This is a genomic window from uncultured Tateyamaria sp., from assembly GCF_947487805.1.
In the GTDB taxonomy this organism is placed as follows: Bacteria; Pseudomonadota; Alphaproteobacteria; order Rhodobacterales; family Rhodobacteraceae; genus Tateyamaria.
The window spans coordinates 1-57671 of sequence record NZ_CANKXW010000005.1 but is presented as its reverse complement, the minus strand read 5'-3'; the positions used below and the strand labels follow the sequence as shown (position 1 = coordinate 57671).

Annotated in this window: 55 protein-coding genes and 3 pseudogenes (1 of these 58 running past the window's edge); 26 read left to right on the top strand and 32 right to left on the bottom strand. The window is 61.3% G+C overall.

Annotated features, from left to right (window positions below):
• Positions 1–74, top strand: the end of a protein-coding gene (gene hemN, locus Q0949_RS13175) for an oxygen-independent coproporphyrinogen III oxidase (protein WP_299372939.1). It extends 1279 nt beyond the left edge of the window; only the last 74 of its 1353 coding nucleotides appear in the window; its start codon lies beyond the left edge, outside the window; it ends in the stop codon at positions 72–74.
• 3 nt (positions 75–77) lie between these two features.
• On the opposite strand, the gene iolG is transcribed toward hemN, so the two are convergent.
• From iolG to iolD, 6 genes are all read right to left on the bottom strand, one after another.
• Positions 78–1073, bottom strand: coding sequence for an inositol 2-dehydrogenase (iolG, locus tag Q0949_RS13170; RefSeq protein WP_299372937.1), 996 nt, complete (start codon positions 1071–1073; stop codon positions 78–80).
• A 35-nt stretch (positions 1074–1108) separates the two neighbouring features.
• The gene (locus tag Q0949_RS13165; RefSeq protein WP_299372934.1) at positions 1109–1933 is read right to left on the bottom strand and encodes a class II fructose-bisphosphate aldolase; all 825 of its coding nucleotides are present in this window, start codon (positions 1931–1933) and stop codon (positions 1109–1111) included.
• Between the two features lie 136 nt (positions 1934–2069).
• A complete protein-coding gene (locus tag Q0949_RS13160; protein ID WP_299372931.1) occupies positions 2070–2924 on the bottom strand; it encodes a 5-deoxy-glucuronate isomerase in 855 nt (284 codons plus the stop codon).
• Positions 2925–2942: 18 nt separating this feature from the next.
• Entirely contained in the window at positions 2943–3920 is a 978-nt protein-coding gene (iolC, locus tag Q0949_RS13155) for a 5-dehydro-2-deoxygluconokinase (protein ID WP_299372928.1), read from the bottom strand.
• Positions 3917–4780 (bottom strand): phytanoyl-CoA dioxygenase family protein, encoded by an 864-nt coding sequence (locus Q0949_RS13150; RefSeq protein ID WP_299372925.1) that lies wholly within the window; start codon positions 4778–4780, stop codon positions 3917–3919. Before Q0949_RS13150 ends, iolC begins: the two co-directional genes overlap by 4 nt.
• 3 nt (positions 4781–4783) lie before the next feature.
• Entirely contained in the window at positions 4784–6652 is a 1869-nt protein-coding gene (iolD, locus tag Q0949_RS13145; RefSeq protein WP_299372922.1) for a 3D-(3,5/4)-trihydroxycyclohexane-1,2-dione acylhydrolase (decyclizing), read from the bottom strand.
• A gap of 119 nt (positions 6653–6771) precedes the next feature.
• Here iolD and Q0949_RS13140 point away from each other — a divergent pair, with 119 nt between their 5' ends.
• From Q0949_RS13140 to Q0949_RS13130, 3 genes are read left to right on the top strand one after another with little or no spacing between them, the layout of a single operon-like run.
• Positions 6772–7875, top strand: coding sequence for a Gfo/Idh/MocA family oxidoreductase (locus Q0949_RS13140; RefSeq protein WP_299372919.1), 1104 nt, complete (start codon positions 6772–6774; stop codon positions 7873–7875).
• A 16-nt stretch (positions 7876–7891) separates the two neighbouring features.
• On the top strand, positions 7892–8779 hold the full coding sequence (locus tag Q0949_RS13135) for a TIM barrel protein (RefSeq protein ID WP_299372916.1): 888 nt from the start codon (positions 7892–7894) through the stop codon (positions 8777–8779).
• Positions 8780–8793: 14 nt separating this feature from the next.
• A complete protein-coding gene (locus Q0949_RS13130; protein ID WP_299372914.1) occupies positions 8794–9948 on the top strand; it encodes a Gfo/Idh/MocA family oxidoreductase in 1155 nt (384 codons plus the stop codon).
• Positions 9949–9957: 9 nt separating this feature from the next.
• On the opposite strand, the gene Q0949_RS13125 is transcribed toward Q0949_RS13130, so the two are convergent.
• Genes Q0949_RS13125 through Q0949_RS13115 form a run of 3 tightly spaced genes read right to left on the bottom strand, consistent with a single transcriptional unit; the run spans position 9958 to position 12238 of the window.
• Entirely contained in the window at positions 9958–10956 is a 999-nt protein-coding gene (locus Q0949_RS13125) for a LacI family DNA-binding transcriptional regulator (protein ID WP_299372911.1), read from the bottom strand.
• Positions 10957–11154, bottom strand: a complete 198-nt coding sequence (locus tag Q0949_RS13120) for a hypothetical protein (RefSeq protein WP_299372908.1) — start codon at positions 11152–11154, stop codon at positions 10957–10959.
• A gap of 37 nt (positions 11155–11191) precedes the next feature.
• On the bottom strand, positions 11192–12238 hold the full coding sequence (locus Q0949_RS13115) for a LacI family DNA-binding transcriptional regulator (protein WP_299372905.1): 1047 nt from the start codon (positions 12236–12238) through the stop codon (positions 11192–11194).
• 187 nt (positions 12239–12425) lie between these two features.
• Between Q0949_RS13115 and Q0949_RS13110 the strand changes: the two genes are divergently transcribed.
• From Q0949_RS13110 to Q0949_RS13025, 18 genes are all read left to right on the top strand, one after another.
• Positions 12426–13652, top strand: coding sequence for an ABC transporter substrate-binding protein (locus Q0949_RS13110; protein ID WP_299372902.1), 1227 nt, complete (start codon positions 12426–12428; stop codon positions 13650–13652).
• 79 nt (positions 13653–13731) lie between these two features.
• Positions 13732–14634, top strand: a complete 903-nt coding sequence (locus Q0949_RS13105) for a sugar ABC transporter permease (protein WP_299144307.1) — start codon at positions 13732–13734, stop codon at positions 14632–14634.
• Entirely contained in the window at positions 14627–15517 is an 891-nt protein-coding gene (locus tag Q0949_RS13100; protein WP_299372899.1) for a carbohydrate ABC transporter permease, read from the top strand. The genes Q0949_RS13105 and Q0949_RS13100 overlap by 8 nt, the downstream gene beginning before the upstream one ends.
• Before the next feature lie 3 nt (positions 15518–15520).
• A complete protein-coding gene (locus Q0949_RS13095; RefSeq protein WP_299372896.1) occupies positions 15521–16597 on the top strand; it encodes an ABC transporter ATP-binding protein in 1077 nt (358 codons plus the stop codon).
• 2 nt (positions 16598–16599) lie between these two features.
• Complete coding sequence (locus tag Q0949_RS13090; RefSeq protein WP_299372893.1) at positions 16600–18984, top strand: glycoside hydrolase family 2 protein; 2385 nt, start codon at positions 16600–16602, stop codon at positions 18982–18984.
• A gap of 12 nt (positions 18985–18996) precedes the next feature.
• Positions 18997–19752: a sugar phosphate isomerase/epimerase gene (locus Q0949_RS13085; RefSeq protein WP_299372890.1), complete on the top strand. Its 756-nt coding sequence runs from the start codon at positions 18997–18999 to the stop codon at positions 19750–19752.
• Positions 19753–19763: 11 nt separating this feature from the next.
• Complete coding sequence (locus Q0949_RS13080) at positions 19764–20888, top strand: Gfo/Idh/MocA family oxidoreductase (protein WP_299372887.1); 1125 nt, start codon at positions 19764–19766, stop codon at positions 20886–20888.
• Positions 20889–20894: 6 nt separating this feature from the next.
• A complete protein-coding gene (locus Q0949_RS13075) occupies positions 20895–22478 on the top strand; it encodes a glycoside hydrolase family 43 protein (RefSeq protein ID WP_299372884.1) in 1584 nt (527 codons plus the stop codon).
• Between the two features lie 185 nt (positions 22479–22663).
• Positions 22664–23983, top strand: a complete 1320-nt coding sequence (locus Q0949_RS13070; RefSeq protein ID WP_299372881.1) for an extracellular solute-binding protein — start codon at positions 22664–22666, stop codon at positions 23981–23983.
• Positions 23984–24088: 105 nt separating this feature from the next.
• Entirely contained in the window at positions 24089–25033 is a 945-nt protein-coding gene (locus tag Q0949_RS13065; protein WP_299372878.1) for a sugar ABC transporter permease, read from the top strand.
• 106 nt (positions 25034–25139) lie between these two features.
• Positions 25140–26078 carry a carbohydrate ABC transporter permease gene (locus tag Q0949_RS13060; protein ID WP_299372875.1) on the top strand — a complete coding sequence of 313 codons (939 nt, stop codon included), beginning with the start codon at positions 25140–25142 and terminating at the stop codon, positions 26076–26078.
• A gap of 52 nt (positions 26079–26130) precedes the next feature.
• Positions 26131–26319, top strand: coding sequence for a hypothetical protein (locus Q0949_RS13055; RefSeq protein ID WP_299144277.1), 189 nt, complete (start codon positions 26131–26133; stop codon positions 26317–26319).
• Between the two features lie 4 nt (positions 26320–26323).
• Positions 26324–27421 carry an ABC transporter ATP-binding protein gene (locus Q0949_RS13050; RefSeq protein ID WP_299372872.1) on the top strand — a complete coding sequence of 366 codons (1098 nt, stop codon included), beginning with the start codon at positions 26324–26326 and terminating at the stop codon, positions 27419–27421.
• Complete coding sequence (locus tag Q0949_RS13045; RefSeq protein WP_299372870.1) at positions 27414–28409, top strand: ABC transporter ATP-binding protein; 996 nt, start codon at positions 27414–27416, stop codon at positions 28407–28409. The genes Q0949_RS13050 and Q0949_RS13045 overlap by 8 nt, the downstream gene beginning before the upstream one ends.
• A 12-nt stretch (positions 28410–28421) precedes the next feature.
• Positions 28422–30047 (top strand): dihydroxyacetone kinase subunit DhaK, encoded by a 1626-nt coding sequence (locus Q0949_RS13040; protein ID WP_299372868.1) that lies wholly within the window; start codon positions 28422–28424, stop codon positions 30045–30047.
• 17 nt (positions 30048–30064) lie between these two features.
• Positions 30065–31117 (top strand): LacI family DNA-binding transcriptional regulator, encoded by a 1053-nt coding sequence (locus tag Q0949_RS13035; protein ID WP_299372866.1) that lies wholly within the window; start codon positions 30065–30067, stop codon positions 31115–31117.
• Between the two features lie 28 nt (positions 31118–31145).
• A complete protein-coding gene (locus tag Q0949_RS13030) occupies positions 31146–32201 on the top strand; it encodes a sugar phosphate isomerase/epimerase family protein (protein WP_299372863.1) in 1056 nt (351 codons plus the stop codon).
• A 71-nt stretch (positions 32202–32272) separates the two neighbouring features.
• Complete coding sequence (locus tag Q0949_RS13025; protein WP_299372860.1) at positions 32273–33391, top strand: Gfo/Idh/MocA family oxidoreductase; 1119 nt, start codon at positions 32273–32275, stop codon at positions 33389–33391.
• A gap of 6 nt (positions 33392–33397) precedes the next feature.
• Here Q0949_RS13025 and Q0949_RS13020 read toward each other — a convergent pair whose 3' ends face one another.
• Positions 33398–33997, bottom strand: coding sequence for an HD domain-containing protein (locus tag Q0949_RS13020; RefSeq protein ID WP_299372858.1), 600 nt, complete (start codon positions 33995–33997; stop codon positions 33398–33400).
• Positions 33998–34134: 137 nt separating this feature from the next.
• On the opposite strand from Q0949_RS13020, the gene Q0949_RS13015 reads away from it, so the two are divergent.
• Complete coding sequence (locus Q0949_RS13015; RefSeq protein ID WP_299372855.1) at positions 34135–35217, top strand: NAD(P)-dependent oxidoreductase; 1083 nt, start codon at positions 34135–34137, stop codon at positions 35215–35217.
• Positions 35214–35687 (top strand): ribonuclease E activity regulator RraA, encoded by a 474-nt coding sequence (gene rraA / locus Q0949_RS13010; RefSeq protein WP_299372852.1) that lies wholly within the window; start codon positions 35214–35216, stop codon positions 35685–35687. The genes Q0949_RS13015 and rraA overlap by 4 nt, the downstream gene beginning before the upstream one ends.
• Here rraA and iolB read toward each other — a convergent pair whose 3' ends face one another.
• From iolB to Q0949_RS12950, 14 genes and pseudogenes are all read right to left on the bottom strand, one after another.
• The gene (gene iolB / locus Q0949_RS13005) at positions 35688–36494 is read right to left on the bottom strand and encodes a 5-deoxy-glucuronate isomerase (protein ID WP_299372850.1); all 807 of its coding nucleotides are present in this window, start codon (positions 36492–36494) and stop codon (positions 35688–35690) included.
• Between the two features lie 26 nt (positions 36495–36520).
• Complete coding sequence (locus Q0949_RS13000) at positions 36521–37483, bottom strand: aldo/keto reductase (RefSeq protein ID WP_299372848.1); 963 nt, start codon at positions 37481–37483, stop codon at positions 36521–36523.
• A gap of 62 nt (positions 37484–37545) precedes the next feature.
• Entirely contained in the window at positions 37546–37794 is a 249-nt protein-coding gene (locus tag Q0949_RS20640) for a hypothetical protein (RefSeq protein WP_366524039.1), read from the bottom strand.
• 361 nt (positions 37795–38155) lie between these two features.
• A pseudogene (locus Q0949_RS20635) lies at positions 38156–38302 on the bottom strand (FAD-dependent monooxygenase); the annotation flags it as partial.
• Positions 38303–38411: 109 nt separating this feature from the next.
• A pseudogene (locus Q0949_RS12990) lies at positions 38412–39206 on the bottom strand (FAD-dependent monooxygenase); the annotation flags it as partial.
• 148 nt (positions 39207–39354) lie between these two features.
• Positions 39355–40098, bottom strand: coding sequence for an urea ABC transporter ATP-binding subunit UrtE (gene urtE / locus Q0949_RS12985; protein ID WP_299372844.1), 744 nt, complete (start codon positions 40096–40098; stop codon positions 39355–39357).
• Complete coding sequence (gene urtD, locus Q0949_RS12980) at positions 40052–40792, bottom strand: urea ABC transporter ATP-binding protein UrtD (RefSeq protein WP_299372841.1); 741 nt, start codon at positions 40790–40792, stop codon at positions 40052–40054. Before urtD ends, urtE begins: the two co-directional genes overlap by 47 nt.
• Entirely contained in the window at positions 40789–42057 is a 1269-nt protein-coding gene (gene urtC, locus Q0949_RS12975; protein WP_299372838.1) for an urea ABC transporter permease subunit UrtC, read from the bottom strand. Before urtC ends, urtD begins: the two co-directional genes overlap by 4 nt.
• Before the next feature lie 3 nt (positions 42058–42060).
• Complete coding sequence (gene urtB / locus Q0949_RS12970) at positions 42061–44034, bottom strand: urea ABC transporter permease subunit UrtB (protein WP_299372835.1); 1974 nt, start codon at positions 44032–44034, stop codon at positions 42061–42063.
• A gap of 90 nt (positions 44035–44124) precedes the next feature.
• Positions 44125–45402 (bottom strand): urea ABC transporter substrate-binding protein, encoded by a 1278-nt coding sequence (gene urtA / locus Q0949_RS12965; RefSeq protein ID WP_299372833.1) that lies wholly within the window; start codon positions 45400–45402, stop codon positions 44125–44127.
• A 391-nt stretch (positions 45403–45793) separates the two neighbouring features.
• Positions 45794–45979, bottom strand: a pseudogene (locus tag Q0949_RS12960) (IS3 family transposase); the annotation flags it as partial.
• 91 nt (positions 45980–46070) lie between these two features.
• Positions 46071–46202 (bottom strand): hypothetical protein, encoded by a 132-nt coding sequence (locus Q0949_RS20630; RefSeq protein WP_366524034.1) that lies wholly within the window; start codon positions 46200–46202, stop codon positions 46071–46073.
• The gene (locus Q0949_RS12955; RefSeq protein ID WP_299372830.1) at positions 46199–46819 is read right to left on the bottom strand and encodes a hypothetical protein; all 621 of its coding nucleotides are present in this window, start codon (positions 46817–46819) and stop codon (positions 46199–46201) included. The genes Q0949_RS20630 and Q0949_RS12955 overlap by 4 nt, the downstream gene beginning before the upstream one ends.
• A gap of 262 nt (positions 46820–47081) precedes the next feature.
• Positions 47082–47537: a hypothetical protein gene (locus Q0949_RS12950; RefSeq protein WP_299372827.1), complete on the bottom strand. Its 456-nt coding sequence runs from the start codon at positions 47535–47537 to the stop codon at positions 47082–47084.
• A 20-nt stretch (positions 47538–47557) separates the two neighbouring features.
• On the opposite strand from Q0949_RS12950, the gene Q0949_RS12945 reads away from it, so the two are divergent.
• Positions 47558–48040 (top strand): hypothetical protein, encoded by a 483-nt coding sequence (locus Q0949_RS12945; RefSeq protein WP_299372824.1) that lies wholly within the window; start codon positions 47558–47560, stop codon positions 48038–48040.
• Between the two features lie 221 nt (positions 48041–48261).
• Here the strand turns inward: Q0949_RS12945 and Q0949_RS12940 are convergent, their stop codons facing one another.
• Together Q0949_RS12940 and Q0949_RS12935 are read right to left on the bottom strand one after the other, a co-directional pair.
• A complete protein-coding gene (locus Q0949_RS12940) occupies positions 48262–49161 on the bottom strand; it encodes a hypothetical protein (RefSeq protein WP_299372821.1) in 900 nt (299 codons plus the stop codon).
• 3 nt (positions 49162–49164) lie between these two features.
• A complete protein-coding gene (locus tag Q0949_RS12935) occupies positions 49165–50193 on the bottom strand; it encodes a hypothetical protein (protein WP_299372818.1) in 1029 nt (342 codons plus the stop codon).
• Positions 50194–50439: 246 nt separating this feature from the next.
• On the opposite strand from Q0949_RS12935, the gene Q0949_RS12930 reads away from it, so the two are divergent.
• Positions 50440–51567, top strand: a complete 1128-nt coding sequence (locus Q0949_RS12930) for a DUF3883 domain-containing protein (protein ID WP_299372815.1) — start codon at positions 50440–50442, stop codon at positions 51565–51567.
• On the opposite strand, the gene Q0949_RS12925 is transcribed toward Q0949_RS12930, so the two are convergent.
• The 6 genes from Q0949_RS12925 to Q0949_RS12905 form a co-directional block, all read right to left on the bottom strand.
• The gene (locus Q0949_RS12925) at positions 51568–53025 is read right to left on the bottom strand and encodes a DNA cytosine methyltransferase (protein ID WP_299372812.1); all 1458 of its coding nucleotides are present in this window, start codon (positions 53023–53025) and stop codon (positions 51568–51570) included. It abuts the gene before it with no gap.
• An 844-nt stretch (positions 53026–53869) separates the two neighbouring features.
• On the bottom strand, positions 53870–55198 hold the full coding sequence (locus Q0949_RS12920) for a hypothetical protein (RefSeq protein ID WP_299372809.1): 1329 nt from the start codon (positions 55196–55198) through the stop codon (positions 53870–53872).
• A gap of 148 nt (positions 55199–55346) precedes the next feature.
• A complete protein-coding gene (locus Q0949_RS20625) occupies positions 55347–55514 on the bottom strand; it encodes an AlpA family phage regulatory protein (RefSeq protein WP_366524033.1) in 168 nt (55 codons plus the stop codon).
• Between the two features lie 66 nt (positions 55515–55580).
• A complete protein-coding gene (locus Q0949_RS12915) occupies positions 55581–56084 on the bottom strand; it encodes a hypothetical protein (RefSeq protein WP_299372806.1) in 504 nt (167 codons plus the stop codon).
• A gap of 165 nt (positions 56085–56249) precedes the next feature.
• On the bottom strand, positions 56250–57008 hold the full coding sequence (locus Q0949_RS12910; RefSeq protein WP_299372803.1) for a hypothetical protein: 759 nt from the start codon (positions 57006–57008) through the stop codon (positions 56250–56252).
• Positions 57009–57234: 226 nt separating this feature from the next.
• Complete coding sequence (locus Q0949_RS12905) at positions 57235–57558, bottom strand: hypothetical protein (protein WP_299372800.1); 324 nt, start codon at positions 57556–57558, stop codon at positions 57235–57237.
• Positions 57559–57671 lie beyond the last annotated feature (113 nt).

Genomic DNA, 57671 nt, shown 5'->3' with positions numbered 1-57671 from the left:
GGCTGATCACCGTGCAACTGGTCACGCCTGCGCAGGACACTCGGGCCGAGCGGACCTATTCCGCCGCGATCTGAGCGTCAGTCGAAGACCAGCGCCTGTGGCTTGCCCGTCTCATGGGACGCCTGTGCGGCGTCGGCCATCTCCTGCGCCTTGAACCCGTCGATGCCGCTGGGGTTGGGCTGGGTGCCTGCCTTGAGCACGTCGATGAAATGCAGCATCTCGGCCGTGTAGGCGGCGGCGTAGCGTTCGAGAAAGAACGGCTCGGTCGGGGCGCGGCGGAAGCCGTCGGCGTTCGAGACCTCGACCGTGGTGGTCAGCACGTTGTCGGCGCGCAGCATGCCGCCTGAGCCGTGCACCTCGACCCGCTGGTCATAGCCATAGGTGGCGCGGCGCGAGTTGGAGATCTGGCACAGCTTGCCGCTGGCGGTGCGCAAGCTGACCATCGCCGTGTCGACGTCGCCCGCCTTGCCGATCTCTGGGTCCACAAGGCAGGAGGCGTGGGCGAAGACCTCGACCGGGTCCTCGCCCAGCATGAAGCGCGCCATGTCAAAGTCGTGGATCATCATGTCGCGGAAAAGGCCGCCGGAGGTCTTGATGTAGCCGATGGGCGGCGGGGACGGATCGCGCGACAGGATCGTAACCATTTCCACATCACCGATGGCCCCGGCGGTGATCTGTGCCTGAAGGGCGGCAAAGTTCGGGTCAAAGCGGCGGTTGAACGCGATGAAGAATGGCACACCCGTTTCGTTGACCACCTTGAGGCAGTCGCGGATGCGGGCCGATGACAGGTCGATGGGCTTTTCGCAAAAGATTGCCTTGCCCGCGCGGGCGGCGGCGTGGATCAGGTCGTAATGGGTGGTCGTGGGAGTGCCGATGACCACGGCGTCGATGCCGGGATCGGCGAGAATGGCGTCGGTGTCCATGGCCTGCGCGCCGGTGCGTTTGGCAAGCGCCTCTGCGGCGTCGGGCATGGCGTCGGAGACGGCCGCGACGCGTGCGCCGTCGATGCCGATCAGGCTGCGGGCGTGGACCTGTCCGATGCGGCCACAGCCCAGAAGTGCGATGTTAATCAATGTCTTAAGCCTTTCATCGCGCGTATCCGCGCGTCTTATCTCATCGTTTGGAGGACGGTGCCGGTGGCGGCGACCAGCGGGTCATGGGTGTCCTTGAGGATCTGCACCCGGTCAAAGCGGTCGGGATCGCTGTTTACGGCGGTGCGGAGCGCATGGCCAAAGGCCTGCCGCAATTCGGTGCCGATGTTGAACTTGCAGATGTTGGTGCCGGTGGCCAGCGCGCGGCGCTGTGCGGCGGGCACGCCTGATCCACCGTGGATCACGAGGGGGACGGCGGTAAGGGCTTGGATGGCGGCGATACGCGCCTCGTCCAGCCCGCCGGACTGGTCGGTTTGCAGGTGCACGTTGCCCACGGAGATCGCCATGGCGTCGACGCCCGTTTCTGCCGCGAACTGCGCGGCCTCAGCGGGGTCGGTGCCTGCCGACGCCTCGCCGTTGTCGTAGCCGACAAACCCGATCTCGCCCTCGCAGGAGATACCGGCGGCGTGGGCCATGTCGGCGATGGCGCGGGTCTCCGCGATGTTCTCGGCCAGCGGTTTGCGCGAGCCGTCGAACATGAGCGAGGTAAAGCCGCTGTCGAGCGCTTCGCGGCATTCATCAAAGGTGTAGCCGTGGTCGAGATGGGCGACAACGGGAACGGAGGCCTGTTCGGCCAGGTGGCGGAACATCTTGCCCAGCACGGGCAGCGGGGTGTGCGCGCGGCAGGACGGTCCGGCCTGAAGGATGACCGCGCAGTTTTCAGCCTCGGCGGCGGCGACATAGGCGCGCATGTCCTCCCACCCGAGGGTGACGAGGCCCGCGACAGCGTGGCCGTTGGCGAGGGCGGGTTTGAGGACGTCAGAGAGTGTTGCGAGTGGCATTTTCAGGACCCCGAGTTGAACACATGTCTTGCACGGCGGGCACCGCCGGACAGCGCCCGTCCGCCCCCCCGGGCGGGCGCTTTGCGCGACGCCCGCGGACGGACGCTGCCCTCATCTCTGCAAACAGGGCGGAGCGTCATTTGAACTTGGCGATCATGTCTTTGATGCCGGGGATCGTTTCGATCTGATAGGCGTGGCTGGGCTGGAAATACTGCACCAGGCTGCGCTGGCTGAGGCCGCCGAGGATGGTGAAATAGTACATCTCGTAACCCGGCAGCGCCGCACAGGGGTGGTAGCCATTGTCGAGACAGATCGTGGAGCCGTCGACGATGTGATAGGCGTCGCCCGCCGACCCATCCGCGCGTTGCAGCATCTGTACGCCCGAGCCGTGATTGGGCCGGAAGCGGAAATTGTAGGTCTCGTCATGGCGGGTTTCGATGATCTCGCCGCCCTCGGACCGGTCGGTGTCGTGCTTGTGACTGGGAAAACCGGACCAGCCGCCAGCACCCACGGTGAAAAGCTCGGAGACCAGCAGGCGACCGACCTTGTCGTGGTACTTGGTGCCGAGGATGTGCTTGATCTTGCGGTGGGTCTTGGTGTCGTCGGAGCCGTATTGCACGAGGTCCAGTTCATCCGAGCGCACGGCGAAGGCGTCGAGTACCTTGTCGTATTTGGCACCGGCCACGAAGACTTCGGCTTCGTCCGAGGTGCAGACCATTTCCGCCTTTGCCGCCGTGGGGACATAGACGCCCTCGGGTTCACCATCCCAGACGTCGACGCCGCGCCCGCCGATGCCTGCGGCCTTGAACCCCTCGACATTGATGTCGACGGTGCCGGTGGCGGGCACGATGCAGGTTTCAAACCCCGGCACGGCATATTCGAACGCCTGGCCCTTCTTGAGTTTGACGATGTTGAAATAGTTGAGCGGCACGGTGGCATCGCCCACATCCACGATCGGTTTGTTCTGGTTGTCGTAAGGCGCGATATGCATCGAAAGCCTCCCCCTTGATTATGATGTTGGACCGGGATGATTGGTCAGGAAATCATCCAGCAGGTCAGGTGTGGGCATGGCAGGCGCGCAGCCCGGTTGCGACACGGTGATCGAGGCGCAGGCCGAGCCGCGCAGGATGGCGGTGCGCAGGTCGCGCCCTTCGGCGATCGAGGTCATCAGACCGGCCATGAACGCGTCCCCTGCCCCGTTGGGTTTGACGGCGGTGACGGGGTAGATGCCTGTGGTGATCTCGTCCCCGCCCGCGTAGGTGACAGCGCCGTGTTCGCCCATCTTGTATACGACGATCTCGGCCGTGGTTTCCGACAACGCGCGCGCCTTGGCCTGCCCCTTGTCCATGCCACCGGCCATGAACCCGAATTCTTCATCATTGCCGACGATCATGTCGGAGGCCTCTGCCGCGCGGCTGAGCACGTCGGCGGCGACCTGGGGCGAAGGCCAGGAATAGGGACGGTAATCCACGTCAAAGATGATGGGCAGACCGGCCTGTTTTGCGAGCTCGAACGCGCGGAAGGTGGCCGCGCGGGAGGGTTCGGCGGCAAACACGGTGCCTGCCGTGATCAGCGCGCCGTATTTGGTGTAATCCACGGCCTCGACATCCTGAACCGTCATCTGGAAATCCGCCGCCCCGTTGCGGTAGATCACGTTGCGGTGCCCTTCGAGGACGCTTTCGTAGAAGGCGAGCGAGTTGCGGTATTCGCCGCCCACGCGCTGCACATGGTCGGTGTTCACGCCGTAGTGCTGCAAGCGGTTCACGCAGTAGCTGCCGACGGAGTCGTCGCTGACGGAGGTGACCAGCGCCGCCTTGCCGCCCAGTTTGCAGATCCCTGCGCCGATATTCGCCGCAGAGCCGCCAAGGTCGACGGTCAGCCGTTCGGCGTCTTCGGCGCGCACGCCCACATCGGTGAAAAAGTCGATCCCCGCGCGGCCCACGATGACAAAGTCATTGGCCTTGATCCCGTCCAGCAGCGCGCTCACGCCTTGGCCCCCGTGTTGACCATGCCCTCGGCGTTTTCGGCGTCGGCCTGATCGAGGATTTCGGGGTATTTGTAGTTGAAGCCCAGCAGCTGGCGCATGTCCGGGCTGGCCGCGTCGAGGAAGGATTGCGGCAGCGCGCCGGGCATATCCTCGAGCGGTTTGACGAATTTGGGGATGTAGTTGATCAGCACGGCGTTGCGGTCGTGATCGGCGTTGTTGGGCATCGCACAGTGCCATGCCGCCCCGTAGAAGATCACCACATCGCCCGGTTCGCCCGTCATGCGGGCGCAGTTGGCATAAAAGCCTTCGTGGTCGTCAGGCGTGGGATAGCGCATGTTTTTCTGGCTGCCGGGCAGATAGGCGGTGGCCCCGCTTTGGTCGGTAAAATGGTCCAGCGCCACGGTCACCTGTGCGTTCATCGGAAAGCTGGAATTCAACCCCATCGGGTGGCTGTCGGGCTTGTGGAAATCCCAGTAGGGAAAGTCGATATGCGGCTCCTGCCCCGGTCCGCCGGGCAGGATGCGGTTGGCGGCGATGGAGCCCATGATGAACTCGTTGCCCAGCCAGCGGCCAAGGATCTGCATCAGCACCGGGTGGGCGGCCATTTCGGAAAAGACCGGGCCCTTGGCCAGCAGGTTCCAGACGCGGCGTTGCAGGTTGGCCTTGCCGTCTTCCATCGCGGCACCCTGGAAATGGGTGACCTTGTCGCCCTCGTTGTCGGAATGCTGCATGATGATGGCGCGGGCATCGGCGATCTGGTCGGGGGAGAAGAGGCCGGTGATGCGCACGGCACCGGGGCCGTTCATCAACTCTTCGCAGATGGCGGCAGGATCGGCGGTTTCGGCGGTGAATGTGCGCATCGTTCAAACTCCCTTGCGTTGCTTGGGCCGGGTGGATTCCCAGTCGGTGTGGGCGGCGGCGACCTTTGGATTGTCGGTGACGTGGGGGGTGCCGACCTCCCACCAGGTGTGGCCTTCTGTGGTCCAGCCCTCGTAGGCGTCGACCTTCATGCAGATGACATAGGTTTTGTCGCTGGCCTTGGCGCGTTTGAAGGCCTCGCCCAGTTCGCTTGCATTTTCAACGGTTTCGGCGGTGGCACCCATGGCTGCGGCGTGGGCCTCGAAATCGACGGCAAAGGCCTGCGGGATCGTGGGCGCATCGGCCAGCAGGTTGTTGAAGCTTTCGTTGCCGGTGTTGTTTTGCAGCTTGTTGATGACGGCAAAGCCGCCATTGTCGAGGACCAGCACGATCATCTTTTTCCGGCTGAGGACCGAGGAATAGATGTCGGAGTTCATCAGCAGGTAGGAGCCGTCGCCGCAGAAGGTGATGACGTCGCTGTCGGGTTCGCGTTCGGCTTGTGCGATGCGCGCGCCCCATGCGCCTGCGATCTCGTAGCCCATGCAGGAAAAGCCGAACTCGACGTCCACGGTGCCGATGTCCAGCGTGCGCCAGTTAGCGGTCACCTCGGCGGGCAGGCCGCCTGCGGCAGCGACCACGCGGTCGCGCGGATCGCAGAGCGCGTTCACGGCCCCGATGGCCTGGGCGTAGGAGTTGGGTCGGTTGCCGGTGGCGACGTTGTCCGCGACATAATCCACCCATTTGGCGCGCTCACCGGCGGCGCGGTTGGTCCAGCCGGACGGGGCCGTATAGTCACCCATCGCGGCGGCCAGTGCCGTCAGGCCCAGCTTCGCGTCCCCCACCACGGGCAGCGAGCGGTGTTTGCCCGCGTCGTGGCGGCCCGCGTTGAGGCCGATGATCTGTGCGTCCTGGGCAAAGGCGGTCCAGGAGCCGGTGGTGAAGTCCTGCAACCGGCAACCCACGGAGAGGATCACGTCCGCCTCTTCGGCGATGGTGTTGGCGCTGTCCGATCCGGTGACGCCGATGGGTCCGGTGTTGAGCGGGTGGGTGTCGAGCAGGTTGGCGCGGCCCGCGATGGTTTCGACGACCGGAATCTTGTGCGCCTCGGCAAAGGCGGTGAGTTCGGCCACGGCGCCGGAATACTGCACCCCGCCGCCTGCGATGATCATGGGCCGTTTGGCCGCGCGCAGGGCGGCGGCGGCATCGGCCACTTCGGCGGCGTCGGGGGTTTGGCGGCGGATGCGGTGCACGACCTTGTCAAACATCGCGACGGGGTAGTCATAGGCCCAGCCCTGCACGTCCTGCGGCAGGCCGAGGAAGGCCGGGCCGCAATCGGCGGGGTCCAGCATTGTGGCGATGGCATTGGGCAGCGACTGGATGATCTGGGCGGGGTGCGTGATCCGGTCCCAGTACCGCGTGACGGATTTGAACGCGTCGTTCACGCCGAATGTCGGATCACCGAAGTGTTCGAGCTGTTGCAGCACCGGGTCAGGCAGACGGGTCAGGAACGTATCGCCGCACAGCATCAGCATGGGCAACCGGTTCGCATGGGCCAGCGCCGAGGCGGTCAGCAGGTTGGCGGTGCCCGGCCCCGCCGACGCGGTGCAGAACATGAACCGCTGGCGCAGCCACTGCTTGCCATAGGCCGCCGCCGCGAAGCCCATGCTTTGTTCGTTCTGCCCGCGATAGAGCGGCAGCGCGTCCTTGTGGTCATAAAGCGCCTCGCCGAGGCAGGTCACATTGCCGTGGCCAAAGATGCCAAAGCCGCCGCCGCACAGGCGCCATTCCTGCCCGTCGATGGTGATGTACTGTGCCGCGAGATAGCGAATGATCGCCTGCGCCGTCGTCAGACGCACGGTGTCCGAAGCTGCCATTTTGATCCTCCCCATGGACGCGCGAACCTGAGTATCGACGATTCTGTATTGACCCGTCCATCGGAATGACGATAGCAAACTTGCAACCGGTTGCAACAGCTTTTGGAGGAGGTCCGCACATGCCCGAGATCGGGATCGGAATTGTCGGTGGGGGGTATATGGGCAAGGCCCATGCGGCCGCCTTTTCGAGCGTTGCGACGCTGTTTGACACGGACCTGCGGCCCCGTCTGGAGATGGTCTGCGCAACCAGCATGACGTCGGCGGAGCGGTATCGCGACAGTTTCGGATTTGCCCGCGCCACCGATGACTGGCGCACGCTGGTGGGTGACCCCAAGGTCGAGGCGGTGGTCATCGCCTCGCCGCAGGAGACGCACAAGGACATTGCGATGGCGGCCTTTGCCCTGCGCAAGCCGGTGCTGTGTGAAAAGCCGCTGGCCGAGACGCCGGATGATGCCCGCGCGATGGTGGCGGCTGCACAGGCCGCGGGTGTGGCGAACGCGGTGGGGTTCAATTACATGCGCACGCCCGCCACGCAGTTTGCGCGCCAGTTGATCGCCGAGGGGCGTATCGGCGAGGTGACGTCGTTTCGCGGCGAAATGACCGAGGATTTCTATGCCGATCCGGACGCGCCCGCATCGTGGCGCACCAGCGGGGATGCCAATGGCTGCATGGGGGATCTGGCCCCGCATCCGATCAACTGCGCCCACGCGCTGATCGGCCCGATCACCCGCCTGCATGCGGTGGTGGAGACGGTGCACAGCGACCGGGGCGGCGTGCTGGTGACCAATGACGATCAGGCGCATTTGCAGGTCGAATTCGACAATGGCGTGACTGGCAGCATCTTTGTCAGTCGCATCGCGACGGGGCGCAAGATGGGCTATGCCTATGACATCTATGGCACCAAGGGTGCGATCCGCTTTGACGGCGAGGATCAGAATGCGCTGTGGCTGTACCTGGCCGAAGGGCCGGAGGCCGAACGCGGGTTCCGCAAGATATTGACCGGTCCCACCCATCCCGATTACCTGCCGTTCTGTCAGGGGCCGGGTCATGGCACCGGATACCAGGATCAGATCATCATCGAGGCCAAGGATTTCCTGAACGCCATTTCCAGCGGCACGCCCGTCTGGCCGACGTTTCAAGAGGGGCTGGCGGTGAACCAGGTTGTGGCTGCGTGCCTCGCGTCGTCCCGGATGGGCGCGTGGGTCAGCGTGGCGGATTTTTGAACGAAGGCGAAGAGACATGATCAAGATCGGCAATGCCCCCTGTTCGTGGGGTGTGGAATTTGCGGACGATCCGCGCAACCCGGCCTGGCGCAAGGTGCTGCAGGAGAACGCGGATGCGGGGTATACCGGCATCGAGCTGGGGCCAGTGGGTTTCATGCCCGAAGACCCGGCCGTGCTGGGCGACGCGCTGGAGGAGTTCGGCCAGGAACTGGTGGGGGGCGTGGTGTTCCGCCCGTTCCACGATCCCGCGGCCTGGGATGACGTCATGGACGGATCGGTGCGCACCTGTGCCGCGCTGAAAGCGCATGGCGCGCAGCATCTTGTGCTGATCGACAGCATATCAGAGCGGCGCGCGCCCACGGCGGGCCGCGTGGCCGAGGCCGAGCAGATGGACGCCGCCGAATGGGCCGCCTATCGCGACCGCATTGCCACCATCGCGCGGATGGGCGCCGAGGAATACGGGCTGACCGTGGGCATCCACGCCCATGCCGCGGGGTTCATGGATTTCGAGCCGGAACTGGAGCGGCTGCTGGACGAGGTGGACGAGAGCATCCTCAAGATCTGTTTCGACACCGGGCACCATTCCTATGCCGGGTTCGATCCGGTAGCGTTCATGAAACGGCACATGCCGCGCATCAGCTATATGCATTTCAAGGACATCGACCCGAAGGTAAAGGCCGACGTGATCGCCAAACGCACCGGGTTCTATGACGCCTGCGGTCAGGGCATCTTCTGCAATCTGGGCGATGGCGACGTGGATTTCCCGGCCGTGCGGCAGGTGCTGCTGGACCACGGCTTTGACGGCTGGTGCACGGTGGAGCAGGACTGCGACCCGGCAGGCGACACATCGCCGGTGGACGACGCGAAACTGAACCGCACCTACCTGCAATCCATCGGTTTTTGAGGGGGACCTGAGACATGGCAAAGCTGCAATGGGGCATGATCGGCGGCGGTGAAGGCAGCCAGATCGGGCCTGCGCACCGGTTGGGGGCGGGCCTAGACGGACTATTCGAATTTTCCGCGGGCGCGCTGGATCACCGCCCCGAGGAGGGGCGCGATTATGGCCGCCGTCTGGGTCTGGGCGACCGGGCTTACGGGTCGTGGCAGGAGATGCTGGAGGGCGAGAGCGCGCGCGAGGACCGGATCGATCTGGTTACCGTCGCCACGCCCAACGCCACCCATTTCGAGATCACCAAGGCCTATCTTGAGGCCGGGTTCCACGTGCTCTGCGAAAAGCCGATGACGATGACCGTCGAGGAAGGGCAGGAGATCGTCGAGATCGCCCAGAAGACCGGCAACATCTGCGCGGTGAACTATGGCTATTCCGGATATTCGCTGGTGCGGCACATGCGGGCGATGGTGGCGCGCGGTGACATCGGCAAGGTGCGGCTGGTGGTGGCGGAGTTTGCCCACGGCCACCACGCGGATGCCACTGACGCGGACAACCCGCGGGTGCGCTGGCGCTATGACCCCGCGCAGGCGGGCGTGTCGGCGCAGTTTGCCGATTGCGGCATCCATGCACTGCACATGGCGTCCTTTGTCACCGGGCAGGAGGTCGAAAAGCTGTCCGCCGACACGGTGTCCTGCATCGACGTGCGTACGCTTGAGGATGACGCTATGGTCAATTTCCGCATGGATGGGGGGGCTGTCGGGCGGTTGTGGACCAGTTCTGTGGCCATCGGGCGGCAGCATGGTCTGGGCATTCAGGTCTTTGGCGAGACAGGCGGTTTGCGGTGGAGCCAGGAACAGCCCAACCAGCTGTATTACATGCCGCTGAACGAACGCCTTCAGGTGATCGAGCGGGGCGAGGCGAACCTGTCGCCCGAGGCGGACCGGACCACCCGCGTCACCATCGGCCATGCCGAGGGGATGCCGCTGGCCTTTGCCAATATCTATACCGATCTGGCCGAGGCGATTGGCGCGCGCAAGGAGGGGCGGCTGATGGATCCGGCGGCCAATCTCTATCCTCGGGCCGAAGACGGGTTGCGGTCGATGGCGGCCGTGTTCGCGGTGGCGGAATCGGGCAAGCAGGATGGCGCGTGGCTGGATGCGCGTCCGCCAATGTTCCGGTAAACAGACCGGTCAGGGCGCGGGGCGCAGCGTGCCCCGTTCCACCACCTTGCAGTCAAAGGCGATGGATTGGGGTGCGGTCTCTGCTCCGCTCAGCATCCGGTCGACCAGATCGACCGAGCCGCGCACGATCTCGTCCACGGGGTTGTGGATCGTGGTCAGGTTGATCAGCTCCCAACCTGCCATTTCCATGTTGTTGAGGCCGAGGATGCCAACGTCATCCGGCACCGACAGGCCCGCGTCGCGGATCGCCGACAACGCCCCGATGGACAGCACGTCGTCGCCGCAGAAATACGCCTCTGCCGGGCCCATGGACAACAGGCGCGTCATCTCGGCCCGGCCCGCGTCAAAGCTATAGGCTTGCGCATAGGACACCGACAGCGACACGTCCCTGTGCCGCCCCAGTTCCTCGGCAAAGCCGGTGTGGCGGTCGCGGGTCGAGGTGGCCGAGAGCGGCCCGGCCAGAAACCCGACCCGGCGGTAACCCCGGCGCAGCAACTCGCGCGCGGCCACGCGGCCCGCCTCAACATTGTCGATGCCCAGCACGTGCAGCTTGGGGCTGTCGGTCAGCCGTCCGAAAGAATGGACGACCCGCATGCCCGCCTCGACATAGCTGGTGGCAAAGCTGACCGGCAGGGTCGAGGAGGCGACGATCACGGCATCCACCGAATATTGCTGCAACATGCGGATCGACTGGGTCGGATCGGTTTCGTCCGACAGGTTCACCAGCAGCGGGCGCAGGCCCCTGCCCTGCAATTCCCGCGTCACACGGTCAAAGAATTCGAGGAAAATCGGGTTGTGAAAGTTGTTCGATACCACGCCCACCAGCTTGGTGCGGCCCGTGGTCAGCGACGAGGCCAGCGCATTGGGGCTGTAGCCGAGGTCACTGGCGGCCTGTTCGACCTTGGCGCGGGTCTTGTCGCTGATCGAGGCGCCAGGCGTGAAGCAGCGTGACACCGCCGAACGCGACACGCCCGCAGCCTGCGCCACATCCCGAAGCGTCACCGGCATCTATCCGTCCTTTTCGTCATATTTGGTCCAGTCGATGAGGCTGAACTGCCGTTGCGCAACCATGCCGATGCCGAGGAACAGCAGCCCCCACAGCGTGGTGCCGTTCCAAAGTTCGAACAGGCCCCACAGGATGCAGATGGCGACTGTCAGGTGACGCCGCCATGCGGGCGCAAAGAACGGGTGGTCGAACTGGCTCATGGTGTGGCCCCGTGCAGGGCGCGCGCGTGCGGCCCCATCAGAATGTCATGTCCATGTCGGGGCCAACGAGTTGCTGCATCGGGGCCGCGTCCGGCGTGCCGATCCGGTGCAGCAGCGCACGGGCCAGAAAATCTCCGGCGAGATCGATGTCTTCGTCCACCACAAGGATCTCCTTGCGGAAACGGCGCAGGAAGGTGATCGCCTCCTTGGCGACCATGTCGAAATCCTGGCCCAGGGTCAGGCCCATCGCCTCGACCGCCGCAATCATGGTGACACAGCCGCCGATGGTCGGTGCGATCAGCCCGTCGGGCGGGGCATCGGTGGCAAAGAGCGGGCCCATGGCGCGTTCGATCACCGGGTTGTCCTGATGGGCGTCCGCGCCGGGCACGATGGCGAACGCGACACCTTGCTCCGCCGCCTCGGCGGTGGCCCCTTCGATCATGTTCTGGGCATAGTTCTGGCTGTCCGGCGGGGCCAGAAGGGCGATGCGCCGCCGCCCGCGCCGCGCCAGCGCGCGCACGGCCAGCCGTCCGAAGGCGGTGTTGTCATAGTCAAAATAGGCATGCTGGTCGCACATCTGCGTGCGGCCATGGGTGACGAAGGGAAACTTGTTTTCCATCAGGTAGCGGACGCGCGGGTCGTCCGGTTCGATCTGGTTGATGATCAGCCCGTCGGCAGAGCCGGTCTCGACGATGTAACGGATCGGGACCATCGGGTCCTCGTCCGGAAAATAGGGCGTGATGATCATGTGGTAGGGCGTGTGGCGGATCGCCGAAGACACCGACGAAATCAGCCGGGCGGTATGGTTCATCATGTCATGTTCGGTCGACATCACGAGGCTGATCACGTTGGTGCGCCCGGTGCGCAGGCGCACGCCCGCGCGGTTGGGCCGGTAGCCGATCTGGCGGGCGATATCGCGGATGCGCGCCTTGGTCTGCTTGCCGATGTCGGGCGCGTCGGCCAGCGCGCGGGACACCGTCGGAACGGCAAGGCCGGACAGCCGCGCAATTGTCTTGAGCGTCGGGCGTTCACCTGATTCCAGCCGGATGCCGGATGGTGTGTCGGAAGGTCCAGACTTGGTCATTGCGGCCCCTTTCGGCCAAGGATTTCCGAATTAGACACCATTGGCGGAGAAATGAACACCAACGGAATCAGCACCTTGCGCCTGTCTCCATAATTAATTCGATCTCTGGCAAAATTCTACCTTGATCGGCAAATCTAAATCGTTGTAGCAATTTCTATAACGATTTAGAAGTCAGGGAGGACTCAAAATGAAGACAATGACACATCTGCTGGCCTCGGCCGCGCTTGTTGGCGCGACTGCGGCACATGCCACGGACCTGGAGGTCACGCATTGGTGGACATCCGGGGGCGAAGCCGCCGCGGTGGCCGAATTTGCCAAGGCGTTCGACGCCACGGGCAACACATGGGTGGACGGCGCCATCGCCGGGTCTGGCGGCACAGCGCGCCCCATCATCATCAGCCGTATTCTGGGCGGTGACCCGATGGGCGCCACACAGCTGAACCACGGACGTCAAGCCGAAGAGCTGATCGAAGCCGGTCTGATGACCGACCTCACCGAGCTGGCCGAAGCGCAGGGTTGGAAAGACATCGTGAACCCGCCGTCGCTGCTGGACGCCTGCACGCTGGACGGTCGCGTCTATTGCGTGCCGGTCAACATCCATTCGGGCCAGTGGATCTGGCTGAGCCATGGTGCATTTGAAAAGGTTGGCCTTGATGTGCCCGCCGACTGGAACGAATTCGTTGCCGCCGCCCCCAAGCTCGAAGAGGCAGGCATCACGCCGCTGGCCATGGGTCAGCAGGGCTGGCAGCAAAACCTCGCCTTTGGCACGATCACCATCGCGATTGCAGGCATTGACGCCTGGCGCGAAGTGTCGGTCGAGCGCAATGCCGACACCGCCGCTGGCCCCGCCTACAAAGCCGTGTTCGAAGCGGTCGCAAATGCCCGCGAACTGGCGCGCAATTCCAATGTGCAGGACTGGAACCTGGCCACCAACCTCGTCATCACCGATCAGGCCGCGGGCCAGATCATGGGCGACTGGGCGCAGGGTGAATTCCAGGTCGCGGGCGAAGTGGCCGGCGTTGATTACACCTGCCTGCCCGGTCTGGGCGTGAACGAGGTGCTCGATACCGGGGGCGACGCATTCTATTTCCCCGTAATCGACGACGAAGCCACCAAGAAGGCGCAGATGGAGCTGGCCTCCACCCTGATCTCGCCCGAGGTGCAGGTTGCGTTCAACCTGAAAAAAGGGTCGCTGCCGGTGCGTGGTGACATCGACATGTCGTCGGCCAACGACTGCATGCAAAAGGGTCTGTCCATCCTTGCGGATGGCAACATCCTGCCGTCGGGCGACATGAACCTGACCGCAGACACCCAGACCCAGATCGAGGACCTGATGGCCGAGTTCTGGACCTCTGACATGTCCGCCGCCGACGCGCAGGCGCGTTACGTCGACATCATCGCGTCCGCCGAATAAGGGCGCGCCTCCCAGTCACCTGCCCGGGGTCATTTGCGGCCCCGGACAGGTGCAGTGCGACATGTAGCGGGGTGGTGTCATGTCTTCTTCTTCCAAATCGCGGAAGCCTTCGGGCCTGTTCCGCAATATGTCGGCCAAGATCGCATCGGTGCCGATGGTACTGACCGCTTTGGTGGTCTTTGTCGGCGGCACGGCGTGGACGGTTCTCTATTCCTTTACCTCGTCCAAACTGTTGCCCAAGCTGAATTTTGTGGGCCTGGATCAATACGAGCGGCTGTGGAGCACACGGCGCTGGATCATCTCGATCGAAAACCTGGCTGTGTACGGCTTTTTCTCGATGATCTTTACGCTGGTGATCGGGTTCACACTCGCCGCGATGCTGGATCGCAAGATCCGGGGCGAGAGCATTTTTCGCACGATCTTTCTTTATCCCTTTGCGCTCAGCTTCGTGGTGACGGGGCTGGCGTGGCAGTGGATTTTGAACCCCGATCTGGGCATCCAGAACGTGGTGCGGCAAATGGGGTGGGAGAGTTTCACCTTCAACCCGCTGAATGATCCGGACATCGTGATCTATGGCATTCTAATTGCCGGGCTGTGGCAAGGCACGGGGCTGATCATGGTGATCATGCTGGCGGGCCTGCGCGGTATCGACGAAGACATCTGGAAGGCCGCGCGCGTCGACGGGATCGGCACGGTCAAGACCTATATCCGCGTGATCATCCCGATGATGCGCCCCGTCTTTGTGACCGCCCTCGTGCTGATCGCATCCGGTATCATCAAGATCTACGACCTTGTCGTCGCCCAGACCAATGGCGGGCCGGGCATCGCGTCCGAAGTGCCCGCGAAATACGTCATCAACTACATGTTCCGCGCCCAGAACCTCGCGCAGGGGTTCGCGGCCTCGACCATGATGCTGCTCAGCGTGGTGATCATTCTGATCCCGTGGGCCTATCTCGAATTCGGAGGCAAGAAACGTGGTTGATGCCGTCACCCCCCGCGGGCCCAAACCCCGCCGCCGCTTTTCGCGCGCCAATGTGATGCTCTATGGCACGCTGATCGTCGTCGCCGCATACTACGCCCTGCCGCTTTATGTGATGATCGTCACATCGCTCAAGGGCATGCCGGAAATCCGCCTTGGCAACATCTTTTCCCCCCCGGTCGAGATCACCTATCAGCCCTGGGTCAAGGCCTGGGCCGAGGCCTGCACCGGCATCAATTGCGAAGGGCTTTCCCGCGGTTTCTGGAACTCGGTCCAGATCCTGATCCCCTCGGTGATCCTGTCCATCGCGATTGCGTCGGTGAACGGATATGCGCTGGCCAACTGGAAGTTCAAAGGGTCGGAGGTGTTCTTTACCATCCTGATCGTGGGCGCGTTCATCCCCTATCAGGTGATGCTCTATCCGCTGGTGATCATCCTGCGCGAGCTGGGACTATACGGCAATGTCTGGGGTTTGGTACTGGTGCACACGGTGTTCGGCATGCCGATCCTGACGCTGCTCTTCCGCAACTATTTCACCTCTGTGCCGGAGGAGTTGTTCAAAGCCGCGCGCGTCGATGGTGCGGGGTTCTGGGGCATCTATTTCCGCATCATGCTGCCCATGTCCCTGCCGATCTTTGTGGTGGCGATCATCCTGCAAGTCACTGGAATCTGGAACGATTTCCTGTTTGGCGTGATCTATACCAAGCCCGCGGATTACCCGATGACCGTGCAGCTGAACAACATCGTCAACTCGGTGCAGGGCATCAAGGAATACAACGTCAACATGGCCGCGACGCTTCTGACCGGCCTCGTCCCCCTCATCATCTATTTCGCTTCCGGCAAACTCTTTGTCCGGGGCATCGCCGCCGGCGCGGTGAAAGGCTGACCCATGACTTCCGTACTTGTCAAAGACCTGACCCTGAAATTCGGCGCGCTGACCGTGCTGGACAACCTGACCATCGACATCCCCGAGGGCGAATTCCTTGTCCTGCTGGGGGCGTCGGGCTGTGGGAAATCCACGCTGCTCAACTGTATCGCGGGCCTGCTGGATCCCACGGATGGCGAGATCCACATCAACGACCGCAATGTCACCTGGGAGGAGCCGTCGGGCCGCGGCATCGGCATGGTGTTCCAGTCCTATGCGCTGTACCCGCAGATGACCGTGGCCGGGAACCTGTCATTCGGTCTGAAGAACGCGCGTATGCCCAAGGCAGAGATCGAGACACGCGTGGCCCGCGCTGCCGAGATCCTGCAAATAGAGCCGCTATTGGATCGCAAGCCCGCGGCCCTGTCGGGCGGTCAGCGTCAGCGGGTTGCCATTGGGCGCGCGCTGGTGCGGGATGTGGATGTGTTCCTGTTCGACGAGCCGTTGTCGAACCTCGATGCAAAGCTGCGCGCCGACCTGCGGGTCGAGATCAAGCGCCTGCACCACAACCTCAAGAACACAATGATCTACGTGACCCACGATCAGGTCGAGGCGATGACGTTGGCCGACCGGATCGCGATCATGAAAGGCGGGGTGATCCAGCAGCTGGACAGCCCGACCGAGATCTACAACCGCCCCGTCAACAAATACGTGGCCGGGTTCATCGGCAGCCCCGAGATCAACTTTTTCGAGGGCACGCTGGACGGTCAGACCTTTGTCACCGATGGGCATGAATTCCCGCTGGCGGGCTATGCGTTTCAGGGGCCGGTACCGACGAAGGGCGCCGCGTGGCTGGGCATCCGGCCCGAGCATATCGTGACGGGTGAGGCTGCGGCGTCACTGCCGGTGACGGCCGAGGCCGAGATCGACATCGTGGAGCCGATGGGGTCCGACACGCTGGCCTGGGCCAAGCTGGCGGGGCAGTCCGTGCGCATCCGTATGGATGGGCAGGCCGCCGTGCGCACCGGTGATCGCATCACCATCGGCTTTGACCCTGCGCGCGCGTCCCTGTTCGACCGGGCCAGCGAAGACCGTCTGTAACCATGATCGACCTCGCAGGACTTTGGCATCTGACCGATGCGGCAGGTGACTATGCCGCCCCCATGCCGCTGCCCGGCGACGGGATCAGCGCGCTACGGGATGCGGGCCTGATCCCCGACCCGTATGTGGGTCGGAACGAATATGATCTGCGCTGGATCTGCGAACGGGATTGGGTGGCGACAAGGACGTTTGAGGCCGAGGAGACGGATGCCGAGTTGGTGATCGAGATGCTCGATACGGTCGCGGAGGTTACGATCAACGGGGTGTCTGTGTTGCGCGCTGACAGCATGTTTCGCACCCACCGTGTGGATGCAAGCGGCGCTTTGCGGCGGGGTGAAAACACCATCGCGATCCGCTTTGCGTCCCCGGTGGCGGAGGCAACAGCGCGCGCGGAGGCGCAACCATTTCCCGTTCCGTTTCAACGGGACAACTGCCCGATCCCGCACGGCAACATGCTGCGCAAACCGGAATGTGATTTCGGCTGGGACTGGAACATCGCGCTGGCCCCCTTTGGCGTCTATGGGGCGATCCGGTTGGAGCCGAAAGTCGCCCGCATTGCCGATCTGATCGTGGAACAGGTGCACGGCGATGGGGCGGTAACTGTCACCGTCACCGCCCGGACCGACCGCGCGACGGACGGCACGCCCGTCACCTTTGCGCTGGCGGGCCAGGAGGTGCGGGCAGAGGTGCAAAATGGCATCGCCGTGGCAACCATAGAGATCGACGCGCCGGACCTGTGGTGGCCTGTTGGTCAGGGGGCGCAGCCGCTCTACACACTCACCGTCGCCCTGCCCGGCCACAGCACCACGCGGCGCATCGGGTTGCGTGACATCGCGCTGATCACCGCGCCGGATGACACGGGCAGCGGGTTCGCCTTTCACGTCAACGGACGGCCTGTGTTCATGAAGGGCGCGAACTGGATACCGGCGGATGCGCTGGGGTCGGCCATCACGCCCGACACCGTGCGCGACCTGCTGCAATCGGCGGTCGATGCCAATATGAACATGATCCGCGTCTGGGGCGGTGGCCGGTACGAGCCGGACTGGTTCTATGACATCTGCGATGAACTGGGCCTCATGGTCTGGCATGATTTCATGTTCGCCTGCCACCTTTACCCGTCTGATGACGCGTTTCTGGCCGAGGTGGACGCAGAGGTCCGCGCACAAGTCGCGCGCCTCAACCACCATGCCTGCATCGCGCTGTGGTGCGGCGACAACGAACTTTTGGGCGCGCTGACCTGGTACGAGGAAAGCCGCGCCAACCGCGATACCTACCTTGTGGCCTATGACCGGCTGAACCGCACGATCGAGACCGCGCTGCGCGCCACCGCCCCAACTACGAACTGGTGGCCATCAAGCCCGTCGCCCGGGCCCATGCGCTTTGGTGATGCGTGGCATGACGACCGGTCGGGCGACATGCATTTCTGGTCCGTCTGGCACGAGGGCCGTGATTTCGACCATTACCGCGACGTATCCCCGCGCTTTTGTTCAGAGTTCGGGTTTCAATCCTATCCGTCCATGGACGTCATCCGCCGCTTTGCCGATCCGGGGGATTTCAATATCGCCGCCCCGGTGATGGAGAGCCACCAGAAGAACGCAGGCGGCAATGCGCGCATCGCCGAGACGATGTTCCGCTATTTCCGCTTTCCGGTGGATTTCGAGAATTTCGTGTACCTCAGCCAGGTGCAGCAGGGGCTGGCCATCAAAACCGCCGTCACCCATTGGCGCAGCCTGAAGCCCCACTGCATGGGCACGCTGATCTGGCAGTTGAACGACACCTGGCCGGTCTGTTCGTGGTCGTCGCTGGATCATGGCGGGGGCTGGAAGCTCTTGCACCATATGGCGCGGCGTTTCCACGCGCCGGTTTATGTCAGTGCGGTGCCGCGAGCGGACGGGATCGAATTGCGCGCGGTCAATGACGGTGCGGTGCCTGTGGCGCTGACGCTGACGGCTTTTGCGGTGACGATGGACGGCGCGCGGCGCGATCTGGGCACGTTTGCCGACACGGTTGGCGCGGATGCGGCCAAGCCCTTTGGCACTGTGCAGGTCCGCGCGGGCGAGATGCTGGTCTTTGACTGGGTCACGCCGGACGGCTTGCAGGGACGCGACCATTTCGCGCCGCAGCCCTATAAATCCTACGATCTGCGCCCGCCGGAACTGGACATGCGCGTCACCGACACCGACGCGGGCCAGCGTATCACGCTGACCGCGCGGGCGCTTGGCCTATACGTCGTGGTCGAGGCGGATCAGCCGGGGCGGTTTTCCGATAATGCCGTGACCATTCTGCCCGACCAGCCCGTGACCCTGCATTTCACACCTGCGGATGCGGGCGGGCCACGCCCCGCCTTTGTCCTCCGCGACCTTCATTCCGCCACCTATTCCACTTGAAAGGGCCCTGCCATGACTGCCTTCTCCTATCAGCTTTACAGCTCCCGCAATTTTGAGCCGCTTGGCGAAACGCTGTCGATGCTGGCGGGTCTGGGCTATGCCCAGGTCGAAGGGTACGGCGCGCTGCTGGCCGATCCGGCCGCCATTGACGCGTTGGAGGCGGGGCTGCGCGCCACCGGGCTGGCGATGCCCACGAGCCATGTGGGTCTGGACATGATCGAAGCCGACCCCGCAGCCGTGGGGGCCATTGCAGGGCGGTTGGGCATGAAAACGGCGATCGTGCCTTTTATCATGCCCGACGCGCGACCCACCGATGCCGCAGGCTGGGCCGCGTATGGCGCAGGGTTGGAAAAGGCCGCTGCGGCCCTCAAGGGTCACGGGCTTGGCCTTGGCTATCACAACCATGATTTCGAATATGCGGCCCTGGCGGATGGCAGCCTGCCGATTGATCATATCCTCGGCAATGCGCCATCGGTGGCCTATGAATTCGACGTAGCCTGGGCGGTACGCGCAGGCGTCGACCCGATGGACAGCATCCGCAGCTATGGCCCGCGCATCCTGTCGGCGCACCTCAAGGACATCGCGCCCGCCGGCGAGAACACGGACGAGGACGGCTGGGCCGATGTGGGGCATGGCACGATGGATTGGCCCACGCTCTTTGGCGCACTCAAGGACGCGGGCACCACCTATTTCGTGATGGAGCATGACAACCCGTCCAGCCACCTGCGGTTCGCCTCGCGCGCGCTGGCGGCGGCACAATCGTTCTGAAGGAGCATATCATGCAAGGCATTGGCATCATTGGCTGCGGCAACATCTCGACCGCCTATCTGCGGCTCGCGCCCCTGTTCAAAGGGCTCGAGGTGCGCGCGGTCGCCGACATGAACCCGGAGGCCGCTCGCGCACGTGCGGCAGAGTTCGACGTGCGGGCCGAGACGGTCGCCGGGCTGCTGGGCGCGGACGACATCGACATCATCGTGAACCTGACCATTCCGGATGCGCATTTCAGCGTGACCAAGAGCATCCTGGAGGCGGGCAAGCACGCCTATACCGAAAAGCCCATCGTGCTGACGCTGGCCGAGGGCGAGGAGTTGCGCGCGCTGGCCGACGCAAACGGGCTGCGCATCGGATCGGCCCCCGACACGTTCCTGGGCGGTGCGCATCAGGCCGCGCGGCAGGCCATTGACGCGGGCCGGATCGGCAAGGTCATCGCAGGCACCGCCCATGTCATGTCGCATGGGATGGAGTATTGGCACCCCAACCCCGATTTCTTCTTTCTACCCGGCGCGGGGCCGATGCTGGACATCGGGCCCTATTACGTCACCAACCTGATCCAGCTGTTGGGGCCGGTGCGGCGGGTCAGCGCGCTGACCTCGATGGCGTCGGACACCCGCACCATCCTGTCCGAGCCGCGCAAGGGCGAGGTCATCCCGGTCAAGACACCAACAAACATCCACGCGCTGCTGGATTTCGTGTCGGGGGCCACCATCACCCTGTCCACATCCTGGGATGTCTGGGCGCATCGGCACGGGCATATGGAGCTTTATGGCGCTGATGGCACGATGTTTCTGCCCGATCCGAACTGGTTCTCGGGCACTGTCGAGGTGACGGGGGCCGATGGCGCGACCACGACGCTGGATACCGCATCGCACCCGCTGGGCGTGCCCAATCAGGACCATGGCGGCACGCCCATGGCAAACTACCGCACTGCCGGTCTGGCCGAGATGGCCGTGGCGATGAACGAAGGCCGCCCGCACCGCTGCGCGCTGGAACTGGCCATTCACGCCGTAGACGTCATGACCTCCATCCTGACCGCCGGGGAAAAGGGAGAGGTCGTGACGCTGACCACCACTTGCGACCGCCCTGCCCCCCTGCCCGCCGATGCCGCGCAGGCGTTGCTGGTCTAAGCCGCAATGATCCGCAATCCGATCCTGCCAGGCTTCAACCCCGACCCGTCGATCTGCCGAGTCGGGGAAGACTATTACATCGCGACATCCACCTTTGAATGGTATCCGGGCGTCCAGATCCACCACTCACGCGACCTTGCCAACTGGACGCTGGCGACGCGACCCCTGACACGGGCCGCGCAGCTGGATATGCGAGGCAATCCAGACAGTTGCGGCATCTGGGCCCCCTGCCTCAGCCATGCTGATGGGCTGTTCTGGCTGGTCTATACGGATGTCAAACGGCTGGACGGGGCGTTCAAGGACGCGCACAACTATGTCGTGACCGCGCCCGCGATCGAAGGCCCCTGGTCGGACCCGATCTATGTCAATTCCTCCGGCTTTGATCCGTCGCTGTTTCACGACGCGGACGGGCGCAAATACTTTATGAACGTCCGCTGGAACCACCGGGGCAAGGGCACGGGCGGCAACCCGGTGCACGCCTCCTTTGACGGGATCCTGTTGCAGGAATGGTCACCGGACGCAGGGCTGACCGGGCCGGTGCGCAACATCTTTGACGGCACGGCACGGGGGTTGACCGAGGCGCCGCATATCTTTGAACGCGACGGCTGGTATTACCTGACCACGGCCGAGGGCGGCACCGGATATGACCACGCCGTCACCACCGCCCGCGCGCGCGACATCTGGGGGCCGTACGAGGTACAACCCGGCGATCACCTGATGAGCTGTCAGGGCGCGCCGGACCATCCCGTCCAGCGCAGCGGCCACGGTCAATATGTCGAGGCCCCGGACGGCACCGGCTACCACACCTTTCTGATGGGCCGACCCCTGCCGGGGGCATTCTGCCCGATGGGCCGGGAGACGGGCATCGAGCGCGTGGTCTGGCGCGACGGCTGGCCGGTGCTGGAGGCAGGCGGGATCCTGCCCCGTGCCGAGGTCCCGCATGTGGCAGAGACCCAGCCTGGCGGGCCGGTGGCCTATGACCTGACAACCGGCTCCCTGCCAAAGGATTTCCAATGGCTGCGCACCCCTGACCGCGCCCGCATTTTCAGGCCTACGCAGTCCGGGCTGGTTCTGATCGGGCGCGAAAGCATCGGCAGCTGGTTTGAACAGGCGCTGGTGGCGCGGCGGCAGGAGCACGCGGCCTATACCGCCACCACGACGCTGGACTTTGCCCCCGACACCTACCAGCAGGCGGCGGGCCTCACGACATACTACAACCGATCAAAGTTCCACGCAGTGATGATCACCCATGAGTCGGGCACGGGGCGCACGCTGACCATCCTGTCCTGCCCCGGCGACTGGCCCGAAGGCGCGCTGACCCACCCCGTGGATCCCGTCCCGCTGGCCGACGGGCCGGTCGACCTGCGGGTTCAAGTCGATCACGCCCGGCAACAGTTTTTCTGGAAGCAGTCGGGCGACTGGACCCCGATCGGCCCGGCCCTCGATGCTTCGGTGATCTCCGACGAAGGCGGTCGCGGCGAGCACGCAAGTTTTACCGGCGCCTTTGTCGGCATGGCCGCCTTTGACACCTCAGGTGCTGCACGATCGGCAAACTTCACCACATTTACCTATGCGCCCGGACCAGAATGATGAGACGTCGTATCAAAAAAATATCGTTTCAGTAAAATATGTTACGTGATTGCAAGCTGAAAAATGAGGTGCGCACCTCAAAAATGAGTAGACGTGAGGTGCGCACCTCAAATAGCGTTAACCTGTCTATTCGACGATTCGGCAAAACATTCAAAACAGCCGATTTCAAACTGGGAGGAACATCCATGAAGACCTTTAAACTGGCATCCGTCAGTGCGCTCAGCCTTGTGGCCGCGTCCATGGCAAGCACCGCACAGGCCGATGACCTGACCCTGTGCTGGGCCGCCTGGGACCCCGCAAACGCACTGGTCGAATTGTCCAAGGAATTCGAAGAACAATCCGGCCATTCCATGAGCTTCGAGTTCATCCCATGGCCCAATTTCGCCGACCGGATGCTGAACGAGCTGAACTCGGGCGGCAAGCTCTGCGACCTGCTGATCGGCGACAGCCAATGGATCGGCGGCGGCGCGGAAAACGGCCACTACGTGAAACTGAACGACTTCTTTGACGCCGAAGGCATCAGCATGGACGACTTCGCCGAGGCGACGGTCTATGCCTATTCCACATGGCCCAAGGGCACGCCGAACTATTACGCCCTGCCCGCCATGGGCGACGCAAACGGCTGGTTCTACCGCAAGGACTGGTTTGGCCGTGAAGACATCCAGGCCGCCTATAAAGAGGCCACAGGCCAAGACCTGCGCGAGCCGCAAAGCCAGAAAGAGTTGCTGCAAATCGCCCAGTTCTTCCAGGAGCGCGAGATTGACGGCCAGACCGTCTATGGCGCCTCGATCTTTACCGAGCGCGGCTCCGAAGGCATCACGATGGGTGTGACATCCGCGCTCTATCCGTGGGGTTTCAAATACGAGAACACGCCCGGCTCCTACGACATGGACGGCGCTGTGAACTCGCCCGAAGCGGTCGAAGCGCTTGAATTCTATAAAGAGTTCTACGAAACAGCGACACCGCCCGGTTACACCAACTCCTATATGGGTGAGAGCCTGGACGCGTTCAAATCCGGTCAGGTCGCCATGGCGATGAACTGGTTCGCGTTCTTCCCCGGCCTTTATGCCGATCCCAACACCGGTGGCGACAAGATCGACTTCTTCGTGAACCCACCGCAAAATCAGGCCGGCTCCACGCTGGGCGGTCAGGGCATCTCGGTCGTGGCCTACTCGGACAAGCAGGACGCCGCACTTGAGTACATCAAGTGGTTCGCCAACCCCGATGTTCAGGCCAAGTGGTGGTCGCTGGGCGGCTATTCGGCGCACAACTCGGTGCTGAACGACCCCGGCTTCAAGGACAGCGCACCGTTCGCCGGTGACTTCCTCGAGGCGATGGGTGGCGTGCAGGACTTCTGGCAGGAGCCGGCCTATGCCGAACTGCTGCTGGCGATGCAGAAACGCCTGCACGACTACATCGTGGCCGACCAGGGCACGGCGCAAGAAGCACTCGACAAGCTGGTCGAGGACTGGACCGAAGTCTTCGAAGACGAAGGCAAGCTCTGAGCCAGACAAGGGTGGGCAGATTGCCCACCCTACCCCCTGAAACACCCGATCCCGTAGGGTGCGCCGTCCCGGCGCACCACACCCCCACTTTGCCCGATGGTGCCCATGCCCCAAGATCCCGCCACAATAGCCGCCAGCGCCACACCACCCCGTGTCGCGCGCAAGATCAAAGGCCTCAGTGACCGCGCCATCGCGTGGATCTTTGTCGGTCCCACCATCTTCCTGCTGCTCGCAATCAACATCTTCCCGTTGATCTGGACGATCCGTCTGTCATTCACGAACTTCAAGGCGAACCGCAACCGCGAGGTCGAGTGGATCGGCACCCGCAATTACGAGCGCATCCTGACCGACAGCGATATCTGGCTGAACATGCAGGCCACGGCGCATTTCCTGTTCTGGACGATCTTCTTTCAGGTCCTGATCGGCTTTACCCTAGCCTACCTGATCAACAAGAAGTTCAAGGGCAACGACCTGTGGACCACGATCATCGTGCTGCCCATGATGCTGTCGCCTGCCGTGGTCGGGAATTTCTGGAAATTCCTCTACCAGCCGCAAATCGGCCTCTTCAACTACATCGTCGCCTTCTTCACGGGCAAGGATCCCTCCAGCTTTGAGATGCTCGGTTCGGTCCAGCTTGCTCCGTGGTCCATCGTGATTGTGGACACATGGATGTGGACGCCTTTCGTGATGCTGATCTGTCTTGCGGGGCTGCGTTCCATCCCCGACTACATCTACGAGGCCGCAGAGGTCGACCGCGCCTCCAAGCTGCGCCAGTTCTTCACGATCACCATCCCCATGGTGCTGCCCTTCCTGATGCTCGCCGTCCTCTTCCGGGGGATCGAGAACTTCAAGATGTTTGACCTCGTGGTGCAACTCACCGGCGGCGGCCCCGGCTCAACCACCGAACTCACCTCGATCAACCTCAAACGCGAGGCGTTCGAGAAATGGCGCACCGGCTACGCCAGCGCCTACGCCATCATCCTCTTTGTCACCGTCTTTGGCCTGGCCAGCATCTACGTCAAGGCTCTGAACAAGGTCAAAGAACGATGACCAACCCCACCCTTCCTTTCGCACCAAATACCTTCGGGGGACGCGCGCCAGCGCGGGGGGCAGACAGCCCCCACCCTACGGCCCGCCCAGCAGAAAGACGCCCACAATGAGCAGCTTTTCCGTCACCGAACCGACCAAACGCACCAAGTGGTTCGCCGGCACAATGGTCATCGTCTATGCGCTGATCACCATGCTGCCGCTGGCCTGGATCATGATGACCGGGTTCAAATCCCCCGCCGACGCCATCAGCTACCCGCCCAAGGTGGTGTTCGAACCCACGCTCGAAGGCTACGTGAACCTCTTCACCACACGCACCCGGCAGACGGAGGAATTCCTCGCCGCCAACCCGCCCGAAACCTGGTACGAGGAGATTGTGCGCGAATACGACATGGTCATCGCAGGCCCCTCGAAATTCGGCGAACGCTTCCTAAACTCGGTGATCATCGGCTTCGGCTCAACCTTCCTCAGCATCGTCCTCGGCACCCTCGCCGCCTACGCCTTTTCACGGTTCAAGATCCCGCTGGCCGATGACCTGCTGTTCTTCATCCTCAGCACGCGGATGATGCCGCCCATCGCCGTGGCCATCCCGATATTCCTGATGTACCGGCAACTGGGTCTGTCAGACACACATCTGGGCATGATCCTGCTTTACACGGCCGTCAACATTTCGCTCGCGGTCTGGCTGCTCAAAGGGTTCATCGACGAAATCCCCCGCGAATACGAAGAGGCGGCCCTGATCGACGGCTACACTCGGTTCCAGGCCTTCTACAAGGTCGTCCTGCCCCAGGCAGCCACCGGCATCGCGTCCACCGCGATCTTCTGCCTGATCTTTGCCTGGAACGAATACGCCTTCGCCGTCCTGCTCACCTCCGGCACGGCCCAGACCGCACCGCCCTTCATCCCGACCATCATCGGCGTGGGTGGCCTCGACTGGCCCGCAGTGGCCGCTGGCGCCACGATCTTCCTGCTGCCGGTCATGATCTTCACCATCCTGCTGCGCAAACACCTGCTGCGGGGCATCACCTTCGGAGCGGTGCGCAAATGATCCCTTCATTGTTCCAAAAATATGCACATCCCACCCTGTCGGAGGCGCTGACATGAGCAATTTCTTCACCGGTCTCCTGCGCCTCAAGCGCGGCCCCTGGGAGATGCTGGCCACCATCCTGATCGGTCTTGGCGTCTTCATGCTGATGCAGCCCTTCGTGCTGTGGGCCTTTACCTATTCGTTCGTCACCACGCTCGTGGGCACGGTCATGTTCATCATCGTCTCTCATTTCAAGGACTGACCCAGTGGCGCAAATCATCATCAAGAATGTCCGCAAGGAATTCGGAGACTTCACCGCCGTGAAGGAATCGAGCTTTACCATCGAGGACGGCGAGTTCTTCATGCTGCTGGGTCCCTCGGGCTGCGGCAAGACCACGACCCTGCGCATGATCGCTGGGCTGGAACTGCCCACCAGCGGCAAGATCTATCTCGACGGCGAGGAAATCAGCCAGAAACCACCCAGCCAGCGCGACATCGCCTTTGTCTTCCAGATGTTCGCGCTCTACCCGCATATGAACGTGCGCAAGAACCTCAGCTACCCGCTGGTGAGCCAAGGCATGGCCCGGCGCGACGTCAAGGCCAAGGTCGAGGAGGTCGCGGGCATCCTCGGCATCACCGACATCCTGAACAAACCCGTGGGCGGCCTTTCGGGCGGTGACCGCCAGCGCGTGGCCCTGGGCCGCGCCATCGTGCGGGACCCCAAGGCGTTCATGATGGACGAACCGCTGGGCGCGCTCGATGCAGAGTTCCGCGAACACATGTCCGAAGAACTGCGTGCCCTGCACGACCGCATGGGCGCCACCACCGTCTATGTCACACATGATCAGCTCGAGGCGATGCAGATGGGCGACAAGATCGTCGTGATGAACAATGCCGTCGTCGAACAGTTCGGCACGCCACAAGAAATCTATGACAAACCCGCCACGATGTTCGTGGCCGACTTTATCGGATCGCCTTCCATGAACTTTCTCGATTTCAGCGGCAAGGTCGCGGATGGGGCCACCTCGGTCGACCTTGGCGGTCAGGCCCACGGCATCCCGCGCCAGATGCAAGGCGCGTCGGGTGATCTGGTCTTTGGCGTGAGGCCCGAACATATCAAGCTGTCCGATGATGGGGCGTACCGGGGCGAGATCCTTGCCACCGAATACCTTGGTACGACGCAGATCATCACCCTTGACACCCCTAACGGCGAAGCCAAGGCCCGCATCGACAGTGCGCAGGTGGCCAAGGTGGGCGAAAAGGTCGGGCTCAGCTTTGAAGCGCCCAAGGTCACGCTGTTTGACCGCGCGGGTGGACAGGCCTTGCGATCGGAACTGAATGACGGGGTGTTGTCCAATGGCTGAAGTCATCCTCAAGAACCTGAGCAAGTCATTTGGTGATCAGGTCGGTGTCGAAGATATCTCCATGACCATCCCCGACGGCGCATTTGTCGTGCTGCTTGGCCCCACCGGTGCGGGCAAGACCACGACGCTGCGCCTGATTTCGGGGCTGGAAAAGGCCGACCGGGGCGAGGTCTGGATCGGTGGCCGCAACGTGGCCAGTGAAACACCCGCCCAGCGCGATGTGGCGATGGTGTTCCAGCAATATTCGCTCTACCCCCACCTGACGGTGCGCGAAAATCTGGCCTTTCCGCTGAAATCCCCGATCCTGAAAACGCCAGCGGACGAGATCACGGCCAAAGTTGACGAGGTCGCCCGCGTGCTCCAGATCAGCCACAAGCTCGACAACAAGGCCACGGCCCTGTCGGGCGGCGAGATGCAGCGCGTGTCCATCGGCCGTGCGCTTGTGCGCGAGCCGTCGATCTACCTGATGGACGAACCGCTCAGCTCTCTGGATGCCAAACTCCGCACCGATCTGCGGGTGGAGCTGAAACGCATTCAGGCCAGCCTTGGCGCGACATTGCTCTATGTGACGCACGACCAGATCGAGGCCATGACCATGGCAACCCATGTGGGCGTGCTGAACGACGGGCACCTCGTGCAGTTCGGCACCCCGCGCGAAATCTATGAAAACCCCAACTCGCTTTATGTCGCCTCGCGCCTCGGGCTGCCACGGATCAACGTGCTGCCTGCGGATGTGTTTGGCGGTGTCCCCGCGGGGACAACCCAGATCGGTCTGCGCCCCGAACACATCCAGCAGGGCGAAGGACAGGAGGCACAGGTGCAACGGGTGGAGCATCTGGGCGACCAGAACCGCCTGCACCTGACCCTCAAGGGGCACCCGATCATCACCATCGCGGACCCCGCCACCGATTACCCAACCGGAACGACCCTGCGCATCGCGCCGAAAAACCCGCTGTGTTTTGACGCCGCAGGCAACCGCATTCGCTAAAGGAAAGACGCCATGCCCCAGTTTATCAATGCCAAGGACGCTCTGGTCACCGATGCGGTAGACGGTTTGCTGCACTGCTCGGGTGGTGCGCTGACGCGGCTGGACGGGTACCCGCATATCAAGGTCGTATGCCGCACCGATTGGGACAAATCCCGCGTGGCACTGATCTCGGGTGGTGGGTCGGGGCACGAACCGGCGCATGCAGGTTTCGTGGGCGCGGGCATGCTGACGGCAGCCGTGTGCGGAGAGGTCTTTGCCTCGCCGTCCGTCGACGCGGTGCTGGCGGGCATCCTGGCCGTCACCGGGCCTGCGGGCTGTTTGCTGATCGTCAAGAATTACACCGGGGACCGCCTGAACTTTGGCCTTGCCGCCGAACGCGCGCGGGCCTTTGGGCTGAATGTGTCGATGGTGGTGGTCGATGACGACATCGCCCTGCCCGACCTGCCACAGGCGCGGGGGGTGGCGGGCACCTTGTTCGTGCACAAGATCGCAGGTGCGCTGGCCGAAGATGGTGCCGATCTGGCCACCGTCACCGATGCCGCGCAAAAGGCCATTCGCCAAATGGCCTCGATCGGGACATCGCTTGATACCTGCACGGTGCCCGGATCGACCAAGGAAGACCGGATTGCCCCCGGCATGGCCGAGCTGGGCCTTGGCATTCACGGCGAGGCCGGCGTGCAGCAGGTCGCCTTTGAGGATGCCGCGACGGCCATGGATCTGGTGCTGGACAAGCTGGCGCCGCAAATGGCTGACGATGCGCATGTGGCGATCCTCAACAATCTTGGCGGCACCACGCCGCTGGAGATGAGCGTGCTGGCGCAGGCGCTTGCAACCTCGTCCAAGGCCGGGTCGATCACCCATGTGATCGGGCCCGCGCCGATGATGACCTCGCTGGATATGCACGGATTTTCGGTGTCGATCCTGCCGTTGGATTCGGACACTACCGATCTTCTGGCGCGGCCCGTGGCCCTTGCCGCTTGGCCGGGCGTGCAGGCCGTGGCACCGGTCAAGGTGCGCCCCCTGCCCGACGGGTTGAGCCCGATCAAACCCGTCCCCTCGGCCAAGCCCGAGACGCGGGCGCTGCTTGATGCTTGCTGTGATCTGCTGATCGCGGCGGAGGCGGACCTGAACGAGCTGGATGCCAAGTCGGGCGATGGCGACACCGGCAGCACGCTTGCCACTGCCGCGCGCGCGCTCAAGGGGGCGCTCGACACGCTGCCGCTGGCCGATCCCACCCAGCTTTTCCGCGCGGTAGGCAATGAGCTGAGCCAGACGATGGGCGGATCCTCCGGCGTGATCCTCGCCATCTTCTTTGGTGCCACGGGCGATGCCTGTGCCAATGGCAAACCGGTGACCAAGGCCCTTTTGGCCGGGCTGGACCGCATCAGCCAGGTGGGTGGTGCGGCCAAGGGCGACCGGACCATGATCGACGCGCTGGCCCCTGCACTGGCCGCCCTGCCGAACGGCGTGGACGCCGCGGCCAAGGCAGCGCGCGCAGGCGCTGACGCCACCGCACAGATGGGCCGCGCCAAGGCAGGCCGCGCCTCTTACGTGCCGTCCGAAAATCTGATCGGCAATATCGACCCTGGCGCCGAGGCGGTTGCCCGCCTCTTTGAAGGGTTGGCCAAACCCATGTGACAAAGCATAAGGCCCTGATGAAGCACGGACAGCCCCCTCTTTCGAATCCGACGATCAACGACATTGCGCGCGTTGCCGAAGTCAGCCTTGCCACGGTTGACCGGGTTCTGAACGCGCGCCCGGGTGTCCGCGAAGCGACGGTGAAAAAGGTCAACCGGGCGATTGCCGAACTGGGCTATGTGCGCGATGCGGCGGCGGCCAATCTCGCGCGGGGGCGGACCTATAATTTCGTTTTCATCCTGCCGTCGAACAAGAACGAATTCCTCAGCTCGCTCGAGGCGCAGATCGAACATCTGGGCCAGAGCATCCGGCACGAACGCACCCAGTTGACCTATGTGCGCGTCGCCGCCTTTGATCCCGTGGCGCTGGCCGAGGCGATTGACGCGATTGACACCGCAACCGTGGACGGCGTGGCCATTTTCGGCCCCGAAACCCCGTCCGTGCGCGACAGCATCGCATTGCTGCGCTCCCAAGGGGTGACCGTGGTATCGCTGGTGGCCGACATCCCCTCGTCCGAGCGGGACCACTATGTCGGCGTCGACAATATCGCAGCCGGTCGGACCGCGGCGCAACTGATGGGCAAGTTCATCGGCCAGCGCGAGGGCAAGATCCTCGTGCTGACGGGATCGATGCTGGCCCGTGATCACCTTGAGCGGCGGCTGGGCTTTGACGCGGTGATGACCCGCGACTTCCCGCATCTGGATGTGCTGGCCTCGCTTGAAGGGCGCGACGACCCGGACCTGATTGCGCGGCTCTTGCCGGACACGCTCGCCGACAATCCCAATATCATCGGCATCTATTCCTCGGCTGCGGGCAACGAAGGTCTGTTGCGGTTTTTCGCAAGCCGCACCGGTATGCCGCGCCCGGTCGTGGTGGCGCATGAGTTGACCCAGTTGTCGCGCGAGGCGCTGTCCAACGACGTGTTTGACGCGGTGATCAGTCAGGACACCGGGCATCTGGTGCGCAGCGCCGTGCGCATCATGCGCGCCAAGCGTGACCGCCTGCCGATCCAGACCGCGCAGGAACGCATTCGCATCGACGTCTATCTCAAGGAAAACATGCCGCCCTAGCGGCACCACCGATCAGGGAGGATCACTCATGAAAACCATCAAGGGACCGGCGCTGTTTCTGGCGCAATTCGCAGGCGACGACGCGCCGTTCAACAGCTGGGACAACATCACGAAATGGGCCGCCGACTGCGGCTACAAAGGCGTACAGGTGCCCAGCTGGGACGGTCGTCTGATCGATCTGGACGCCGCTGCGAGCAGCAAGGATTATTGCGACACGTTCAAGGGTCAGGCGGCGGAGAACGGGGTCGAGGTGACCGAACTGTCCACCCATTTGCAGGGCCAGCTGGTGGCGGTGCACCCGGCCTATGACGACGCCTTTGACGGGTTTGCAGCCCCCGAGGTGCGCGGCAATCCCAAAGCGCGGCAGGCCTGGGCCGTGGATCAGGTGAAAAAGGCGATCAGCGCGTCGGCCCATATGGGTATTGGCGCGCATGCGACGTTTTCGGGCGCGTTGGCCTGGCCCTATATCTATCCCTGGCCGCAGCGCCCTGCGGGTCTGGTCGAGACGGCCTTTGACGAATTGGCGGCGCGTTGGCGGCCCATCCTGGATCACGCCGAAGACAATGGCGTTGATATCTGCTACGAGATCCACCCCGGCGAGGATCTGCATGACGGTGTGACATTCGAGATGTTCCTGGAGCGGGTGGACAACCACGCGCGCTGCAACATGCTGTATGATCCCAGCCACTATGTGCTGCAATGCCTTGATTACCTTGACAATATCGACATCTACAAAGACCGGATCAGAATGTTCCACGTCAAGGATGCGGAGTTCAACCCGACAGGGCGGCAGGGCGTTTATTCAGGCTATCAGTCCTGGGTTGACCGCGCGGGCCGGTTCCGCAGCCTCGGCGACGGGCAGGTCGATTTCGGGGCAGTGTTCTCGAAAATGGCGGCGATTGATTTTGATGGCTGGGCGGTTGTGGAGTGGGAATGCTGCCTCAAGCATCCCGAGGACGGTGCCCGCGAAGGGGCGCAGTTTGTGTCCGATCACATCATCCGCGTGACCGAACGCGCCTTTGACGATTTTGCCGATGGGGGCACCGATGAGGCGGCAAATCGGAAGATGCTGGGGATCGGCTAGGTCGGGATCGCCTCCGGCGGGCATATTTTTGGAACAATGAAGGGCGGGGGCATCCCCGGAGAGGAGAAGTGATGGCACGTATCAAACTGGGCATGGTGGGGGGCGGCAATGATGCCTTTATCGGCGGGGTGCACCGCATTGCCGCGCGGATCGATGACCGGTTCGAGCTGGTGGCGGGGGCCTTGTCGTCGACGCCCGAGAAGGCGCGCGCCAGCGGTGAGGCGCTGGGGTTGCCGCGTATCTATGATGATTTCAAGGCGATGGCGATCCGTGAGGCGCGCCTGAAGGACGGGATCGAGGCGGTGAGCATCGTGACGCCCAATCACATGCACTATGCCGCCGCCAACGAGTTCCTGAAACGCGGAATCCACGTGATCTGTGACAAGCCGCTGACCTCGACACTGTCGGATGCGAAGAAGCTGGTGAAGGCGGTGGAGAAGTCGGACGCGCTGTTTGTGCTGACACACAATTACACCGGCTATCCCATGGTACGTCAGGCGCGCGAGATGGTGGCCGCCGGGGAGATTGGCACGGTGCGCGTGGTGCAGGTCGAGTATCCGCAGGACTGGCTGACAGTTGAGCAGGATTTCAAACAGGCGGAGTGGCGCACTGATCCGAAACGGTCGGGCGCGGGCGGGTCGACGGGTGACATCGGCACCCATGCGCACAACCTGGCCTGTTTTGTCACCGGCCTGACGGTCGAGGCGCTGGCCGCCGATCTGGATGCGTTTGTGCCGGGCCGGCAGGTGGATGACAACGGCCACGTGATGTTGCGCTTTGCCGGGGGGGCCAAGGGGATGCTGTGGTGCAGCCAGGTGGCGCCGGGCAATGAAAACGCGCTGCGGCTGCGGGTTTATGGCGACAAGGGCGGTCTGGAGTGGGCGCAGGAGGATCCGAACTACCTGTGGTACACGCCCTTTGGCGAACCCAAGCGGTTGATCACGCGCAACGGTGCGGGTGCCGGTGACGCCGCCGCCAAGATGAGCCGCATTCCGCCCGGCCACCCCGAGGGATATCTGGAAGGCTTTGCCAATATCTACAGCGAGGCGGCGGACGCCATTGAAGCCCATCGCAGCGGGGCCGCGTCCGATGCGATCTATCCCGACATCCAGGACGGATTACGGGGGGTGCAGTTCGTCGATGCCTGCGTCCGGTCCTCGGCGCGCAATGCGGCCTGGGTCACCTTGTAACCCGGCTCAGGCGGGCACGCCCAAAACCGTGCCCGCCTGCACCACATCGGGATCATAGGCGGGGCGCGCGAAGACCCTGCGCACCTCGTCTTCGAAACTGTCAAGCGGGTCCATGGAATAGTCTGGATCAAAGCTGGATTGATCCCACCGCTCGCAGAAATCCACGCAGGACTGGTAGTAGGGGCTGTCCTTGAATTGCGCGCGCAATTCGGGATCCCATCCGTAGTGGTGGGCATAGTAATACATCTGGAAGATACCGTGGTGTTCGACGGTCCAGGTGACCTCTTCGCGCAGGTAGGGGCGCAGGATCTCGGCGGCGAATTTGTCGTGGTTCTGTGGTGCCAGCCCGTCGCCGATGTCGTGCAGGAGGGCCGCCACTACCCAGTCTATATCCGCCCCGGCGCGGCGCGCGCGTGTCGCCGCCTGAAGCCCGTGTTCCAGTCGCGTGATGCGGTAGCCGCTGAGGGACGCCTCGGCCTGGCTGGCCAGTTCGCGCAGCAGCCTGTCGGCGGTGCCCGCGCGATGCACCTGTTCCAGCGCCTCGAGCATTTCGTACTCTTCGCGCGTGCCGTCCTTCATGGCGGTGAACTGGACTGTGTCGGTCATGGTGTGCCCTTGGAATAACTGGCGAGTGCTATCCCCTGCATATCCGCAAATCCGCGGATCGCAAACGGTCGGGTTGCGCCGCTTGACAGGGCGTGCGGGCGGGGAAACGGTGGGGGACGTCATCACAGGACCCTGCCATGCCGAAACCCACTGTCATTCTTGCCCCGCATTGGCGCGGCCTGACCGAGCTGTTCCGGGCGGAGGATCTGCGCGCGGTGCACGGAATGTGCGATGTGGTCTGGGGGCAAGATGCGCCGATCCCCGACGATGTGCTGGCCCGCGCGATGCCGCAGGCCGAGGTTCTGATTGCCGAGACGCCGAGGGTGACGGCGCAGACGCTTGCGCAGGCGCCACATCTGAAGATGGTGATCGAGGTGTCGGGAGCCTTTCCGGACACGATTGACTATGCCGCCTGTGCTGCGCGGGGCGTCGAGGTGCTGAGCTGTGCGCCCGGGTTCCGGCAATCGGTGGCCGAGATGGGGCTGGCCATGGCGCTGTCCACCGCGCGCGGGCTGGTGGCTGAGCACGAAGCGTTCCGTACGGGGGGCGAGGCGTGGCTGGCCGATCGTGAGGACCGGGATTTCACGCTTTTTGGTGCGCGGGTCGGGTTCGTGGGCTTTGGGCAGATCGCGCAAGAATTGACCCGGCTGTTGGCCCCGTTCGGGGTGCGGATCAGCGCCTATGACCCGTGGTTGCCTGCGGCGGTGGCGCAGGACTATGGGATCGCGCTGGCCGCGCTGGCGGACGTGCTGGAGGGGTCGCAGGTGCTTTTTGTCGCTGCCGTGCCCACATCCGAGAACCGGCATATGATCGATGCGCAGGCGCTGGCACGGATACCGCGCGGGGCGGTTCTGATCCTGCTCAGCCGGGCGCATCTGGTGGATTTCGATGCGCTGGGGGACGCGGTGACGCGCGGGCACATCCGGGCGGCGGTCGATGTGTTCCCGTCCGAGCCGCTGGCGGCGGATGACGCGCTGCGGCAGGCCCATGGCGTGATCCTGTCGCCGCACCGTGCCGCTGCGGTGCCCGGTGGGCGGCAATTGATCGGAGAGATGATCCGGGACGACATCCGCGCGATGATCGCGGGCGATCCCATGCGGCGGCTGGCGGTTGCGTCGCTGGCCGTGATCGACAAGCTGGCCGGGGCCACCGATGGGCAGGACGTAGCACAAATGGCACAGGCCCGCGATCCAGCCACACCCGGAGGAGACACCACATGAAAACCGCAGACCTGATTGACGATCATGCCGATGCGCTCAGCCTTGTGCACCTGCCTTTTCGCCGCTTTGGCCGCACGGGTTTCTGCGCAGGACCCGTGCAGACGGTCAGTTGCTATGAGGACAACGCCTTGCTGCGCGCAGAGCTGGAGACCGCCGGGGATGGCCGGGTGCTGGTGGTCGATGGCGGCGGCGCGACACGTGTGGCGCTGGTGGGGGATATGCTGGCGGGATTGGCGATTGCGAATGGCTGGGCCGGGCTGATCCTGAATGCCGCCATCCGCGACAGTGCCGAGATCGATGCAATGGACACGGTCGTCTTTGCCCTTGGCACCAGCCCGGTCAAAAGCAGCAAACGCGCTCGTGGTGCGGTCGGTGGTCCGGTCCGCTTTGGGGGCGTGACCTTTCAGCCCGGCGACTGGGTCTATGCCGATGCAGATGGTGTGTTGCACAGCACCCGGCAACTGATCTGATCAGCCGTCGCGTTCAAGGATCCACGCGACCTCGGGCGCGGGCACGAACCGCCATTTGCGCAAGGGTCCGGCCATTACGTTCAGATAATACATCTCGAACCCGTAAGGCGCGCCGCAAGGGTGGTGACCGCGCGGCACCAGCACCACGTCGCCATCGGACACGGCCATCGTCTCGTCCAGATCGCCATTGTCGGTATAGACCCGCTGGACGCCAAATCCGGTCTGCGGGTTCAGCCGGTGGTAATAGGTTTCCTCGAGATAGGTGATGCGGGGATAATCATCCTCGTCATGGCGGTGGCTGGGATAGCTGGACCAGTGGCCCGCGGGGGTGAACACCTCGGTCACCAGCAGGCTGTCGGCATAGTCCTCATGCTCCATCGCGATGTTGTTGATGTGGCGTGTATTGGTACCGGTGCCACGCTGGGTCAGCGTGATGCCGTCCGGCCCGATGCGGCGCGCGGGGTGGCCGCCGCGCCCCGGCGCGCTGCAGACGGCCAGGGTGCAATCCGTCTCGGCCCTTGCAGACCACGTGCTGTCGTTGGGCAGGTACAGCGCGTGGGGCGGCGTCTTTTCAAAGACGTCCATGCGGTCACCCAGCACGCCCCAATCCTCGCCCGCGCCGGTCAGGTGCGCCTTGCCCTCGACCATGACAAGGATGACTTCCCGGTCGCCCGTGGCCTCCGACACTTCTTCGCCCGCGCGCAGGCGGTAGAGGCCAAAGCCCACATAGCGCCACCCGGCCGAGGCGGGCGTGATGTCGTGCACCTTGCCGTGGGTGCCAAAGGGTTTTCTGAGCAGGTCTGGCATTGTCATGTCCTGTGGTTGGTGCGGGGCTAGCCCGGTTTGTAGACGCGGTTGGCCTCCGGGTCGGCATCGTCGAAGGGCAGCCCGCCCAGCGCGTCCCACGCGGCCGCCGGGATCTCTGCCGCGGCCCAGTCCAGCGTTTGCGCCACCCGTTCGGGGCTGGTCACCCCCACGATAGTGGATGTCACACGGCGATCACGCGCCGAAAATTGCAAGGCCGCGGCACCGGGGGCCACACCATGGGCGGCGCAGGTCTCTTCTATGGTGCGCACCGGGGCCAGTTGGGCCTCTGTCGCGGATTGGTAGGTGATCATCGGCATCGCCGCACTGCCCTTGGCCAGCACGCCGCCAGCATATGGGGCCGCGTTCAGCACTGCGATGCCGCGGGTTTGGGCGTGGTCGAACATCGCCGCGGCGGAGCGGTTGAGCAGGGTAAAGCGGTTGTGGCTGATGATCGCGTCAAAGGGGCGTTCTCGCAGGATCGGGAACATGATGTCGGTGCGCCCCATGGCCAGCCCCACCGCATCTGCGATGCCCTCGTCCTTGAGCTGAAAGAGCATGTCGAGCGCCCCGCCCTGCCCCGTGATCTCGCCCAGATCACGGGCATGTTCAGGATCGTGCAGATGCAACAGCTGCACCCGGTCCACGCCGAGGCGGGTCAGGCTTTCCTCGATGGAGCGGCGGACCCGGTCGGCATCCAGACGGCCGGTGTCCATGTCGCGGTCGATCTTGGTCGACAGGACGAACCCTTCCGGCACGCCGCCACGCGCGCGGATCGCGTCGCCGATGCGGGTTTCGCTGCGCCCAAAGCCATAGTTGTTGGACGTGTCCAGCATGTTGACGGGGCTGTCGAAAATCGCATCGAGCGTCGCGCGGGCCTGTGCCTCGGACACCTCATAGCCGTAGGTGTCGGGCATATTGCCCAGACCCGATGCGCCAAAGGCGATGGGTGTAACGCTGAGCCCGGTCTGTCCGAGGGGGATGGTCTGCATGGCGGTGTCCTTGGTTTCTACCGCATATGGGCACAGGATCGTCCCGGTCCACAAGCTGGATATCAGGCGGGGCGGGCCAGAACCGCCGACAGCACACGGTGCAGATCCCCCTGCGGGTCATCCGCCATCGCCCGCGCACGCCACGCCACGTGGTGATCGGGCCGCACCAGCACCACGCCCGTGTCCGAGATTTCGCAGCCCCGCGCCCAGTCGCCCCCCCGTGATCCACGAACGCTTGACGCGGCCCGATGACGTGGCAACGGATTTCCAGCCCCATGCCCTGCCCCACCTGACGCGCCGCCGTGCACCATGCCGCGCACAGGGCCACGTGGTGGGCTGATAATGCAGCTCTGCGTCACGCACGAACGCCGGTTCCGGCTGTCCAGCGTTGGCGATGGCATCGGAACGGTAGCGTTGGTTCATCTCGACACCGTGGGCGTCGAATTCATAGGATTTGAACGCGATGGCCGCGCGCAGGGCGGCGCGTTGCGCCTCTGCCTCTGCACCGGGATCGCAACGCGCATCCATGTTCGCCTTGATCGCGCCCACATCGTCGCCGCCCGTCATGCCCAGCGCCTGAAAGATCGGGCCAAATTCGCCGATGGACTGGTTGGCGCGGGTTACGATCTGTTTCGCAATCGGCGCGCGTTCCTGCGAATAACTGTCCAGCAGGGCCGCCCCCGCCTGCCCTCGGATCACCGCCGACAGCTTCCACGCGAGGTTGAACGCGTCCTGAATGGAGGTGTTGGAGCCCAGACCGTTCGATGGCGGATGGCGATGGGCGGCGTCGCCCATGATGAACACCCGGTCTTTCTGCATGTGGGTGGCATAGGCGTCGTTGGACCGTCCATGTGTTGGCGGAAAAAAGCTCGATCTCAAGCCCGGGATCGCCAACCAGCTGTCGCGCAACGCCGGTGGTAAATTCGGGCGTCACATCGGGGGCCGGTCCGTTGATGTCATAGCCCCACACGATCAACCATTCGTTCCACGGCCGGATCATCCGCACCAGCCCCATGCCGATGCCATCCACATCCGCGCCCGGCTGCATCACCCAATACAGGACAGAAGGCCGGTGAGCGACATATCGGGACAGGTCCGCGCGAAAGAGGATGTTCATCGATCCGCCGACACCCATCTGACCCTCGAACGGGGTGCCGATATGGTCGGCCACCAGCGAATTGCCACCGTCCGCGCCCACGAGGTATTTGGCCCGCACCTGAAATTCGCGGCCCGACAGCCGGTCGAGCAGCGTGGTTGTCACGCCCTCCGCATCCTGTTCATGACGCAGGTATTCGGTGGACAGGCGCGCCTGCGTGCCGCGCTTGCAGGCGGTGGTGAACAGCAGCGGTTCCATGAAGGTCTGGGGCAGGTCGGTCTTGTGGCAGGGACTGGCCAGTTGATGCGCCGCGCGGCTGTCGGGATGGGTGCCCCAGGACTTCATGCGCCCGATTTCTTCGCCCGCGCGGCTTTCGCAGAACACGTTCTCGCCCATCAGGTCCTGTCCGGTGGCGTGCAATTAGGCCTCGGCCTCGACGTCCTGGCCCAGATCACGCAGCACCTCCATCGTGCGCTGGTTGGTGATGTGGGCGCGCGGCGTGTTGGCCAGCCAGCGATAGCGGTTGATCACCATGTTCTGGATCCCGTAGGTCGACAGCAGCGCCGCCGTGGCAGAGCCCGCAAGCCCGGTTCCGATGATCAGGACGTCGGTTGTGATGTCGGACATCGCCGCGCTCCGTTGCTGTGATCTCCTGCCCCGTGCCACATGCGGGCCGAGCGCATCACAAAGCAAACGGATGCGTACGCTAATGGAATTGTTCCCCTGCGCGCAGAAAAATCGGGCGGGCGTCGCGTCCTCACAACGGGCGTCAGGATCAGACGGACACCGCCGCCAACAGATCCGCGCGGTCGATCTGTGCCCGTGTGCCGGCCATCTTCACCGCACCACGTTCCAGCACGGTGAAGCGGTCGCCAAGGTCATGGGCAAAATCGAAATATTGCTCCACCAGCACGATGGCCATCTGCCCCATGTCCCTCAGTTTCGAGATCACGTCGCCCATCTGCTTGATGATATTGGGCTGGATGCCCTCGGTCGGCTCATCCAGCAGCAACAGTTTCGGGCCCGTGACCAGCGCGCGGGCGATGGCCAGTTGCTGTTGCTGGCCGCCGGACAGATCGCCGCCACGGCGGTGCAAGAAATCGCTGAGAATCGGGAACAGTTCGAAAATCTCGGCCGGGACCGCGCGTTTGTCGCGCGGCAGGCAGGCGAAACCGGTCTCGAGGTTTTCCTGCACGGTCAGAAAGGGAAAGATCTCGCGGCCCTGCGGCACATAGGCCACGCCCTTTTGCGCCAGCGCGTGGGCAGTGGCGGGGCCAATGGCCTCGCCGTCCAGATGGTAGGATCCGTCGCTGCGCGGATGCGTGCCCGAGATCGCCTTGAGCAGGCTCGTCTTGCCCACCCCGTTGGTGCCCATGACGCAGGTGACCTCGCCCCGCCGCGCGGTCAGATCGACGCCGCGCAGGATCTCGCTGCCGCCATAGTGCAGGGTCAGCCCCTGAATTTCGAGCAAATTAGCGGCCAAGATACACCTCGATGACAGATTGATCCGATGTGACATGGTCGATGGAGCCTTCGGCCAGTACCGACCCTTCGTGCAGCACCGTCACCTTGCAGTTCAGGCGGCGCACGAATTCCATGTCATGTTCGACGACGACCACCGCGCGGGTCTTGGCCGCCTCCACCAGGATGTCGGTGGTATGTTCGCGTTCGGCGGGCGTCATGCCCGCGGCCGGTTCATCCACCAACAGAAGGCGCGGGTCCTGCGCCAAGAGCATGCCAATCTCGAGCCACTGTTTCTGGCCGTGGCTCAGCTCGCCCGACTTGCGCTCGAGCGCGGCCAGAAGGCCAATTTCGTCCGCCAGTTCCGCCACCTTTTCCTGATCCGCGCGTGTGGCACGGAAATTGAGGACGGCAAAGGGCGAGCGGTTCTTCTTGATCGCCAGCATCAGGTTCTCGGCCACGGTCTGGTCCTCGAACACGGTGGGGCGCTGGAATTTGCGCCCGACGCCCGCCCGGGCGATCTGGCTTTCCGACATGGACAGGAGCGATTGCGATTTCTCGCCCCAGAGCACCCGGCCCTCGTCGGGGCGCGTCTTGCCGGTGACGATGTCCATGAAGGTGGTCTTGCCCGCACCATTCGGCCCGATCACGGCGCGCATCTCGGCCTCACCGATCTGAAAGGTGAGGTTGTTGATGGCCTTGAACCCGTCAAAGGACACCGACACGCCCGAGACCTCGAGAAGACTGCTCATGTGTCCGCCTCCTTTTCACGCAGGGCGCCCGCATCGGGACCGAGGTCCGCGCCGTGGCGGTCCGGGCTGCGCCGTTGTTCCAGCAGATCGAGAATGCCGCCGATGCCCTTGGGCGCAAAGAGCGTGACCGCGACAAAGCTGAGGCCCAGCAGGATTGTCCACCAGTCGACCCATTGGACGGTGTAGACGCCGAGATTGATGTCAGGTGCCTGCCCGCCGGTGAACCACGTGGACAGCAGCGATACGAAGGCCGCGCCGATCACCGCGCCATAGAGCCTGCCGCGCCCGCCGATGGCGACCCAGACCGCAAGGTAGATCGAAGCGATGGGCGCGATTTCGGCGGGGTTGATGATGCCCGCCTGCGGATAATAGAGCGCGCCCGCGATGGCCGCGATGATGGCGGTGACGGTGAAGATGAAGAGCTTGTAGGCCTCGACCGAGTAGCCGAGGAAGCGCACGCGCGCCTCGTTGTCCCGAATGGCACGCAGGACCGAGCCGAACTTGCCCGACACGGTCCAGGCGGCAAACACATAGCCCAGGCCGAGGGCGGCGGCCGAGGCCCAGAGGAACCACATCGACACGGTGTCCTGCGGAACCGCGTCGAGGCCCGGCAGGTTTTGCAGGCCCGACAGGCCGTTGTTGCCGCGCAGCCCGCTGTCGTTCTGGAAGAGGTAGAGCGAGAGCGCCAGCGTCATCGCCTGTGTCAGGATCGACAGGTACACGCCCGTCACCCGGCTGCGGAAGGCGAGCCAGCCAAAGACCAGCGCCAGCAGGCCCGGCACCAGCACAACGGCGGCGAGTTGCAGGGGCAGCGAATGGGCAAAGGCCCAGATGGGCGGAAATTCCGACGCGCCCACGACGCCAAAGATCTGCGTGGCGATACCGTCGGAGATTTCCTGCGGCGTGGGTGGCAGCGGCGCGGCAGCCAGGCTTTGCACCACGATGATTTCGGTGCGCGCGTACATCAGCCACATGCCGATGGCGTAGCCCCCGATGCCGAAAAACGCCATGTGCCCGAGGCTGAGAATGCCGGTGTAACCCCAGACCAGATCCATCGCGAGGGCCACGAGGCACAGGCACAGCGTCTTGCCCAGCGTCTTGATGAAGCTGGTTGAGATCACGCCGATGCCGAACCCCTCGGACAGGATGGTGACGCCCAAGGTAAAGAGCGCGAGGCAGACGAGGAAGATCAGCACCGACGGGTGGCGCGCCACGAAGGGGCGGGATTTTGCATATTTGGGGAACAATGAAGTTGTATCGGTCATCCCTTATGCCTCCACTGCGCGGCCCTTGAGGGCGATGATGCCCCGCGGCCTGAACTGGATGAAAAGGATGATAAAGAGGATCATGTAGGTCTGGGCCGCCAATGTGTTGGACGGGTTGAGCCATTCGATGCCCTTTTGCAGGGTGCCGACCATCGTGACGCCGAGGAGCGTGCCCCAGATGTTGCCCACGCCGCCTACGACCACGGTCATGAAGGATTGCACGATGTAGTCCGCGCCCATTTCCGAGGTGACCTTGGCATAAAGGCCGATGGCCACGCCCGCGATGCCCGCGATGCCGGAGCCAAAGCCGAAGGTGAGCATGTTGATCCGGTCGGGATTGATGCCCATGGAGGCGGCCATGCGCGGATTTTGCGTCACCGCGCGCACTTCGAGCCCCAGCCGCGTGCGGTTCATCACGATGAGAAAGAGCGCGAGGAACAGCAGCGCCAGCACGAAGATCGCGATGCGGATATAGCTGATCGAGACGATGTCGTTGAACACAAGCGAGCCATCGAGCCAGCCAGGCGCGGTGAGCGGGCGGGCCTGGGTGCCAAAGATGTTCTTGGCCAGCTGTTGCAGTGCGATCGAGATGCCGAAGGTGGCCAGCAGTGTTTCGAGCGGACGGTGGTAGAGGCGGCGGATCACCAGCCGTTCCATCGCCACGCCCGCGCCGAAGGTCACGGCAAAGGCCAGCGGAATGGCGAGCAGGATGCTGAGCGTGTAGTCGGGCACGAAAAGCTGCACGACGTAACCTGTGTACGCGCCCATCATTATGAACTCGCCATGGGCCATGTTGATCACGCCCATCACGCCAAAGGTGATGGCCAGCCCGATGGCCGCCAGAAAGTAGATGGAAGCCAGCGACAGCGCGTCGAGGCCCAGATCGATGCTCTGGTTGACGGCGACCTTGGCCTCGATCCCGTCCAGTACGGCCTGGGCGGCCAGTGCGACGGGCGGCGCGCCCCCGACCAGACGTTCAAAGAACACATGCGCCTCAAGCGCGCGCGCGACATCGGCATCTGTTGCGGCCTCTTCGACCGCGCCCTGCCGCACCAGCGCGGCATAGGCCAGATCGCGGGCGTCCTGGGCGTCGAGCGACGCGACCTCGATCCCGGCGACGGTGGTGCCCTGGATGTTGTCAATAAGCGCAGCCTTTTGATCCGCCCGCGAGATCCGTGGCGGCGCGAGGCCGCCGGCCACCAGGATTTCGTAGGCTTGCGCGGCCGGTAATAGGTCGGTGCCGGGGGTGACGGTGCGCAGGACATCCGCATCCTCGGGCAAGGCCGCGGCGGCATCCACGACCGTTGCGACCAGCGGGTTGAGCGCGGCGCGCACGTCCACGCCAAGATCGCCCTCGAAACTGGTGATGGCGGCGATGCGTTCGGCATCGGTGTCGGCAAAGCGGATCGTCAGCAGCCGTTCCAGCCGGTCGATCCGCATAGCCAGCGCGGCATCGGTTTCGCCATCGCGCACCGCGCGCAGGGCCAGCAGGTGGGTCGCGTCCGCGTCCCGTTCGATGCTGTCGAGGGCCGCGGCGCGCACCGTCGGATCCGGGTTTTTCAGCTGGAACTGCACAAGTGCGGCCCCGATCAGGCCGCGAATGCCGCTGTTCGGTTTGAGCTGTTTGAACCCCTTGTCGTCGAATTCCCCGATCTCGGATCCGTCGTCGAAATCGAATGCGCGGATCGTCTTGCGGTCAATCTCTTCGGCATAGACAAAGAGGCCGGTGTCCTTGTTGAACCACATCTCCTTGGCTTGCCATTTTTCCAGCACGGTCTGTGCCTGCGCCAGATCGCTGGCCCCCAGCGCGTCAATGGCGGGGCCGATGGTGCGGCGCGAGCTTTTGGCGATGATCTCGGCGTGGTCCTGCAACAGGCGCTGGATCGGCGCATCGGCGGTCTGGGCGGCCAGCGGCAGCGCGACAAGGATCAACAGCGCCGACAACAAAGCCGTGCAGAACCGACGGAAAACCGACATATATCAATTCCTTAGAGGTGCATCAGGGGCGGCGTACCGCCCCTGTTTCAGGCATGCGGGAACGGCGAACCACCCCCTCAGATGGTCAGATCAGTAGTTCGACTTGATCTGGACGCAGCTGGAGGTTTCGGTGTTGTACATACCGCAGCCCAACTCTTTCCAATCGGACACCAGAACCGCCGATTCCGGCAGGAAGTCGGTCCAGGCATCGCCCGGCACTTCTTCGGTCTGGCTGATGATGTCGAACTGGCCGTCTTCCTGAATTTCACCGATCAGGACCGGTTTCGCCAGGTGGTGGTTGGGCAGCATGACCGCCGTACCGCCGGTCAGGTTCGGGAACTCCTGTCCGTACATTGCCGTACGGACCGCATCGACGTCCGTGGTGCCCGCAGCCGTGGCCGCATTCACCCACATGTTGAAGCCGATGTAATGCGCCTCCATCGGGTCATTGGTCACGCGCTCTTCGCCCATGCGGGCCTTCCAAGCTTCGACCCATGCCTCGTTGGCGTCGGATTCGGCGGACTGGAAGTAGTTCCACGCCGCGAGGTGACCCACGAGGTTGGAAGTGTCGAGGCCCGCCAGCTCTTCTTCGCCAACGGAGAACGCCACGACGGGGATGTCATCGGCGGAGATACCGGCGGCGGCCAGTTCCTTGTAGAAACCGATATTGGCATCGCCATTGATGGTCGAAATCACGCCGACCTTCTTGCCGTCTGCGCCCAGGGCAACCACGTCAGAGACGATCTTGGACCAGTCCGAATGGCCGAAGGGCGTGTAGTTGACAAAGATGTCCTCGGCCGCGATGCCCTTTTGCTGGAGGTAGGATTCCAGGATGTTGTTCGTGGTGCGCGGGTACACATAGTCGGTGCCCAGCAGTGCGAATTTCTCGACTTCCAGCTCTTCGAGGAAGTAATCGGTGGCCGGGATCGCCTGCTGGTTGGGGGCGGCACCGGTGTAGAAGACGTTCTTGGACGATTCCTCGCCCTCGTACTGGACGGGATAGAACAGCAGACCGTTCAGTTCCTCGATCACGGGCAGGACGGATTTGCGGCTCACGGATGTCCAGTTGCCAAAGATCACGTCGACCTCGTGCACGGTCAGCAGCTCGCGCGCCTTTTCCGCAAAGAGCGGCCAGTCGGAGGCAGGGTCGACCACAACGGCTTCAAGCTGGCAACCCAGCACGCCACCGGCGGCGTTTTGCTGTTCGACCAGCATCTCCATCGTGTCCTTGAGCGTCGTTTCCGAAATCGCCATCGTGCCGGACAAGGAGTGCAGAACGCCGACCTTGATGGGGCAATCCTGTGCAAATGCAGGCAGAGCCGCCAGTGAACCCAGCAGAGCGGTGGTTGTGAAAAGTTTTGTGGACATCGCCATTCCCTTTGCGTGTCGCGCGGATGGCTTGCGTTCTGTGCAGATAGTACACATATGCCCCCCACGCATGTGATGCGGAGTGCGGTGGTGTCATAGGTTTCCTAGGCCGGCACCATCGCACGTTAACGAGCCGTCGGGCTCTGGCATGTTGGTAGCTTCAAACCGCCGCGACGCACACAATCGACGCCGAAAATTTGAGCTTGCCGAAATTTGCGCCCAATAAATCACCACCTCCGCAATTTTCGCGTAATTCTTCAGCAGATGGGAATCGCACCCATTCGGCACCTGCAATGCGCTGCCAAAACGCACACGGCGCAGCATCAAGACGGGTGCCGCCGCCCATAAGGCCTTCCCCAGGCTGTAGCCTACATTCGGCTCGTCGATTGCCCGGCAATAGACGCAAACAGGAACAATCGTTCAGCCAGAGCCGCCTTTTCTTCTTTAACTTCTGGGGGACTGTCGGCCTCTCGCGTCGCCAGATGCGCTCGACCCGGACGTGGTTCACACACCAGCTGGCATTACCGAGCCGGTCGGTCGCCATCCGATATCCATTACGACTGAACCGCCCAAATTTTACCGGAGACAGTTTAGCTCGTGTTTCCAGCTGCAATGTCGTCTGTTTTCAAGCTTTGATAATACGCGTCCTCTGCTTCATGGGATGTGATCTATCCCAGCGGCTCGAGAAGCCGCTTTGTATTGAACCAGTCGACCCATGTCAGTGTGTCCCACTCAACCTGATCTTTGGACGTCCATGGGCCCAAGCGGTTGATGGCCTCTGTCCTGAACAAGCCGATCATCGTTTCAGCAAGCGCGTTGTCATATGATGCGCAAGCTGTCCCGACGGCATCCAACCGCCTGCGAAACCGATGAAATCGCAGCTGACCTGCTTCGACATTCGCGCTCGTGATCCTAGATCATGCGTACAGCACGCGCATGCAGTTCTTCCGGATATCGCTTTCCAGAGTTCTTCTTTTCCATAGCCCAGTATCCTTGCTTCCGGGTCTCCGGCAAATAAGGGGCGGTTCAGATCAATGCCATCAAGGCCTTCCGCTGCTGCTCGATACCAGAGGCGGCGGAAGTCACAGGCATTACAACCCGCACAATCCGCCCTTGGATCAAAGATGATATCCCGGTGATGTCGGGACAACGCCCGCACCTGATCCGGGGCGACGATCTCCGCGATTTCATTCAGAGAAGTCAGGCGGACCGGAAGACCGACACCAGGTTGCACGGGTTTTTCTGTTTCCGGTGTCGCGACCTTCGTTTGGCGGCGGGTGGATTTGCGGAATGCCTGATCGACGGAAACAGAGTGAGAGACACAGCGCTCTGCGATGTCTGCCGCACCGCAATGAACAAACCCGTCGCGAAGGCGCGCTTTTGTGAGTTGGAAGGCAAGTCGGAATTGCTCGAACAACTGGGAGAGGGGCCCGAAAAGTCAGCAATCTGCGAAGCCGAATCCGACGAGAATCTCGCAGGGAAACGCCAACACCAGAATCGACATTGAGGTTGCGGACACAGGTCCCCCTGAACTTCCACTTCCAGCCCCTTCCACATCGCAGCTTTTTGACGCCTGAATCTGGCACTGGAAAGGACCCAAGATGGCCAAGAGACCGAACGAGAAGAACAAGCGCACCAAGCGCGATTAAATGCATTATCGCAAGCACGCCAAGCAGTGTTCAAAAAAGACACTGGACCGGGAAATCGCCGCGCTGGAACGCCTCGATGTCTGGAACGGGCGCAAGGAATTTGCCAAGTTCCACATCAACTGGGCGATGGACTTTCGCACGCATCTTGAACAGGCGAAGACCGCGCACGACAAGCCTCTGTCCAAGTCTACGCAGCGCGCGATCATGGCGATGCTCCGCGACTTCACGATCTGGCTTTCTCAGCAAGACGGCGTTCGCCGACGCATCAAACTCGAACACGCCGAATATTTCCGCCTCTCTCTGCGCGATGAGGCCGAAGCCAGCGCTGCCCCTGAAAGTCCAGCGCCCAGCATCAAACAGGCAAAGCGTGCGCTTGCCATGATGCCGGATACAACGCCCCGAGAGTTGCGCAACAAAGCTTTGGTGTCCCTCTTGTGTCTCTGTGGACCGCGTGTCGCTGCGGTTGCGTCGCTGCGGATCAAACACGTCGATCTGGACGAGAATGCGTGCGGCAGAAGCCGCGCGAGTTTGCCACAAAGTTTGGTAAGGCGATTGATATCTTCTTTCACAAGGGCTTTCCCGAGGCGGAAGCGGTCTTGGCCAAATGGATCACTTATCTGGACGAGGTCGCGCTTTCTGCGCCGGACGATCCGCTCTTTCCGGCAACTGCAATTTCGGCGAAGGGCCATGATGGTTTCAAAGCTACCGGTTGTATTGACCGTCGTTGGTCCGCCCCGAACCGATCCGCAAGATCGTCAACGCCGCTTTCAGATCGGCGGGGCATGAACCATACCGGCCACGTTCCTTCCGCCACATGCATTCACGCCACATTTCGTGGACCTGCAAAAACATCGCCGATGTTGATCGCCGCGTCACAAAATCTTGGCCATGGTGATGTCCTGACCACCCTCCGCAGCTTTGAGCAGATCAGTCGCGAAGATCAAAGACGGCCGGTTACGGGCGAGGAACGGGAAGACGACGAGGAATGAGGCGAGGTTTGATCCCCGCGTCCGCGTGGGAAAAAGTGTATGAACGAACACCCTAAATCCCAAGAATAACGAATTAAAATAATAACGCACATGAGTATAGCGTCGGAAACGAAGGCCGCCATACATATCTGATTTAAAAAAGGTATTTTAGGTAGGACTGACCTACCCGCCAAAACACCCGCCAAAAAAAGATACTTCCAACGAAGACACGACTAACGACGTTAGACATAGCGTGATGCCTCGGCCTTAAGTATCTCTGACACCATGAGCGCGAACCAATGTAGTCCCGGACCGACCAAGACTGAACACAGAGCTTTTGCACCCTGCATTTTGTCCAGCTTAAAGTTCTCATTAGAGAGCGCATTGTGAAACAGTCGATTGCGACATGACACAATGAAACTCGGGATGGATTTGAACTTAATTGACACGCCGTCAGTCGGTGTTGGGAACCAAGTGTGAAGGATTTTCGCATCAGAAAGCACGAAGCTATCAAGTTGGGTCTTCATATGGTCGCGCACTGAACTGTCTAGACCGTCGAAAGTGAAGTCAATTTCCAGACTTGAAAATACGGAACCGCCATTTGATACCTCTTCGGCGAAGTACTTCAGGATCGAAAGATCTTGATCGCGGTCATTTTTCGATAGCGACTTGATGAATTGGACGGACTTGCGAAAGTCACTAAATTTGGTCGCGTAAATCAACGGCAGCGCAACCGAAACTAATTCGAGAATCCGGTAGAAATGGAGAAATGCCTCAACATGATCACCGCGCTTTTGTGCAACTAGACAAAAGCAGATTTCAGCGCGCAACTCTTCCCAAAACTCACGATTCTGAGTGTTCGACTTGGTCAGATATGTGGCAGCGTCAGACTTACTAAGATCACCGTCGAACAGTAAATCTACCAACTTGTCGATTGTGTTAGAGCCCAACCTTCTAGGCGAGACCGAGAGGTTGCAATGTCGAAACTTGATAGTTTTTCCGGACGCCTTCTCTTCAATATCCATCGAGCCAGCTAGCAAACGAACGCATTCGAAGGCGGGATTTCCCTTGCTACGAACGCTGAACGGGCGATCAACTACCGTTGGCTTCAGTGGCTCCAACAACTTAAATGTCGAAGGCATGCACTACTCGGACATTGTTTGTTCGAAAAACGCAGCTTCGATATCGTCGACTGAAGCTTCAGCGAAGTCTCCGATCCCCGAGATGAAGAACGAAGACAGCTCTCGGCGCACTTTACCAACGTTCACCTTGGACGGGTTAATTGCATCGAATGCAGAGTCGAACTTCACGATAGCTTGCGCAAACTCATCAGGGTCCATTGCTTGGAGTCTCTGAAGCGAACGTTTCGCACCAACTGAGAACCCAATAAGGTTGTTGCCAAGCTTTAACCAAGTCTTGACCCCATCATTCTCGGACAACCTACCCACTTCTCTAAGAATATCTGAAAATGTAACCTGCTCCTCCGAAATATTCGACTCCATGACCCGACCAACTAAGATCTCATTCAGCTTTGACTCGATGATTTTTTTGTTCTGATTATTCACATTATTCGTGAGGTATGCGGTATAAGCTTCAACGATATCAGACTTCCTGAATGCCCCAGTCGTCCTACCCTTTTCTGTTTCCTTCTCTGTAACAATCGGAAAATCTGCTGCAGACAAGTCGATGGCAGGACCAGTAAGCATTTCAATCTGGTGCCGTGCGGTCATCGGCTTTTGTCCATTGTTCAGAGTTATCATTCGATAAAGTAACAGATCATACTTTTCGGCAACGATTACGTTTACGAATATGGGTCGAGTGCCATTAAAGCTATCTTCTTCAGATGCGTCCTTCAGGGTATTCAGGCGTTGCATTCCATCAAGGATATAACCTGACTCGATGTTCTCTTGTATGAACTGTTGGACTGCTGCAGTGTCATTCAATTTTGACGCTGGAACATCGACGAAGGCTAGTGTGATAGGCGGCATAATACAGCCTGCAAGAATGTCACTTTTTAGGCGCGAATAAAAATTCTTTGACTGCAACTTACGTTGTTCGCCAAACCGGTCCAAAAGCGGAAAGAGCTGATCCAAAGCGAAGTTATAGCCAGTTCGGCCCAGTGCCACAGCACTTCCAATCACTTCGTCTTTGTCTACACTGAAAATTTCGATCACAGTCTCATCCTAAAGTTCAAGATCCGTTGCCCAACGTGCGTCATTCCTCACCGTTACACTAAGGCCTGCGGGCAAAGCCGCAACAGCCATCTTGTTTGGCCTTGTTAGCTCTGTCCAAACAGACCACGTTGTTTGTAAACCTATCTGAGAGATGGGCTCTCTGGTCTTCGGATTAAGGGGGTAAGCTTCGGGTGCCCACGTAATCCTCCAGGTTCTATTACTATCCACATAAGGAGAAATGTCGTTATGCCCGAGAGGATCGCAGTCAAGCGACTGACTCAATCTGACCTGACATTTGTTGACTGGCATTTCCAACAAAAGACCTTTGGGGAAAGTAGGCAAAAGGCCATAAACCTCAATCGTGATGTCTTGGTCGACTCGCTTTTCCCTGACCTAGCCAACAATCCACAAGCAAGAATGGACGTTCTGTTGACAGTCTATGGTCCTGGCGGGGCCCCTGCTTTTACCCCTCCAATCCCAACGCGACCAATTCTTAACAACAACGCTAAGAATTGGCGGCTGAATGGCCAGACGCTGCCCGATGATCCAAGCATTCCAAATCGCTTCCATGATCTCAAGCCAGATGATCTAGCTCTAATGGTTTTTCGGGGCTGGCCAAAACCGTCGGAGATCGACCTAACATTTGTGTCCTCCGTTGAAGATGCCGCAGTCCACAGCGTACTGGAACCACTCATCGGCCAAGGCAGACAGTCAATGGCGGCAGTCACCCGCGATGCTCTGCATGCGTTACTGAATCAAGTTAATCTGGAGAACGATCATCCCCTTTCTTCGATCTTGGAAGAAGACAAACCGGAAAATGTCCAGAGTGCTATTGAAGAAGCAATTCATGGAGGCGCTGCTTCAAATATCCTACGTCGTAGGCGCGGTGGACCAAAGTTAACGCCTGTGGAGCTCGCTGAAGCGCGCGAGCGGGCCTCAGAGATTGGCAGCGACGGCGAGAAAATACTGTATGGCTGGCTTCGATCCCAAGAGGATGCCGGTCACATAAAAGACTTGGATTGGGTTGCCCGTCGTGACGCGGCGGCTCCGTACGATTTTACTTTCGAGCGTCCAGGTCAACTTGTGCAACTAGACGCGAAATCAACAAACGGACCGTTTTCAAGAAAGTTTCATGTCTCTTACTCCGAATTAATTGCTGCGGCAGAAAGCAGTAGCTACAGCATTGCTCGTGTCTACGAGCTGTCAGAGCATGGTGCGAAGGTTCGGTTGTTCAGCGATTTTCAAAATACAGCAAAGGAAATTTTGGCGTCTACGTCTCTGCCTGACGGCGTTGAACCGACCGGCTTTTCGATTGCATCGGCAACACTCGCTTTTGAACCAGAATTTAATGTTGAGTGGATTTTGGACGCTTAGTTACTCTGCGGCAGTCGCTGTTGTGCCGACAAGTTTAGAACTATCGATTGAGCGCTTCATCTCAACGGCTACTGCTCGAGCAAGAAGCGGCGGGACCGCATTGCCAATCTGTCTGAACGCTGGATTCATCGTGCCCGAGAACCGAAAACCATCAGGAAACCCTTGAAGACGCGCAGCCTCTCGAACCGATATAGTCCGAGCTTGATCATCATCGTAGTGGATGTGCGAGTAACAGTCTTTCCCTAGATGCGCCATCAAGGTCCTTGCTGGCCCTCGTTTGCGAAGTTTGCCCCATCGGTTCGGGAAGGTGTGAACGGGATATGGAGGGACCATTTTCTTGTAGAGCTCAACCCAATCGGCAGAGTCCCTCGATAATCCGCGCAAAACTGCTTCTTTTTCAAATAACTCGACTGCCACAGCATGCGCTGCAGGGTACTCTCCACCTTCCGGCATATGTCGGAATATCTCTGTATCTCTCGGAAGGTACCGAATTACGTGGTCGAATACTTCTCCAGGTGACTCGTGCCCCTCCCAACAACGCATTAGTCTCTGGTAGTCAGTCTTGGGCCTACTTCGGTACCCCTGACCTTCCGTGAAGCGGCGAGCGCCTCGCTTCAATTTTCCTTCAAGGTGCAAAGTGATCGGCTTAAGGTCGGACAATGCGTCTGCAGAAGTAATTGGCCCCGGCAAGTCTTTAGAGCCTAGATCTGGGGCAACCCATCTGCCGCCTTTCTGGTCTACGTGCTTCAGAGCTACTGCTCTCGTCCCCGCGTATCCCACTGGCAAATCGTGGTAGTTGGAGGCGGCTGGGAAGCAAATCTCTGAATTTGCAACGCGATGCACGCCAATTAGAAATACCCGGTCCCGCATCTGCGGCACACCGTAGTGGGCTGCATTTAGCAACGAATATTTGCAATCGTATCCCATCGCTTCGAGCGCCTCGCAAACCTCATCAGCGATGTTGTGACCAGCATGGTTCAGAACGTCAGGTACGTTCTCCATCATTACTGCTATTGGTGCTGTCTCTTCGATCCAGGCAAGATAGCGCAAGAAAAGCGAAGCTCTGGGATCTACCCTGAAGGCCTCAGGATGTTCCGCCACTTCTCTAAGCTTTGCTCGACCCACCCTAGCGTATGCTTGGCAAGGCGGTCCCCCTACTACGATGTCGAATGCCTCGTCAGCCGAGCCTAAACCCAAGTCTTCCACCAAGTCCGACGCGTCCAACTTTGTAATGTCTCTGGCCTTTGCGTGCTCGCTTTCGCCGGAGTGAAAAGCTGCGGCATGTGACTCTGCGGCTATTGGATCAAATTCGACGGCCGCAGAGATTGTGAAGCCAGCCGCCTCAAAACCAAGGCTTATCCCACCACAGCCTGCAAACAGGTCGAGTACTCGCAAGTCTAGTCCGCTCTGGTAGCGTCGTAGCTTTTCCTCAACTTTACTTTGAATGCTCGACTGCATGACGACACCTCCTTTCCCAATATGTTGCGAAGCAGCGCCTAGGTAAAGGCTATATCTTCCGCTTTCGCCAGCTAGATCGTCGCCAAAGAGAGTTGTAACTGCGTTGTGTAGTGGCGACGTTTTCCGCGGAGCGTCGCAAGTCGATCCGCACTGTAGATGATTGACCAGAGACCTTCAGCAACCGTTAAAGGGGCCACTTAAGGAGTGCGCCCAGTTTCAGTGTTCCGAGTTGCAACGAGTTGCAAGCCTTGGCCTGAGTTTTCGTGAAAACACGTCACATCCCGTCATCAATCCGTTGCAACGAGTTGCAATTCTGAGCCTGCATTTCTTCAGAAAGGGTCACAAAGGGTCACCGGCAGCCCTGCAACTAGTTGCAAGTCACTACTTGTTCCCAAGAACCGCGCATCGAAGACGCTGCATCTTAAGATCGAGTGTAGTCCAAGGCACTTGTCTGCGAATGGCAGCCGACCGTGTCGCTGAGTTGCGAGGCACCGCTAAACAAGCTTGGAATGCGTCGACAAGCTTCGGCTCGGGTACGCCAACGGCCTCAGCAAGCCAAAACACCATAGGCGGGCAATTTATGCGATTGTAGATTAGCTCAGCACCAGTGTGGGAACTATACATGCGCCGCGGGCAGGAAGGATCATCGTAAGAATCGAGCCACGTCAACCAGTGATGTTTCTGGCTTTTGTATTTTGCGTTCCCGTACTGCGGCCCGATCCGGAGGGCATCTTCCAGTTTTTTGTGAAGCGGCACGTCCGGATCAAGCTTGGAAATGATGGCAGATAGCGTTTGAGGTTCCATGCAGCAGGCTACCACAACTGCCCTAAAATCAGAGCCTTAACTAGGAAGCATACAGCTTCAATAAACTGTTTACGTGAACTCGCTCTGGCGTATCTTGTGGCGCGAAGAGTGCCATTCCCAAGTCGGTCAGTAAGGACGGACGATCATCGTACCCGAAGAGAGTATTGTCGACGAAGTATCCAAGCTCCTCGTTCGGGTCTGTGATGGCAGAGAAACCCGCCTGAAATTCTCGAATAGACTTGAGCGAGCGAACAGGATTGACCGGCCCGTCCAGACCACTTTCCTGATCTGACAAGCGGGCTTCAAGTTTCGACAGTCTGTCCGGATCTATTCGGATCGAACTGCCATCGCTGTCGATCATGTACCCCATATACCGAAAGCCACACGGGTCGGGGGCTACGGGATCTGACAGCTCGAACGGGCCAGCACAACTCTGCCGCAGACATACAGCCAAGGCATGTGTCATCCGACGTAGTCCAGCTTCTGTGCGCGAAGCGACGACAATGTTGTCGAAGCATACGACGCACTGGGCCTCATCACCAATTTCCAGCTCATACAGAACTTGATTGAGAAAAAAGGCGAGAATGACGCTGGATACCGGAGAACCTTGCAAAAGGCCGCGCGGTCCGTTCGGGTTGCCGTCAGTGTTACCTACAGGAATACCCACGATATTATCCCGCTGTACCAGCAGCTGCTCCTGCTGATGCCCTAACGTATTCCCAGGTTGCGAGGTCTGCGAAGTATTCTGAAGTAGGAACTCAATATTTCTTAGGTCTAAGAGTCGGCGAATAACCTCATCCGGAAGCGGAAGGTCGTATAGCGCCCTTGGATTAAAGCTTTGAAAGCAGTCGCGGATATCAACTTCGACGACGTGCGAGTAGCCGGAACGCAACAGGTCCTGGATGGCCCCAATGGCTCCCTCACGCCCGGTGTTGCCGGGCATTGTGTGCCGAAACTCATCAGAAAGAGGCGGTGCGACACCGAATAAGTTTGGATGCGGTCGCATCTGTGCACGAATGGCATGGCTAATGAGTTTGTGCTGCGCGGCCAAGTACTGTGGGAGGTCACAGATGGGGCGATAATCACCATTTGGCTTGCGCTTCAGAAAGTACTCCACACGATGGGAACGCTGGTTCCATGGATGTAGTTCCTGTGCCAACGAAAGAACGCCTTCCCGGGTCTGATCAGAAAGATGCCCCAACGCCTTTGACGCTGCACTAAAATGGACTTCAGGCGCGCTAAGAAACTCTCGCATGTATCGCCGGGGGTTCCGCGACGCTTGAGCAGCTTGCTCGACGCGCTTCAACCTTCTGAGATAGGAACGATGCGATCTGTCGACGCGGCGCGTGAAGTTCTTGGGTAATGTCATGTTGTCTCTCATTATTTTCTATGCGGCAGTCGGTGACGTGCAACCAGTTGCAACGTTGACCGGAAGCAACTTCGCTCGGACCTGCCGTTTTCTGTCTGCGTTCGGGATGTTGCGGGCGTTCAGTTGCAACGAGTTGCAACGAGCGCCCTCAATCCGCGCGGCGGCTTTCCAGCCAATCTCTGACTTCGGTCCTGTGCCAGCGGGTACACCGAGAACTGAGCCTTAGCGGCTTCGGGAAATCATCGATCTCCCGAGCCCAAGCCCACCAAGTACCGATCGAGACCGATGCCAGTTCAGCACATTGTTGTGCACTCATAAGTGTGTCTTGCGTTCGTGCAATCTGGTTGAGTGTAGGGGGGCGCATAACAGTCTCCTCGCGTGATCAGTCTGTCTCGTCGCGGCCTGCCGGAGCGAACACTCCAACGCTTTGGAACTCTGGGTTCCAGAGAAAGTTTATCGAACAGATCCAGCCTTCATCGCAAATCGTGAAATTCACAAATCCCTTTGCAACGAGTTGGTGCATAGCTCTTTCGTGGTTTTCTTGCGGCCCGCCGTGATACGTTTCCGCTTCAAACGGATTGATAACGCCAGATGACAAAACAACTTGGACGACGGGCCAAAGGTGATCCAGGTCGATTACGCAGTCTCTGCGGTCCCGTTCGAGGGTGAGCGCAAGCAAAGTTCTGAGCACCGCATCCTCATGGACAGAAAGTGTCGGTAACCACTCTTGAGTTATGTGGTCCTTTACGGCCTCAACCAATTCGCGTGGAAGGTTGATCTTTGGCAGGCCCGTCGCCAGGAGCCTCGTTAATTGGATCTGATGACATGTTGGCGCGGCTTGCGGACACTGAGCTCGCTCAGTTTCAAGGTCTTGGTAGTCTAGCATTGTCTTCACTCTCTTGCTTTGTCGCCTCGGGATGAGTGCGACTTTGTGCAGAGAGGTGCTAATTGGACTGACTGAACGGAAAAATTCGTATCTGAAAAACAATAAAATAGATTTCAGAGGTGCCCTGACGCGAGCAAGGCCGCACAATACGTTCGAACGTCGAGGTCAGGTCCGAGGGTTTCTCGGGCGTCCAGGGCTTGGCAGCCGACCAAATTCGTCGTCGGTGAGCGCACCCTTGAAGGCCGACCAAGCCTTCACGAAGCCTGTTGAGCTGTTAGAATTGAAAGGTGAAAATCCGGGCACACTAATTTCCCGCGCTTTGGCCTGAGTGAACAGATGCTGCTCGCTCACACTCAAACCACGAAATGCATTCAAATATGCCTCAGCAAAGATCTCTTCCTTTGCTTTCCCCGGTTTGACACAGAGCTTTCCGAGTTCTTTCTCCACAAGTCGCGCGATCTCGCTTGGACGGCGAAACTCATTCGGTTTCTTCTCATACTCAAAGGACATTGCAAGTTGTGCTCCAGCAAAGTCCTTTGTGAGCATCCATGCTCGTCTGGCATCCTGTAACTCGAAGTCCATGCGTGTCGGAAACCCAGATTGGATTGCATATTCCTGCATGTTTTTAAGTGAGAATAACGGTGACCTGCGAACAGACCATGTCTCGGGATCAACGCAAAGCATGTATTTTTGCATTACCCGGGATGTATAAGCATAGGCATCATCAGCGTCGGGATCGTCATCCAGTGTTGCAGGGGTATCCGGCAACACATCAAGGAATAGAATGTCTTCCAAGGTGGGGCGGTCTTCACCACTCACATCTAACAAACCGTCGGCTCCGAAACCAAACAGTTCTGTCTCCAACCATAAGTACGCCTTGCCCTTCGGGCCTGTTAGCTGCCTTGCCCCAAGCTGGTTGGGCATGAGAAGCAACCTTAGTAGGTACTTGGAAATACCATCTATTGTCGTCCAACGATCTGACTTGATCTTGCTCTTGCCAGAGCGTCTGGGCAGCATGTCTGAGCTATCTACGACAAGGTTGCGAACTGCCAATTCGATGTCCCGAACGAAGTACACTCCCTTTAGCAGCTCTTTCGATTTTTTTCTGATACGGACCAATGCTACCTCCAAAAAATTGCAACTGGTTGCATCAAACGGAACCCGAAAGTCTCAATACTTTTTCCGCTGGGGCGAGACCGTTCGCGAAATCGCTCCATGCCTGCATCATTGGGCGTCGCTTGTCGGTCATTTGGCCTCGACGATAAGCGGCTTCCACGTCGTTCGAGACCTTGTGCGCCAGCGCCATCTCGGCAAGTTCACCTGGAAAGCCAGTTCGTTCTCCAACCCAATCACGGAACGTACTTCTAAGGCCGTGTGGCACGGCTGGGCGACCCGAGACACGATCAACAAAACCTTCGCCCTCCTCGCGCAAATCCGTATCGTTCAGTCGCTTCATCGCTGCGCTCAAGGTCATATCCGATAACTTGCCACCACGGGGGGCAGGGAAGATTGATCAGCCCCACTTGAGTGGTCCAATTTGATTGTTAGTGCATGATCGGCCTTTGGTCCATCTGGACGATGGTTTCA

Excerpts from the sequence above, each read along its gene's own strand:
- Q0949_RS13025 (WP_299372860.1), top strand. The coding sequence starts at position 32,273 with ATGGCACGTATCAAACTGGGCATGGTGGGGGGCGGCAATGATGCCTTT.
- Q0949_RS20625 (WP_366524033.1), bottom strand. The coding sequence starts at position 55,514 with ATGAGTGCACAACAATGTGCTGAACTGGCATCGGTCTCGATCGGTACT.
- Q0949_RS13115 (WP_299372905.1), bottom strand. The coding sequence starts at position 12,238 with ATGACCAAGTCTGGACCTTCCGACACACCATCCGGCATCCGGCTGGAA.
- Q0949_RS13015 (WP_299372855.1), top strand. The coding sequence starts at position 34,135 with ATGCCGAAACCCACTGTCATTCTTGCCCCGCATTGGCGCGGCCTGACC.
- Q0949_RS13040 (WP_299372868.1), top strand. The coding sequence starts at position 28,422 with ATGCCCCAGTTTATCAATGCCAAGGACGCTCTGGTCACCGATGCGGTA.
- Q0949_RS13055 (WP_299144277.1), top strand. The coding sequence starts at position 26,131 with ATGAGCAATTTCTTCACCGGTCTCCTGCGCCTCAAGCGCGGCCCCTGG.
- Q0949_RS12925 (WP_299372812.1), bottom strand. The coding sequence starts at position 53,025 with ATGCAGTCGAGCATTCAAAGTAAAGTTGAGGAAAAGCTACGACGCTAC.
- Q0949_RS13125 (WP_299372911.1), bottom strand. The coding sequence starts at position 10,956 with ATGCCGGTGACGCTTCGGGATGTGGCGCAGGCTGCGGGCGTGTCGCGT.
- Q0949_RS13165 (WP_299372934.1), bottom strand. The coding sequence starts at position 1,933 with ATGCCACTCGCAACACTCTCTGACGTCCTCAAACCCGCCCTCGCCAAC.
- Q0949_RS13090 (WP_299372893.1), top strand. The coding sequence starts at position 16,600 with ATGATCGACCTCGCAGGACTTTGGCATCTGACCGATGCGGCAGGTGAC.
- Q0949_RS13070 (WP_299372881.1), top strand. The coding sequence starts at position 22,664 with ATGAAGACCTTTAAACTGGCATCCGTCAGTGCGCTCAGCCTTGTGGCC.
- Q0949_RS13120 (WP_299372908.1), bottom strand. The coding sequence starts at position 11,154 with ATGAGCCAGTTCGACCACCCGTTCTTTGCGCCCGCATGGCGGCGTCAC.
- Q0949_RS13105 (WP_299144307.1), top strand. The coding sequence starts at position 13,732 with ATGTCTTCTTCTTCCAAATCGCGGAAGCCTTCGGGCCTGTTCCGCAAT.
- Q0949_RS20640 (WP_366524039.1), bottom strand. The coding sequence starts at position 37,794 with ATGGTGCACGGCGGCGCGTCAGGTGGGGCAGGGCATGGGGCTGGAAAT.
- Q0949_RS12920 (WP_299372809.1), bottom strand. The coding sequence starts at position 55,198 with ATGACATTACCCAAGAACTTCACGCGCCGCGTCGACAGATCGCATCGT.
- rraA (WP_299372852.1), top strand. The coding sequence starts at position 35,214 with ATGAAAACCGCAGACCTGATTGACGATCATGCCGATGCGCTCAGCCTT.
- Q0949_RS13045 (WP_299372870.1), top strand. The coding sequence starts at position 27,414 with ATGGCTGAAGTCATCCTCAAGAACCTGAGCAAGTCATTTGGTGATCAG.
- Q0949_RS12905 (WP_299372800.1), bottom strand. The coding sequence starts at position 57,558 with ATGACCTTGAGCGCAGCGATGAAGCGACTGAACGATACGGATTTGCGC.
- Q0949_RS13085 (WP_299372890.1), top strand. The coding sequence starts at position 18,997 with ATGACTGCCTTCTCCTATCAGCTTTACAGCTCCCGCAATTTTGAGCCG.
- Q0949_RS13080 (WP_299372887.1), top strand. The coding sequence starts at position 19,764 with ATGCAAGGCATTGGCATCATTGGCTGCGGCAACATCTCGACCGCCTAT.
- Q0949_RS13020 (WP_299372858.1), bottom strand. The coding sequence starts at position 33,997 with ATGACCGACACAGTCCAGTTCACCGCCATGAAGGACGGCACGCGCGAA.
- urtB (WP_299372835.1), bottom strand. The coding sequence starts at position 44,034 with ATGTCGGTTTTCCGTCGGTTCTGCACGGCTTTGTTGTCGGCGCTGTTG.
- Q0949_RS13075 (WP_299372884.1), top strand. The coding sequence starts at position 20,895 with ATGATCCGCAATCCGATCCTGCCAGGCTTCAACCCCGACCCGTCGATC.
- Q0949_RS13035 (WP_299372866.1), top strand. The coding sequence starts at position 30,065 with ATGAAGCACGGACAGCCCCCTCTTTCGAATCCGACGATCAACGACATT.
- Q0949_RS13065 (WP_299372878.1), top strand. The coding sequence starts at position 24,089 with ATGCCCCAAGATCCCGCCACAATAGCCGCCAGCGCCACACCACCCCGT.
- Q0949_RS13150 (WP_299372925.1), bottom strand. The coding sequence starts at position 4,780 with ATGCGCACATTCACCGCCGAAACCGCCGATCCTGCCGCCATCTGCGAA.
- Q0949_RS13160 (WP_299372931.1), bottom strand. The coding sequence starts at position 2,924 with ATGCATATCGCGCCTTACGACAACCAGAACAAACCGATCGTGGATGTG.
- urtE (WP_299372844.1), bottom strand. The coding sequence starts at position 40,098 with ATGTCACATCGGATCAATCTGTCATCGAGGTGTATCTTGGCCGCTAAT.
- urtA (WP_299372833.1), bottom strand. The coding sequence starts at position 45,402 with ATGTCCACAAAACTTTTCACAACCACCGCTCTGCTGGGTTCACTGGCG.
- iolB (WP_299372850.1), bottom strand. The coding sequence starts at position 36,494 with ATGCCAGACCTGCTCAGAAAACCCTTTGGCACCCACGGCAAGGTGCAC.
- Q0949_RS12940 (WP_299372821.1), bottom strand. The coding sequence starts at position 49,161 with ATGCCTTCGACATTTAAGTTGTTGGAGCCACTGAAGCCAACGGTAGTT.
- Q0949_RS20630 (WP_366524034.1), bottom strand. The coding sequence starts at position 46,202 with ATGATCGGCTTGTTCAGGACAGAGGCCATCAACCGCTTGGGCCCATGG.
- urtD (WP_299372841.1), bottom strand. The coding sequence starts at position 40,792 with ATGAGCAGTCTTCTCGAGGTCTCGGGCGTGTCGGTGTCCTTTGACGGG.
- Q0949_RS13060 (WP_299372875.1), top strand. The coding sequence starts at position 25,140 with ATGAGCAGCTTTTCCGTCACCGAACCGACCAAACGCACCAAGTGGTTC.
- Q0949_RS12915 (WP_299372806.1), bottom strand. The coding sequence starts at position 56,084 with ATGCTAGACTACCAAGACCTTGAAACTGAGCGAGCTCAGTGTCCGCAA.
- Q0949_RS12910 (WP_299372803.1), bottom strand. The coding sequence starts at position 57,008 with ATGCCCAACCAGCTTGGGGCAAGGCAGCTAACAGGCCCGAAGGGCAAG.
- Q0949_RS13110 (WP_299372902.1), top strand. The coding sequence starts at position 12,426 with ATGAAGACAATGACACATCTGCTGGCCTCGGCCGCGCTTGTTGGCGCG.
- Q0949_RS13140 (WP_299372919.1), top strand. The coding sequence starts at position 6,772 with ATGCCCGAGATCGGGATCGGAATTGTCGGTGGGGGGTATATGGGCAAG.
- Q0949_RS13095 (WP_299372896.1), top strand. The coding sequence starts at position 15,521 with ATGACTTCCGTACTTGTCAAAGACCTGACCCTGAAATTCGGCGCGCTG.
- iolD (WP_299372922.1), bottom strand. The coding sequence starts at position 6,652 with ATGGCAGCTTCGGACACCGTGCGTCTGACGACGGCGCAGGCGATCATT.
- Q0949_RS13030 (WP_299372863.1), top strand. The coding sequence starts at position 31,146 with ATGAAAACCATCAAGGGACCGGCGCTGTTTCTGGCGCAATTCGCAGGC.
- Q0949_RS13130 (WP_299372914.1), top strand. The coding sequence starts at position 8,794 with ATGGCAAAGCTGCAATGGGGCATGATCGGCGGCGGTGAAGGCAGCCAG.
- urtC (WP_299372838.1), bottom strand. The coding sequence starts at position 42,057 with ATGACCGATACAACTTCATTGTTCCCCAAATATGCAAAATCCCGCCCC.
- Q0949_RS12930 (WP_299372815.1), top strand. The coding sequence starts at position 50,440 with ATGCCCGAGAGGATCGCAGTCAAGCGACTGACTCAATCTGACCTGACA.
- Q0949_RS13135 (WP_299372916.1), top strand. The coding sequence starts at position 7,892 with ATGATCAAGATCGGCAATGCCCCCTGTTCGTGGGGTGTGGAATTTGCG.
- Q0949_RS13000 (WP_299372848.1), bottom strand. The coding sequence starts at position 37,483 with ATGCAGACCATCCCCCTCGGACAGACCGGGCTCAGCGTTACACCCATC.